51 protein-coding genes and 1 tRNA gene (2 of these 52 only partly in view) are annotated in these 57,671 nt (G+C 49.5%); 28 read left to right on the top strand and 24 right to left on the bottom strand.

Features of this window, described 5'->3' with window-relative positions; genetic code table 11:
• Window positions 1–1,652: the 5' portion of a penicillin-binding protein 1B gene (gene mrcB, locus KEF85_RS11410; protein ID WP_215580665.1), read on the bottom strand. 670 nt of this gene lie to the left of the window's left edge; 1,652 of the gene's 2,322 nt are visible here — the first part of the coding sequence; it begins with the start codon at window positions 1,650–1,652; its stop codon lies off the left edge, out of view.
• Between the two features lie 232 nt (window positions 1,653–1,884).
• Between mrcB and recA the strand changes: the two genes are divergently transcribed.
• The 4 genes from recA to KEF85_RS11390 all read left to right on the top strand — a co-directional run bounded on the left by recA (window position 1,885) and on the right by KEF85_RS11390 (window position 7,531).
• Entirely contained in the window at window positions 1,885–2,934 is a 1,050-nt protein-coding gene (gene recA, locus KEF85_RS11405) for a recombinase RecA (protein ID WP_215580662.1), read from the top strand.
• Window positions 2,909–3,391 carry a regulatory protein RecX gene (locus tag KEF85_RS11400; protein WP_215580660.1) on the top strand — a complete coding sequence of 161 codons (483 nt, stop codon included), beginning with the start codon at window positions 2,909–2,911 and terminating at the stop codon, window positions 3,389–3,391. Before recA ends, KEF85_RS11400 begins: the two co-directional genes overlap by 26 nt.
• Before the next feature lie 83 nt (window positions 3,392–3,474).
• On the top strand, window positions 3,475–6,087 hold the full coding sequence (gene alaS / locus KEF85_RS11395) for an alanine--tRNA ligase (RefSeq protein ID WP_215585150.1): 2,613 nt from the start codon (window positions 3,475–3,477) through the stop codon (window positions 6,085–6,087).
• A 226-nt stretch (window positions 6,088–6,313) separates the two neighbouring features.
• Window positions 6,314–7,531: an aspartate kinase gene (locus KEF85_RS11390; RefSeq protein ID WP_215580658.1), complete on the top strand. Its 1,218-nt coding sequence runs from the start codon at window positions 6,314–6,316 to the stop codon at window positions 7,529–7,531.
• Window positions 7,532–7,633: 102 nt separating this feature from the next.
• Here the strand turns inward: KEF85_RS11390 and KEF85_RS11385 are convergent, their stop codons facing one another.
• On the bottom strand, window positions 7,634–8,212 hold the full coding sequence (locus KEF85_RS11385; RefSeq protein ID WP_215580655.1) for a beta-class carbonic anhydrase: 579 nt from the start codon (window positions 8,210–8,212) through the stop codon (window positions 7,634–7,636).
• A gap of 318 nt (window positions 8,213–8,530) precedes the next feature.
• On the opposite strand from KEF85_RS11385, the gene KEF85_RS11380 reads away from it, so the two are divergent.
• On the top strand, window positions 8,531–9,415 hold the full coding sequence (locus KEF85_RS11380; protein ID WP_215580653.1) for a LysR family transcriptional regulator: 885 nt from the start codon (window positions 8,531–8,533) through the stop codon (window positions 9,413–9,415).
• Window positions 9,416–9,471: 56 nt separating this feature from the next.
• Here the strand turns inward: KEF85_RS11380 and KEF85_RS11375 are convergent, their stop codons facing one another.
• Window positions 9,472–10,056 carry a hypothetical protein gene (locus tag KEF85_RS11375; protein ID WP_215580651.1) on the bottom strand — a complete coding sequence of 195 codons (585 nt, stop codon included), beginning with the start codon at window positions 10,054–10,056 and terminating at the stop codon, window positions 9,472–9,474.
• 42 nt (window positions 10,057–10,098) lie between these two features.
• Window positions 10,099–10,665: a hypothetical protein gene (locus tag KEF85_RS11370; protein WP_215580649.1), complete on the bottom strand. Its 567-nt coding sequence runs from the start codon at window positions 10,663–10,665 to the stop codon at window positions 10,099–10,101.
• Between the two features lie 144 nt (window positions 10,666–10,809).
• On the opposite strand from KEF85_RS11370, the gene prmB reads away from it, so the two are divergent.
• From prmB to KEF85_RS11355, 3 genes are read left to right on the top strand one after another with little or no spacing between them, the layout of a single operon-like run.
• Entirely contained in the window at window positions 10,810–11,757 is a 948-nt protein-coding gene (gene prmB, locus KEF85_RS11365; protein WP_215580647.1) for a 50S ribosomal protein L3 N(5)-glutamine methyltransferase, read from the top strand.
• Window positions 11,739–12,827 (top strand): chorismate synthase, encoded by a 1,089-nt coding sequence (aroC, locus tag KEF85_RS11360; protein WP_215580644.1) that lies wholly within the window; start codon window positions 11,739–11,741, stop codon window positions 12,825–12,827. Before prmB ends, aroC begins: the two co-directional genes overlap by 19 nt.
• On the top strand, window positions 12,828–13,967 hold the full coding sequence (locus KEF85_RS11355; RefSeq protein WP_215580642.1) for an MFS transporter: 1,140 nt from the start codon (window positions 12,828–12,830) through the stop codon (window positions 13,965–13,967). It abuts the gene before it with no gap.
• Window positions 13,968–13,996: 29 nt separating this feature from the next.
• On the opposite strand, the gene KEF85_RS11350 is transcribed toward KEF85_RS11355, so the two are convergent.
• The 8 genes from KEF85_RS11350 to dksA all read right to left on the bottom strand — a co-directional run bounded on the left by KEF85_RS11350 (window position 13,997) and on the right by dksA (window position 25,091).
• A complete protein-coding gene (locus tag KEF85_RS11350) occupies window positions 13,997–15,199 on the bottom strand; it encodes an HlyD/EmrA/EmrK family protein (protein WP_215580640.1) in 1,203 nt (400 codons plus the stop codon).
• Window positions 15,192–16,655 (bottom strand): efflux transporter outer membrane subunit, encoded by a 1,464-nt coding sequence (locus KEF85_RS11345; protein WP_215580638.1) that lies wholly within the window; start codon window positions 16,653–16,655, stop codon window positions 15,192–15,194. The genes KEF85_RS11350 and KEF85_RS11345 overlap by 8 nt, the downstream gene beginning before the upstream one ends.
• A gap of 2 nt (window positions 16,656–16,657) precedes the next feature.
• Complete coding sequence (locus tag KEF85_RS11340; protein WP_246534894.1) at window positions 16,658–18,307, bottom strand: DHA2 family efflux MFS transporter permease subunit; 1,650 nt, start codon at window positions 18,305–18,307, stop codon at window positions 16,658–16,660.
• 272 nt (window positions 18,308–18,579) lie between these two features.
• Window positions 18,580–20,382: a sigma 54-interacting transcriptional regulator gene (locus KEF85_RS11335; RefSeq protein WP_215580633.1), complete on the bottom strand. Its 1,803-nt coding sequence runs from the start codon at window positions 20,380–20,382 to the stop codon at window positions 18,580–18,582.
• Window positions 20,383–20,626: 244 nt separating this feature from the next.
• Window positions 20,627–21,520, bottom strand: coding sequence for a DMT family transporter (locus tag KEF85_RS11330; protein ID WP_215580631.1), 894 nt, complete (start codon window positions 21,518–21,520; stop codon window positions 20,627–20,629).
• Between the two features lie 6 nt (window positions 21,521–21,526).
• On the bottom strand, window positions 21,527–23,464 hold the full coding sequence (acs, locus tag KEF85_RS11325) for an acetate--CoA ligase (RefSeq protein ID WP_215580629.1): 1,938 nt from the start codon (window positions 23,462–23,464) through the stop codon (window positions 21,527–21,529).
• Between the two features lie 133 nt (window positions 23,465–23,597).
• Complete coding sequence (gene gluQRS / locus KEF85_RS11320; RefSeq protein ID WP_215580627.1) at window positions 23,598–24,500, bottom strand: tRNA glutamyl-Q(34) synthetase GluQRS; 903 nt, start codon at window positions 24,498–24,500, stop codon at window positions 23,598–23,600.
• A 168-nt stretch (window positions 24,501–24,668) separates the two neighbouring features.
• A complete protein-coding gene (gene dksA, locus KEF85_RS11315) occupies window positions 24,669–25,091 on the bottom strand; it encodes an RNA polymerase-binding protein DksA (RefSeq protein WP_215580621.1) in 423 nt (140 codons plus the stop codon).
• Window positions 25,092–25,192: 101 nt separating this feature from the next.
• Here dksA and KEF85_RS11310 point away from each other — a divergent pair, with 101 nt between their 5' ends.
• Genes KEF85_RS11310 through KEF85_RS11300 form a run of 3 tightly spaced genes read left to right on the top strand, consistent with a single transcriptional unit; the run spans window position 25,193 to window position 27,423 of the window.
• On the top strand, window positions 25,193–26,362 hold the full coding sequence (locus KEF85_RS11310) for an aminotransferase class I/II-fold pyridoxal phosphate-dependent enzyme (RefSeq protein ID WP_343222198.1): 1,170 nt from the start codon (window positions 25,193–25,195) through the stop codon (window positions 26,360–26,362).
• Window positions 26,353–26,676 carry a rhodanese-like domain-containing protein gene (locus KEF85_RS11305; protein ID WP_215580612.1) on the top strand — a complete coding sequence of 108 codons (324 nt, stop codon included), beginning with the start codon at window positions 26,353–26,355 and terminating at the stop codon, window positions 26,674–26,676. Before KEF85_RS11310 ends, KEF85_RS11305 begins: the two co-directional genes overlap by 10 nt.
• A 15-nt stretch (window positions 26,677–26,691) precedes the next feature.
• The gene (locus KEF85_RS11300) at window positions 26,692–27,423 is read left to right on the top strand and encodes a DUF3581 domain-containing protein (protein WP_215580610.1); all 732 of its coding nucleotides are present in this window, start codon (window positions 26,692–26,694) and stop codon (window positions 27,421–27,423) included.
• Here the strand turns inward: KEF85_RS11300 and KEF85_RS11295 are convergent.
• A complete protein-coding gene (locus tag KEF85_RS11295) occupies window positions 27,420–28,082 on the bottom strand; it encodes a class I SAM-dependent methyltransferase (protein WP_215580608.1) in 663 nt (220 codons plus the stop codon). The genes KEF85_RS11300 and KEF85_RS11295 overlap by 4 nt on opposite strands.
• A 139-nt stretch (window positions 28,083–28,221) precedes the next feature.
• On the opposite strand from KEF85_RS11295, the gene KEF85_RS11290 reads away from it, so the two are divergent.
• Window positions 28,222–28,298 (top strand) — tRNA-Asp (locus KEF85_RS11290).
• 45 nt (window positions 28,299–28,343) lie between these two features.
• On the opposite strand, the gene KEF85_RS11285 is transcribed toward KEF85_RS11290, so the two are convergent.
• The 3 genes from KEF85_RS11285 to KEF85_RS11275 all read right to left on the bottom strand — a co-directional run bounded on the left by KEF85_RS11285 (window position 28,344) and on the right by KEF85_RS11275 (window position 30,680).
• Window positions 28,344–29,555: a hypothetical protein gene (locus KEF85_RS11285; RefSeq protein ID WP_215580606.1), complete on the bottom strand. Its 1,212-nt coding sequence runs from the start codon at window positions 29,553–29,555 to the stop codon at window positions 28,344–28,346.
• 230 nt (window positions 29,556–29,785) lie between these two features.
• A complete protein-coding gene (locus KEF85_RS11280) occupies window positions 29,786–30,118 on the bottom strand; it encodes a YnfA family protein (protein WP_215580604.1) in 333 nt (110 codons plus the stop codon).
• A gap of 58 nt (window positions 30,119–30,176) precedes the next feature.
• Window positions 30,177–30,680, bottom strand: coding sequence for an NUDIX hydrolase (locus tag KEF85_RS11275; RefSeq protein WP_215580603.1), 504 nt, complete (start codon window positions 30,678–30,680; stop codon window positions 30,177–30,179).
• Between the two features lie 67 nt (window positions 30,681–30,747).
• Between KEF85_RS11275 and KEF85_RS11270 the strand changes: the two genes are divergently transcribed.
• A complete protein-coding gene (locus tag KEF85_RS11270) occupies window positions 30,748–31,344 on the top strand; it encodes a TetR/AcrR family transcriptional regulator (RefSeq protein WP_215580601.1) in 597 nt (198 codons plus the stop codon).
• Here KEF85_RS11270 and lplT read toward each other — a convergent pair.
• From lplT to KEF85_RS11250, 4 genes are all read right to left on the bottom strand, one after another.
• Window positions 31,322–32,497 carry a lysophospholipid transporter LplT gene (gene lplT, locus KEF85_RS11265; protein ID WP_215580599.1) on the bottom strand — a complete coding sequence of 392 codons (1,176 nt, stop codon included), beginning with the start codon at window positions 32,495–32,497 and terminating at the stop codon, window positions 31,322–31,324. The genes KEF85_RS11270 and lplT overlap by 23 nt on opposite strands.
• 48 nt (window positions 32,498–32,545) lie before the next feature.
• Complete coding sequence (locus KEF85_RS11260) at window positions 32,546–34,702, bottom strand: AMP-binding protein (protein WP_215580598.1); 2,157 nt, start codon at window positions 34,700–34,702, stop codon at window positions 32,546–32,548.
• A gap of 176 nt (window positions 34,703–34,878) precedes the next feature.
• Window positions 34,879–36,051: a phosphoglycerate kinase gene (locus tag KEF85_RS11255; protein WP_215580589.1), complete on the bottom strand. Its 1,173-nt coding sequence runs from the start codon at window positions 36,049–36,051 to the stop codon at window positions 34,879–34,881.
• Window positions 36,052–36,169: 118 nt separating this feature from the next.
• The gene (locus tag KEF85_RS11250; protein ID WP_215580581.1) at window positions 36,170–36,310 is read right to left on the bottom strand and encodes a hypothetical protein; all 141 of its coding nucleotides are present in this window, start codon (window positions 36,308–36,310) and stop codon (window positions 36,170–36,172) included.
• Between the two features lie 162 nt (window positions 36,311–36,472).
• On the opposite strand from KEF85_RS11250, the gene KEF85_RS11245 reads away from it, so the two are divergent.
• Window positions 36,473–38,218, top strand: coding sequence for an NAD-binding protein (locus KEF85_RS11245; RefSeq protein WP_215580579.1), 1,746 nt, complete (start codon window positions 36,473–36,475; stop codon window positions 38,216–38,218).
• Here the strand turns inward: KEF85_RS11245 and metA are convergent.
• The 3 genes from metA to KEF85_RS11230 are packed head-to-tail and all read right to left on the bottom strand — an operon-like array spanning window position 38,213 to window position 40,443.
• Window positions 38,213–39,277: a homoserine O-succinyltransferase MetA gene (gene metA / locus KEF85_RS11240; RefSeq protein WP_215580569.1), complete on the bottom strand. Its 1,065-nt coding sequence runs from the start codon at window positions 39,275–39,277 to the stop codon at window positions 38,213–38,215. The two genes, KEF85_RS11245 and metA, sit on opposite strands and share 6 nt — an antisense overlap.
• Before the next feature lie 4 nt (window positions 39,278–39,281).
• On the bottom strand, window positions 39,282–40,130 hold the full coding sequence (locus tag KEF85_RS11235; protein ID WP_215580568.1) for a P-loop NTPase family protein: 849 nt from the start codon (window positions 40,128–40,130) through the stop codon (window positions 39,282–39,284).
• Window positions 40,131–40,143: 13 nt separating this feature from the next.
• Complete coding sequence (locus KEF85_RS11230; protein WP_215580566.1) at window positions 40,144–40,443, bottom strand: DUF6763 family protein; 300 nt, start codon at window positions 40,441–40,443, stop codon at window positions 40,144–40,146.
• 254 nt (window positions 40,444–40,697) lie between these two features.
• Here KEF85_RS11230 and KEF85_RS11225 point away from each other — a divergent pair, with 254 nt between their 5' ends.
• Entirely contained in the window at window positions 40,698–40,904 is a 207-nt protein-coding gene (locus tag KEF85_RS11225; RefSeq protein WP_215580564.1) for a SlyX family protein, read from the top strand.
• A 66-nt stretch (window positions 40,905–40,970) separates the two neighbouring features.
• Here KEF85_RS11225 and KEF85_RS11220 read toward each other — a convergent pair whose 3' ends face one another.
• Window positions 40,971–42,176, bottom strand: coding sequence for a D-alanyl-D-alanine carboxypeptidase family protein (locus KEF85_RS11220; protein WP_246534892.1), 1,206 nt, complete (start codon window positions 42,174–42,176; stop codon window positions 40,971–40,973).
• 335 nt (window positions 42,177–42,511) lie between these two features.
• Between KEF85_RS11220 and KEF85_RS11215 the strand changes: the two genes are divergently transcribed.
• The 13 genes from KEF85_RS11215 to KEF85_RS11155 form a co-directional block, all read left to right on the top strand.
• Window positions 42,512–45,985: a PPi-type phosphoenolpyruvate carboxykinase family protein gene (locus tag KEF85_RS11215; protein ID WP_215580562.1), complete on the top strand. Its 3,474-nt coding sequence runs from the start codon at window positions 42,512–42,514 to the stop codon at window positions 45,983–45,985.
• A gap of 386 nt (window positions 45,986–46,371) precedes the next feature.
• Window positions 46,372–48,087 carry a type II secretion system ATPase GspE gene (gspE, locus tag KEF85_RS11210; RefSeq protein WP_215580560.1) on the top strand — a complete coding sequence of 572 codons (1,716 nt, stop codon included), beginning with the start codon at window positions 46,372–46,374 and terminating at the stop codon, window positions 48,085–48,087.
• Window positions 48,088–48,116: 29 nt separating this feature from the next.
• On the top strand, window positions 48,117–49,334 hold the full coding sequence (locus KEF85_RS11205) for a type II secretion system F family protein (RefSeq protein WP_215580558.1): 1,218 nt from the start codon (window positions 48,117–48,119) through the stop codon (window positions 49,332–49,334).
• Window positions 49,335–49,355: 21 nt separating this feature from the next.
• Entirely contained in the window at window positions 49,356–49,781 is a 426-nt protein-coding gene (gene gspG, locus KEF85_RS11200; protein WP_215580556.1) for a type II secretion system major pseudopilin GspG, read from the top strand.
• A gap of 6 nt (window positions 49,782–49,787) precedes the next feature.
• A complete protein-coding gene (locus KEF85_RS11195; protein WP_215580550.1) occupies window positions 49,788–50,249 on the top strand; it encodes a GspH/FimT family pseudopilin in 462 nt (153 codons plus the stop codon).
• Window positions 50,233–50,643: a type IV pilus modification PilV family protein gene (locus KEF85_RS11190; protein WP_215580548.1), complete on the top strand. Its 411-nt coding sequence runs from the start codon at window positions 50,233–50,235 to the stop codon at window positions 50,641–50,643. Before KEF85_RS11195 ends, KEF85_RS11190 begins: the two co-directional genes overlap by 17 nt.
• A 16-nt stretch (window positions 50,644–50,659) precedes the next feature.
• Window positions 50,660–51,331 (top strand): prepilin-type N-terminal cleavage/methylation domain-containing protein, encoded by a 672-nt coding sequence (locus KEF85_RS11185; protein ID WP_215580546.1) that lies wholly within the window; start codon window positions 50,660–50,662, stop codon window positions 51,329–51,331.
• A 4-nt stretch (window positions 51,332–51,335) separates the two neighbouring features.
• The gene (locus KEF85_RS11180) at window positions 51,336–52,322 is read left to right on the top strand and encodes a type II secretion system minor pseudopilin (RefSeq protein WP_246534890.1); all 987 of its coding nucleotides are present in this window, start codon (window positions 51,336–51,338) and stop codon (window positions 52,320–52,322) included.
• Window positions 52,300–53,478, top strand: coding sequence for a PilN domain-containing protein (locus KEF85_RS11175; RefSeq protein WP_215580542.1), 1,179 nt, complete (start codon window positions 52,300–52,302; stop codon window positions 53,476–53,478). Before KEF85_RS11180 ends, KEF85_RS11175 begins: the two co-directional genes overlap by 23 nt.
• Complete coding sequence (gene gspM / locus KEF85_RS11170) at window positions 53,471–54,049, top strand: type II secretion system protein GspM (protein WP_215580540.1); 579 nt, start codon at window positions 53,471–53,473, stop codon at window positions 54,047–54,049. Before KEF85_RS11175 ends, gspM begins: the two co-directional genes overlap by 8 nt.
• Complete coding sequence (locus KEF85_RS11165; RefSeq protein ID WP_215580537.1) at window positions 54,046–54,672, top strand: type II secretion system protein N; 627 nt, start codon at window positions 54,046–54,048, stop codon at window positions 54,670–54,672. Before gspM ends, KEF85_RS11165 begins: the two co-directional genes overlap by 4 nt.
• Window positions 54,659–57,037, top strand: coding sequence for a type II secretion system secretin GspD (gspD, locus tag KEF85_RS11160; RefSeq protein WP_215580530.1), 2,379 nt, complete (start codon window positions 54,659–54,661; stop codon window positions 57,035–57,037). Before KEF85_RS11165 ends, gspD begins: the two co-directional genes overlap by 14 nt.
• Window positions 57,038–57,155: 118 nt before the next feature.
• Window positions 57,156–57,671, top strand: the 5' end (the start) of a protein-coding gene (locus KEF85_RS11155) for an L-lactate MFS transporter (protein ID WP_215580522.1). 873 nt of this gene lie beyond the right edge of the window; 516 of the gene's 1,389 nt are visible here — the first part of the coding sequence; the start codon lies at window positions 57,156–57,158; its stop codon lies beyond the right edge, outside the window.

Here is a 57,671-nt window from a genome sequence, read left to right as displayed (position 1 = left end):
AGGGTATTAGCAATCCGGCCCAAACCGATATCCATGCCGATGCGCACGGTGGCCAGATTGTAAGAGTTGGCCAGTGCGGTATGCACAGCCACCACCCCATGCTCATGGTTATCGTAATTTTTAGGCGACCAGAGTTTACCGGGTTCGGCTTCAATCTCCATTTCGCTATCGCTGACCGGAGTGGTGATGGTGTAACGATCCGGATATTCCAATGCGGTCAGATAAACCACCGGTTTGATCAAGGAACCGATCGGCCGCACGGCATCCAGGGCCCGGTTAAAGCCGGTAGAGGCAGCATTCCGGCCACCCGCCAATGCCACAATTTCACCGCTGTCGCGGCGGGTAACAATGGCCGCACTTTCCAGGTCATCGCTTTTCGGGCTTTTTTCCAGTTGCTTCAATTTGGTGGCTATGGCCGCTTCCAGGGTATCCTGAACCCGGGTGTCCAGGGTAGTAACGATGCGCAAGCCTTCGGAAGTCAGGTCTTCTTCCTTGTATTCCTGTTTTAACTGGCGTTTTACCAGATCAATGAAATCCGGATAGCGATTAGCGGAACGATGGGTAACCGCTGCCACATTCAGTGCTTCGTGTTTGGCTTCGGCGGCTTGCTGAACCGTCAGATAACCTTCTTCCTGCATGGAGTCCAGCACCATATTACGCCGCTCCAAGGCCCGTTCCGGGTTTTTGCGCGGATCATAAAACGACGGCCCGCGCACCAGCGCCACCAGTGTTGCGGTTTGCGGTAATGACAGGTTTTTCAGGGATTGGCCAAAATAGAATTCACTGGCCAGCCCAAAGCCGTGCACTGCGCTGGCGCCATCCTGGCCCAGAAAAATTTCGTTTAAATAAGCTTCCAGAATTTCGTCTTTACTGTAGCGATATTCCAGAATGAAGGACATCAGTGCTTCGTTGACTTTGCGAGTCAAGCTGCGTTCTGAAGTCAGGAAAAAATTTTTCACCAATTGCTGGGTGATGGTGCTGCCGCCCTGAACCATGCCGCCGGCTTTGATATTAGCCCAGATGGCGCGAATAATCCCTTTGGGCGATAAGCCAAAATGCTTGTAAAAATCCCGGTCTTCAGTAGAAAACAGGCCTTGCAGCAATTGCTGCGGCGTCTCATCCAGCTTGATCAGAATCCGGTCTTCCTTGCGGGTAGGGTAAAAACTGCCGATCTGGATTGGGTCCATGCGCAAAATGGCCAAATCAGTGCCGTTTTCGGCATTCAACATGCTGGAGATGGCGCCGCCAGAAAAATTGATGCTGACTTTCTGGCTATTCTGCAAGGTGTCGCCAAAATTAAAAGCACGGGTGCGGATGTTAATCTGGCCACCTTTGATATGGTAAGAGCCTTCCCCGTTCAGTTGATCGTCTTGCCGGTAATGCAATTGCAGCAGCAAGTCTTCCAGATTTTTGCTGGTAAACGGATAGCCGGTGTACAACTCGACAGGATTGGCATAAACCCTGGCCGGGATAGACCAGCGCTTACCTTCGAATTGTTCGCGGACGCTGTAATCCAGATAGCCCACGTAAGAAAATAAACCAAAACCGGCCAGTAAAATTGCTGGAAGAATAAGATGCTTTAGCCAGGCAAAATGGGATTGGGTTTTTCGGCGGCGGATTGTCGGAGTCGTTTTTCGGGGTCTTCTAGCCATCAAAAATAGTAGTTAGTCTCTCGTTACCCATAAGCTGGGCAGGCAGGTTCATGCTGGGTAAAAATATTCCATATTATGCATCAAATCCCTCATATTGGTTGTATGTTTGTGTTATCGCTGGCGGTTTAACGGCTTTAAGTCAGGGTAAAACTTCACTATAACGCTGTTTCACAGGCGGCGACTATGTGATAATGGCGGCAATATCACAGCTAATCAACCATAGGCGGATTAAATGGACGAGAACAAGAAAAAGGCGCTGGGCGTCGCCCTGATGCAGATCGAAAAGCAGTTTGGCAAAGGTTCGGTGATGCGTATGGGCGATGCCGGCGCGTCTCGTGACATCGATGTGGTCTCCACCGGCTCTTTATCTTTGGATATCGCCCTGGGTTGCGGCGGTTTACCGCGTGGCCGGGTGGTGGAAATTTTTGGCCCGGAATCTTCAGGCAAAACCACACTGACCTTGCAAACCATCGCGCAAATGCAAAAACTGGGTGGTACGGCAGCGTTTGTCGATGCTGAACACGCTTTGGACCCGGATTACGCGGAAAAAGTGGGTGTTAATATCAGTGAGTTGCTGGTATCCCAGCCTGATACCGGCGAGCAGGCTTTGGAAATCACCGATATGCTGGTGCGTTCCGGCGCAGTGGATATTGTGGTCATCGACTCCGTGGCAGCCTTAACGCCCAAAGCGGAAATCGAGGGCGATATGGGCGATTCGCACATGGGTCTGCAGGCCCGTTTGATGTCGCAAGCCTTGCGTAAACTGACCGCTAACATCAAACGCTCAAATACGCTGGTGATTTTCATCAACCAGTTACGGATGAAGATTGGGGTGATGTTTGGTAACCCGGAAACCACCACCGGTGGTAATGCCCTGAAATTTTATGCCTCAGTCCGGCTGGATATTCGCCGGATTGGTTCCATCAAGAAAGGCGACGAAGTGATCGGTAACGAAACCAGGGTCAAAGTAGTCAAAAACAAGGTAGCGCCGCCATTTAAACAGGCTGATTTTGAGATTCTGTATGGCGAGGGTGTGTCCTTTTTCGGAGAATTAGTGGATCTGGGTGTGTCTTATGGCTTTGTGCAAAAATCCGGCTCCTGGTACAGCTATGGCAGTGAAAAAATTGGCCAGGGTAAAGACAATGCCAAACAGTATCTGAGAGATAATCCAGATAAAGCCAAAGAGCTGGAAACCGCAATCCGGGAAAAAGCCTTTGCGGCCCGGCATAATACCTTGCCTACTTTTGCGGTAGACGATGCCGAGTTCGTCGACGGCGATTGAGCGCAGCCGGCAGATCGAACAAATCTGCCTGCGCCTGTTAGCCAGACGCGAGCATAGCCAGCTAGAGTTGTTGAATAAACTGGCCTTAAGAGGGTACACCCGGCAGGAAGCCCTGCCGGTGATTGCTAAAATCAGTGCCGAGAATTGGCAAAATGACCAGCGTTATGCCGAATGTTATGCCAGACAACGTCTGGAAAAAGGCTATGGTCCCAGCCGGATTCGCTTTGAATTGCAGCAACGCGGCATTGCAGCGCAGGATCTGGATGAACTGGTTGCCGAACAATACGGCGACTGGCAAAATCTGTTACTGGCGGTTTATCGCAGTAAATACGATGACAACACTGCGTTAACTCACAACGAGTGGTTTAAACGCTGCCGTTTCCTGCAGCAGCGCGGTTTTAGTGCGGAGCTGATTAAGGGCTTGCAACTGGAATTGCAAATTAAATTGGGTAGATAAGTCCGTAAGGACATGGCCGGCGCACTATCTAGGGTAGCAAAGGTTAAACATTTGTAACAAACAAGGATAATCAACGTAGCATGATGAAAAAAATGACCAGCGCCGAATTACGGGCCGCCTTCCTGGCGTTCTTTCGCCAACGCGGCCATAGTGTGCAACCGTCCAGTTCACTGATACCGGGTAATGATCCTACCCTGTTATTTACCAATGCGGGCATGGTGCAGTTCAAGGACGTATTTCTGGGCCGGGAAAAGCTGGGCTTTACCCGCGCCGCCACCAGCCAGCGTTGTGTCAGAGCCGGCGGCAAGCACAACGATCTGGAAAACGTGGGCTATACCGCACGTCATCATACTTTTTTTGAAATGCTGGGCAATTTCAGTTTCGGCGATTACTTTAAACGCGATGCCATTCATTACGCCTGGGATTTTTTAACCGGCGAACTGGGCATACCCGCCGAAAAACTTTGGGTCACCGTATTTGATGAAGATGCCGAAGCGGAAGCTATCTGGCTGGAAGATGTCAAAATCAATCCGCTGCGTTTTTCCCGAATAGGCGCCAAAGATAATTTCTGGTCTATGGGTGATGTCGGCCCCTGCGGTCCCTGCACCGAGATTTTTTACGACCACGGTGCCGATGTGGCAGGTGGCCCGCCCGGCAGTGCGGACGAAGACGGCGACCGTTATATCGAAGTCTGGAATCTGGTATTCATGCAATACGACCGCGACAAAGACGGCACTCTCACGCCCTTGCCTGCGCCATCCGTCGATACCGGCATGGGTCTGGAGCGGATTGCGGCTGTGTTGCAGGGCGTACACAATAATTACGAAATTGATTTATTCCAAAATATTCTCGGTGTGGCCGCACAACTGGCCAATACCCAGGATTTAAGCAATAGCTCGCTACGAGTAATCGCCGATCATATTCGGTCCTGCGCGTTTCTGGTGGCCGATGGTGTATTGCCATCCAATGAAGGCCGCGGTTATGTGTTGCGCCGTATTATTCGTCGCGCCATTCGTCATGGTTATCGCCTGGGTATCCACGATACTTTCTTCTACAAACTGGTCGCCCCCTTGGTGGCGGAAATGGGTGCAGCCTATCCGGAACTGGCCAAAGCTCAGGAACAGGTAGAGCGGGTACTGAAAAAAGAAGAAGAGCGTTTTGCCGAAACTTTGGAACAGGGTATGAAAATCCTGGAAAGCTGCGCAGCAAAACTGGATGGCGATCTGATTCCCGGCGATGTGGTGTTTCAGCTTTACGATACCTATGGTTTCCCGGTGGATTTAACCGCCGATTTTGCCCGCGAAAATCAATTGCGGGTCGATCATGCCGGTTTTGAAGCTGCCATGAACGCCCAGCGCGAACGTGCCAGAGCCGGTGGCAGTTTTGCCGCCGCTTACGATCAGGATATCAAGCACGACAGCCATACCCAGTTTATCGGCTATACCGAGCTGGCAGGTGCCGTGAATATCATCGGTCTGTTCCGCCAAGGTCAGCCGGTAACAGAACTGGAGGCCGGCGATGAAGGTGTGATCATTCTCGATCAAACCCCGTTCTACGCTGAATCCGGCGGTCAGGCCGGCGATACCGGTATCATTAAGGCCGGCGATGCCGTGTTTGAAGTGTATGACACCCAAAAACAGGGTGGACAATTGTTTTTGCACAAAGGCAAAGTGCTCCAGGGCAGTTTCAGCACCGGCCAGCTTGGTCAAGTCAGCGTCAATGCCGAACAACGTCAGGCCACTGAACGTAACCATTCGGCCACCCATTTATTACATGCCGCCTTACGCCGGATTCTTGGTGAGCATGTTGCCCAAAAAGGTTCGCAGGTCACAGCCGAACGGCTGCGTTTCGACTTTTCCCATTTCGAACCGCTGACCGCTGAACAAATCAGTCAGGTGGAACAACTGGTCAACGCCCAGATTCGCGCTAATAGCCCGGTTGCCGCCAGGGTTATGGCCAAGGACGCTGCGGTAAAAGCCGGGGCCATGGCCTTGTTTGGCGAAAAATACGGTGATGAAGTCCGGGTGCTGACCATAGGCGATTTTTCTACCGAATTATGCGGAGGAACTCATGTAGAACGCGCTGGTGATATCGGTTTGTTCAAAATAGTGGCTGAAACCGGTGTGGCCGCAGGGGTGAGACGCATAGAGGCTGTCAGTGGCGAACCGGCTTTTGCCTGGATAGCTGAACGCGAACAAACGTTGCTGGCCATCGCCGGGCTGCTGAAAAGCGCCCCCGACAAAGCGGCCGACAAGGTACAGCAACTGCTGGAAAAAACCCGGCAGTTGGAAAAAGAGCTGGATAAACTTAAATCCAAACTCGCCAGTTCCTCAGGTGACGAATTAACCGCCCAGGCCCTCGACATCAATGGCGTCAAAGTGCTGGCTGTCGAATTGGACGGTATCGATCCCAAAGCCTTGCGTGAGCTGGCCGATCAGCTGAAAAATAAATTGGGCAGCGCTGCACTGCTGCTGGCAACAGTCAGCGGTGATAAAGTCAGCCTGATTGCCAGCGTTTCCAAAGATGTTATGGATAAGGTCAAAGCCGGCGATCTGGTTAATTTTGTCGCCACTCAAGTAGGCGGCAAAGGCGGTGGCCGGCCAGACATGGCCCAGGCCGGCGGCAGCAATCCAGCCGGTTTGGCCGCTGCTCTGCAGCAAACCCCAGATTGGATAAAACAACGTCTGGACAGTTAATCGTAAGCCAACCCCTGTATTAACGCATAGGACATAAGATGTGCTGAACGCAATGAAGCGCATCAATCGCGCCTAACGTTGCTACAACCATTTAATGCTTCCAGGCAATTCAGGTAAGCACTCGGCCGGATAAAGCCTGGTGCTTACGCTGATATAAATCAGGCTGAACAGTTGTTACGAATTTTGCAATAAATAAAGGTAATAAGACCTAACAGGTTGAAACAAAATGGCATTGTATGTATATAAATTTGGCGGCACATCGGTCGGTACTCCCGAACGTATAAAAGCCGTTGCGGCAAGAATTAAAACCGCTCATGAGGCAGGCGATCAAATCATTGTTGTGGTTTCGGCCATGAGTGGAGAAACCAACCGTCTGGTTGGTCTGGCTAAAGAAATGCAGTTGCAACCTACTGATCGGGAAATGGATGTGTTGTTGTCGACCGGCGAACAAGTCACCATTTCTCTGTTGAGCATGGCGCTGCATAATCTGGGTTGCGATGCCTGTTCTTACACCGGTGCCCAGGTCAAAATCCTCACCGACAGCAGTCATACCAAGGCCCGAATTCGCGAAATCGAAGATGCCCGCATCCGCGCCGATCTGGATGCCGGTAAGGTGGTGGTCGTGGCTGGCTTTCAGGGTGTAGACGAGTTGGGCAATATCACCACCTTGGGGCGTGGCGGTTCCGATACCACGGCAGTGGCGCTGGCAGCCGCGCTGAAGGCCGATGAATGCCTGATTTATACCGATGTCGATGGTGTTTACACCACTGATCCGCGCGTGGTGCCCAAAGCCCGGCGTCTGGATAAAATTACTTTTGAAGAAATGCTGGAAATGGCCAGCCTGGGCTCAAAAGTATTGCAGATTCGTTCGGTGGAATTTGCCGGAAAATATAATGTTGCGTTGCGGGTGCTGTCTTCATTTAGCGAAGGCAACGGCACTCTTATTACCTACGAGGAAACAGAAATGGAAAGAGCTTTAATATCAGGCATAGCCTTTAACCGTGACGAGGCCAAGCTGACCTTGACCGGTGTGCCTGATCTGCCGGGTGTGGCATCAAAAATTCTCGGCCCGATCGCTGCTGAAAATATTGAAGTGGACATGATAGTCCAGAATGTAGGCGAACGCGGCACTACCGATTTTACCTTTACCGTCAACCGTAACGACTTTCTCCGCGCCAAAGCCATACTGGAAGAAGTGTGTGCCAACCTGGGCGGCAAACAAGTCAGCGCCGACAACAGCATAGTCAAAGTTTCTATTGTTGGCGTGGGCATGCGTTCTCATGCCGGCATCGCCAGCACCATGTTCAAAGTTCTGGCCGACGAAGGCATCAATATTCAGATGATCTCTACTTCAGAAATCAAAATATCGGTGGTGATCAACGAAAAATACCTGGAATTGGCGGTACGGGCGCTGCATACAGCGTTTGGACTGGATAAAGATTAGGAACTGCTTGCTGGATCCGCCCCTTGGTCACCAGACGCGGATCCAGGTTTTTACGGGCTTATAAAACCGATGCCCAGCAAAAATATACTCTGTCAGTAAAAATTAACTGGCTGCGCCAACCGCCGTTGCTTCAGGCACTTCAATCAAACGTCCGCTTTTTACGTCATAAATATAACCGTAAACCGGAATATCCGACGGCACCAGTGGGTGCGATTTAATGCGGGTAACATCTTCCAGCACGCTTTGCGCCTGATCTTTAATCGTCAACCAGTCTATATATTTGGCTTCGGCAGAACCGGGGCCTTCGCCGCCATCATGCCAACCGCTAGCGTCTATGCTGGCGGTTTTCAGGCTGCTGGCCAGCAAGTCGCGCATAATTTCGTCGCTAAAGGTTTCCATGCCGCAATCGGTATGGTGAATCACAAACCACTCTTTAGTACCCAGTAATTTGTAGGAGATCACCAGCGAGCGGATCGCATCGTCGCTGGCACGTCCGCCGGCATTGCGGATCACATGGGCATCGCCTTCGGACAGGCCGGCGTATTTGGCGGGATCAAGTCTGGCATCCATACAGGTCAATATGGCAAACTGGCGTGCCGGCGGCATGGCCAGATGACCTTTGTCAAAACTGGCGGCATAACCGCGATTGGCCAGAAGTACTTCGTTGTGAATTTTGCTCATAGGGTAAAGCCGGTTAGGGTTAAAAAAAAGCTATGTTTGCGTTAATAGCTGATCTCACTATTGGTTTAAGAAATGTGCTTAACTTAAGCAAACCAACCAGTTACCCCTTTGAAAAAAAGGGGTAGGGGGCGATGGCCTCTATCGCGTATACCCAAATCAACTATTAACGCAAACATAGCCTAAAAAAACGTCTGGCTTTAAACCGCAAAACCAGACGATAAAACTATCTCCACTTATATTTTACTATGCTTAGCGCTGGATAAAATTGGTTTATTAGTTTATAAAATATAAACCAGTGGTTTATATTAAGGTAATCGAGTGGATAAATTTAATAATATGCAGGTATTCTGCCGAATAGTTGAACTCGGTACTTTTACGGCTGTGGCCAAGGAGCAGCAGTGTTCGGCGATGATGATCAGCAAATACATGGCCCAACTGGAAGCTTCGCTGGGGGTGGTGTTGCTGAATCGGACTACTCGCACTATCAGTTTAACCAGCGCCGGGGAAGCTTACTACCAGCGTAGCCGTCAATTGCTCGACGATCTGGCCAATCTGGAGGCTGCCACTGCGGAAATGGGCGATCAAGTCAAAGGCCTGCTTAAAATAAGCGCCCCCATCGATTTTGGCGGTATGTATATGGTACCGGTCATCGAACAATTTTTACGCAAATACCCGGCGGTAAAAGTGTTGATGACACTGGATAATAAACCGCAAAACTTGCGCGGCGGCAGTTTTGATATATCGCTGCTGGTCACCGATACCCTGGATCAGGGCGTGGTGGCCAGAAAAATTGCCGTTACCGAACTCGGTACATACGCTTCGCCGGCCTATCTTGCCGCCAATGGCTGTCCACAAACGCTAGAAGAATTGAGCGCACACCGCTGCCTACATTATGTGGATACACCGCACGGCGATTATTGGGTATTTAATGCCGGCAGCGAAGTCAAAAAAATTAAAGCCGAATGGTTGCTGTCGTCCAATAATGGCCGGGCTTTATGTCAGGCGGCGGCATTAGGCATGGGTATTGTTCGGGCGCCCAAGCTATCGGTAGCGCCTTATTTGCAAAACGGCGAACTGGTGGAAATATTACGCAATTACCAGCGTCCCGGTCTGGCAGTTTACGCCACCTATCTGCAACGCCGTTATTACCCGGCCAAACTGACCGCTTTTGTGGAGTTTTTATTGCAATATTTTGAGCGTTGATCCGGTTTCGTCAGCTGATGGCGCTTTATTTGATTCAGACCCGTCACACAGCCGGATTATTTAGGGTGCTGTAAGCGCAACAAAAACCCCGCAATATAATTTCCCGGCAACTCCAGACTGATGTCCTGATTATGTTCACTTTTCAATAACACCGTCAAACCTTTGCCGATGGCGGCATCTAAGTCGGCTTGACTCAGTTCCACATAAGCCTGATCCCGGAACAGACAGGCAGAAGTGAGGTCGTCGAATATCCCGCAGCGCACAATTTCATGGCGGTTATGGCTTAGCGGCAAAGCGGTATTGCCATTCTGGATGTGATATTCGCGCATCTGCCGAGCACCATAATTGATATCCAGCAATAAGCGATAACTTGGGCTTTGCTCGGGTGCCGGCGCCTGCAGGGCACTGAGCCGATAATAGACTCTGTCATAACCATAAAACAGGATGCGGTAACTGCTGGCAGACAGCTCTGGCGCGCGCCAGGATAGGCTTAATCCGGCACTCGCCGGTTCGTTGACAGTGGCATCGGCAATTTGTTGCGGGGAGGCTAATTTGGCATCCAGGCTGCAAGCGCTGAGCGTCATCAATAATAAAGTGGTAGTGAGTGGTGTAATCGAGTTAAACCGTTGCAGAATCGGCATATTGGATCCCGTATGGCTTTATGGTTTGGCGCCGCGTTCTGATCAATGTTTATTTACCGCTTGCAGAAAACCGCTAATATAACTGGCCGGCAATTCCATACTTAAATCTTGGGTATCGCTGGCCTGTAATTGCAGATTAAGACCGGTACTGGCGGCGGCCTGTAATTCTGCTGCGGTCAGTTCAATATAACCCCGGTCGCGGTACAGACAGGCGCTGACAAAATTATTATAAACGCCGCAACGCACGGTTTCCTGACGGGTATGGTTAATTGGTGGGGCAGGGCTGACCTGATAATTGCGCGGCTGTTTAGCCCCGTAATTGATATCCAGCAATATACGGTAGGGTTCGGTTTGGCCGGCAGTTTGATTTTGCGCTGCGCTTAAGCGGTAAGCCACACTATCGTATCCGTAAAACAGCGCTCGGTAGCGGCTGGCAACCAATTCCGGCGCCTGCCAGGTCGGGCCGTTGTCTGCAGAAGCCGGTTCAATGCTGGTAGCTGCGGCTATGTCCTGCGCAGAGGCCTGTTTGGGGTCGAAGGAGCTGCATGCATTCAGCGAGAGTAAAAACCAGCAGTATGCAAAAAATTGAATGGATGGCGAGCGTATCATAATCGGCCTGTAGTGCAGAATGGGCTTTAAGTGCAAGGCAGACAATATAACAAGCCCGGCAGAATTTGTCCTGCTAAATATCAGGCGCACCAAGCGGGGCTTTACGGTAAAATGAGCGGTTATTATTCACAGTTTAAAATCACCATGAATTTACAAGCGGCTGATGTCATCGACACGCTGACCAGCATCAAAGACTATATCCGTTGGGCAGCCAGTCGCTTTGCCGAGCATCAGGTATTTTTGGGTCATGGTACCGCCACGCCGCTGGATGAAGCGGCAGCCATCGTGCTGCATACTTTGCATCAACCCTATGATCTGGCCGAAAGCTATTTCGACGCGGTATTGACCGTGCCGGAGCGTCAGGCCGTGATTGATCTGGTTATCCGGCGTATCGTGGAACGTAAGCCTTCTGCTTATCTTACTCACGAAGCCATATTTGCCGGTCTGTCATTCTATGTTGATGAACGGGTGCTGGTGCCGCGTTCCCCTATAGCCGAACTGATTGCCGAACGCTTTCAGCCCTGGGTCGATGAAGAGCAGGTTTATAATATTCTGGATTTATGTACCGGCAGTGCCTGTATTGCCATCGCCTGCGCTTATGCGTTTCCCGATGCTCAAGTTGATGCCGTGGAATTGTCTGCCGATGCGCTGGCCGTTGCAGAGATTAATATCGACAAGCATGAGCTGGCCCCACAAGTCACCTTGTACCAGTCTGACTTGTTTAAGCAACTGCCGGTGACACCATACGATATCATCGTTAGTAACCCCCCTTATGTCAGTATCGCCGAATGGCAAAGCCTGCCTGCCGAATTTCACGCCGAACCGGGCATGGGCTTCACCGGTGGCGAAAATGGCCTGGATCTGGTACTGCGTATCCTGGTTGATGCCAAGGACTATCTGGCCGAAACCGGCATCCTGATTATCGAAGTCGGCAGCAGTGCCGAAACCCTGCAAACATTATTCCCCGATGTACCGTTTTACTGGCTGGATTTTGCCCGAGGTGGTGACGGCGTGTTTTTACTCACCGCCCAGCAGGTTCAAGACTATCATTCCCAATTTGTAAGCGCCCTATCATGTCCGGAAACACACTAGGAAAACTATTTACCGTCACCACCTTTGGGGAAAGCCACGGCCCCGCATTAGGGGCTATTGTAGATGGTTGTCCGCCAGGTCTGGCTCTTACTGAAGCTGATCTGCAATTCGATCTGGACAGACGTAAGCCTGGTACTTCACGGCACACTACCCAGCGCCGTGAACCCGATCAGGTAAAAATCCTTTCCGGTGTATTCGAAGGTAAAACCACAGGTACGCCGATTGGTTTGCTGATCGAAAACACCGATCAGCGCTCCAAAGACTATAGCAAAATTGCAGATGCCTTTCGGCCTGGTCATGCTGATTATACTTATCAGCAAAAATACGGCTTTCGCGATTATCGCGGCGGCGGCCGTTCCTCGGCGCGGGAAACCGCCATGCGGGTAGCCGCCGGTGCCATCGCCAAAAAATACCTGCAGGAACAGCATGGGATCCAGGTGCGCGGCTATTTGTCCCAGTTGGGCCCGATTAAAATCGCACAGTTCGATTGGGATGAAATTCCCAATAACCCGTTTTTTTGCCCGGATGCCGGCAAAGTTGCCGAAATGGAAAGCTATATGGATGCTTTGCGCAAAGAAGGCGAATCGATAGGCGCCAAAATCGAAGTCATTGCCAGTCAGGTGCCGCCCGGCTTGGGCGAGCCTATTTTTGACCGTCTGGATGCTGAATTGGCCTACGCGCTGATGAGCATTAATGCTGTCAAAGGCGTGGAAATTGGCGATGGTTTTGACTGCGTACATACCAAAGGCAGCCAATTTCGCGATGAAATCACCCCGCAAGGGTTTTTAAGCAATCATGCCGGCGGCATCCTTGGTGGTATATCCAGTGGTCAGGATATTGTTGCTCGTATCGCTTTAAAGCCTACCTCCAGCCTGCGTTTACCCGGTTTAAGTATCAACAGTCTGGGTGAAGCGGTGGAAGTGGTTACCGAAGGCCGTCACGATCCTTGCGTTGGGATTCGCGCCACCCCCATCGCCGAAGCCATGGTCGCCCTGGTGTTAATGGATCATTTACTGCGGCATCGCGCCCAGAATCTGCATGTAGATTCCGGTTTGCCTGTCTTGCGCTAAATGGCAGTGCCATACTGGCGCTTATCGGCCTTTTATGCCTGTTATTTTGCGATTTTAGGCTCCATTGTCCCGTTTTGGAGTCTGTATCTCAAACATGTTGGTTTTAATCCCAGCGAAATCGGCCAGTTAACCGCGCTGATAGTCGCCACCAAAATCATCGCGCCCAATCTTTGGGGGTGGCTGGCCGACAAAACCGGCCGGCGGCTGCGGCTGATCCGCATCACTTCGCTATTATCCGCCGCCTTGTTCTGTGGTTTTTTATATCGACAGCAATACTGGTGGTTTGCCGGTGTCACCGTGGCCTTCAGTTTTTTTTGGAATGCTTCCTTGCCGCAGTTTGAAGCGGCCACCCTGTTTCATTTACAGGAGGCCACCCACCGTTATAGCCGGATTCGCCTGTGGGGGTCGCTAGGATTTATTGCTGCCGTATTAGGTATAGGCCAGCTTCTGGACACGGTCAGCATTGCATATTTGCCTTATCTGGTGATAATCCTGCTGCTGCTCAACTGGCTGTTATCCCTCATTACTCCGGAGGCCGGTCACATTAATCCACCGGCCCGGCGCGGCAGTCTGGGTGAAATTCTGCGTCAGCCGGAAGTAATTTGTTTTTTCCTGGTTTACATGCTGTTGCAGGTTGCCCACGGCCCATATTATGTGTTTTTCTCGGTTTATCTGAAACAGCATGGCTACTCCGCCAGCTTCACAGGTCAGCTATGGGCCTTGGGTGTCTGTGCTGAAATTGTCATGTTTCTGTTGGCTGGCCGTTTATTACGTTGGTTCAGTGTGCGTGGTTTATTATTGTCCAGCCTGCTGTTAAGCACGGTGCGCTGGTTGTTGATTGCCTATGCCGTTGACTCATTGGAATGGTTGTTGATCGCCCAACTGCTGCATGCGGCCAGTTTTGGTATCACCCATGTTGTCGCCATGCAGCTATTATTAAAATATTTCGGCGCATCGCATCAGGGCAAAGGCCAGGCGTTTTACAGCAGCTTAAGCTTTGGTTGCGGCGGCATGATCGGCAGCCTATACAGCGGTTACCTCTGGGATAGTCTGGGCGGCAGTGCTGTCTTTGTTATTGCCGCCGGCGCCTCCGCGCTGGCATTTATCCTGGCTGCCGCCAAAGTTGCGCGCATTAAATAGCACGGCTGAGCAAAATTAATCAGTCAACCTCATTTGCCATAACGATTCTCGGCAATAATCTGTTTAACCAGCTCATCCACTCCGGCCAGTTGCCGGCTATAAACATCAGTTTTATAACCGGTTTCCGGAACTGTGGTCAGTGGTTGCAATACCGGATGGCCTGGCCGGCTGGTGTCTATGCTGACCTTAGCCGACAAGCCTGGCCGCAACGGATGCGCCGCTAGTTCTGCTGCAGGTAAACTGATACGCACCGGCACCCGCTCGACTATGTGAATGTAATTCCCGGTGGCGTTATTGGGCGGCAACAGCCCAAACACACTGCCGGTACCGGCAGCCAGACCCTGCACCTCGCCATGATAAACCACAGTGCTGCCGTATAAGTCCACACTCACTGCAACCGGCTGGCCGGGTTGTACCTGATGTAATTCATCCTCCAGAAAATTGGCTTCCACCCATAAATAATCCAAGGGCACAATGCTCAGCAAAGCTGTTTCCGGGCGTACCTGTTCGCCTGCTTGGATGCTGCGCTTGGCTACATATCCGGATACCGGTGCTACTATTTGTTGCCGGTACCAGTCCAGATAGGCCTGTTTAAAGGCTGCCACGGCCTGCAATACTTTGGGGTTGTCTGCCGCATCGGTATGGGCTACCAGGGCCTCAGAGCTGCCTAATTCGGCCTGAATCTGTTTTAGTTCGGCTTCCTGTTCGCGCACCAGAAATTCGCTGTCCTCAATCTGTTGTGCGGAAACCCCACCTTCGGCAACGACTCGCCGATATCGGGCCAAATCCAGTCTGCTGCGTTGTAACAACAGATCTTTGGCCGCCGCTTTCTGGTGCAGCATCTCGGTTTGTTTGAACAGCACTTCAATCTGACGCACGCTATCGGCCAGATTAGCGCTGGCTTGAGCCAATGCTACTTCAGCCTGTAAACCGTCCAGTCGTACCAACACCTGACCTTGTTGCACATATTGAGTATCATCGACACCCACTTCAATCACAGTACCGCCGGTTTGGGCTTTTAACGGAATTAAATTGCCGGAGATATAAGCATCATTAGTCATCACGGTTTGGCCGGCATATTGCATTGTGTAAAACAAATATAGGCTGCCGGCCAGCAATGAAATGCCGGTTAATATCCATAACCGCTGCCGACGCTGCTGACGGCGTTGCTGGAATCCTGAATGCGGATGCGGTTTTTTGGTGCTGGTTTGTGGATGCGCGTGATTATTCATGGTTGTCTGGTTCTGACATAGTGATATTTTCCGCTTGATAACCGCCGCCCAATGCAGCAATCAGGGCAATACTCGCCTGCTGATGCGCACTGAGCAGGGCGCTGGCGGTGAGTTGTTGGCGGAGCAGGGCCGCAGTTGCTTCCAGTTCGGCATCCAGATTGCTTAGGCCGGCCCGGTAACGGCTCGCCGCCAGTCCGGCAGCAGCCTGAGCAGCGGCTACAGCCTGTGTTTGGGCGTTTATATCGGCTGCAGTCTGTCGCCATCCGGCCAGGCTGTCAGCCACTTGTTGCACGGCCTCCAGCAAAGTCTGATTATAGCTTGCCACGGCGGTGCGGTAACCGGCCTGCTGATTGCTTAACTCAGCTTCCAGGCGCCCGCCTTCAAATAAGGGCAAGCTCAGAGTAGGGCCTATGCCGTAGGCCAGACTGGTGCCGTTCGACAAAAACAAATCTTTAAAATTTAAACTGCGCAAACCGGCAAAACCCACCAGATTCACATCAGGATAAAAATTAGTTTCGGCTATTTTGATCATTTGCGCTGCTGCTTTGGCCCGCCACAAACTGGCGGCCACATCCGGCCTATGTGCCAGCAAGCCCAGGCTAAGCGACTGTGGTGGCGGCAAATAAGTCAATATGGTTAATGGCGCAATCTGGATTTGTGCGCCCCAGTCCGGTTGTCGGCCTGCCAGTGCCGCCAGACGGTTGCGCAAAATTTGGCTGTGATGTGCGGCATCGGTTTCACGCTGTTGGGCGGCAGCCAATACTTGTTCACTTGGGTATAAATGTTCACGGCTGCTTAAGCCTTCCTGCCAGCGTAACTGATCAAGTTGCACTTGGCGTGCGGCTGTTTCGCGTAAACTCCGGCTCAACTCCATATCCTCGGTAACTGCGCATAGGCGGATATATTCGCGGGTGATAGCGGTGCTCAGCATCAGTCTGGTCATGGCTAATTCCGCCCCCTGAGCCCGTTCCTTGCCCAGTGCAGCTTCCAGGGCAGCGCGATCTTTGCCCCACAAATCCAGATGATATTTAAATACCGCCGGATCGATATAGGCGCCGTGGAAGGTTTTACCGCCATTGGGGCCGTAGAAATCGGTTCCGGAATAACGCCGGTTATGCAATTCAATATTGGCGCTTAAAGTGGGCAGCAATTCGGCAGCCTGAAAATCCGCCGCTGCCTCCGCTTGGGCAACCCGTGCCGTTGCCGCCTGTAGATTAGGCGAATCGCGCAACCCGGTTTCAATCAAATCCTGCAATTGCGTATTATGTAGCGCTTGCCACCAGTTCGCCTGTGGCCATTTCGTCATAATGGCCGTGCTTGGTGGCGTAGCGTCCAGAGTCTGATCCAAGCCGTTCACACTCTGAAATTCCGGTGGCTTAACCGGTTGCGGTAGTGTCGCGCAAGCGCTTAGTCCCGATATGGCGATGCTGTACAGCAACATTTTCGCTATAGACATGATTATGGCTCCTCCATCAATTCTTCCAACGCTGTTTCTCTAACGGTTTGTCTGGTAGTTTTGTCCAGCTTGGGTTGGTGTGGATGTGCCAGCCACACCAAGGCGGCTAACGCCACAAACAACCAGGCCGTGAGCCGGAAGCAATCATTAAGGGCCAGAATGCCGGCATGTTGGTTGCTGATAGCCGTCAGTTTGGCCTGTGCGGCGGGTGCAGAGAAACCGGCATATTGCAAATGGCTGAGTGTGGTACTGACGATGCCATGCTGATTGCCAAGACTTTCCAGTAAGCGGTGCTGATGAAACGCGGTGCGTCTTTCCCAGAGCAATCCGAATAAAGGCGAGGCCACGCTGCCGCCCAGCACCCGCAACATACCACCCAGTTCTACGGCCTGGATCTGGCGTCTGGGTGTCAATCCCGATAAAAACAGTGTGGTCAACGGCACAAACAACCCGCCCAGACAAAAACCTTCCAGCACCTGTGACCATAAGGGTTGAGTAAACCAGCTCAGTCGGCTGAAAAAATCGAATTGACTGGACCAGGCGCAATACCAGGCAAACAGCAGCAGATTGATACTGGCCAGCAGTCGGGTATCAAAACGTTGCACCAGATGATGCATCACGCTGGCCAGTGGTTTGGCTAAAAACACCAACGGTAATAGTACGCTGCCGGCTAGAAACGAGGTATAACCGGCTACCGACTGCAGGCGCACCAGCAATAAAGCCAGTAAACCGTACATCAACATAAAGCTCAGGCTCAGTCCCAGGCTGCCGATCACAAAATTGCGTCTGGCCAGCAGACGTAAATCTATCAACGGGCGGGTTTCGGCCAGTTCCCAGATTATAAAAGTCACCAGTACCAGCATCCCTAAGCCTGCGGTGGTCATTAGAGCCGGTGAATTGAACCAGTCAGCATCCTGGCCGCTGTTCAGTACAGTTTGTCCGCAAAACAGGCTGAGACCCAGCAGCACCAAGCCTAAAGTATCGAGACGGGTATTAGTACGTGGCGCTGGATGCTTCGGCAATAAGGCCCAGGCCAGGGTTATACTGAGCAGTGCCAGCGGAATATTCAGATAAAACAGCCAGCGCCAGCCCAACTGATCCGCTACCCAGCCCCCTGCTGCCGGCCCCAGGGTAAAAGGGCTTAAAGCCGCAATACTCCACAATGCTACTGCAAAGCCGCGCGATTTTTGTGGATACTCCCGCATCAATAAGGTTTGCGAAAGCGGTATTGTCAGGCCGCCGGAGAAACCTTGCAGGCTGCGGCCGATTAAAAACCCGTTCAAGTCAGTCGTGGCAGCGCAGAGACAGGATGCCAGCAGTAAAACCGACATTGCCAGCAGATATAAACGCAGTTCGCCGACGGCAGCGGCAGCCCAGGTGCTAACCGGTAAAGCCAGCGCCAGGCTGATAAAATAATAAGTCTGCATCCAGGTGGCGTGACTGGGACTGACACCTAACTCACCGCTGGCATGCAGACTTACCGAAGCAAATGCTCCGGTATTGAACAGCACCAGAATATTGCCGCTGAGCAGGCCGATATTGATTAATACAAATTCCAGGCTGCCGAGCCGGTCTGGGTCCAGTTGGGCGGTATCCAGGCTGTCGTGAGTCAGCGAAGCCCAGGCGTTTCTGGGAAATTTGGCAGAACTCATGATCATTAATCTCCACTACAGATAAAATGCTCCGCACATCAATTTGCTCCGGCAATTAATTCAGCAGTGTGTTGAGGTTTAATTGCTGAAATTTTTTGCCGGAAATGTGCTTTTCAGACTAGTCATTGCAAACACCATGCCGAAAATCAGGTTTGATAATAGTCCTTTAATAATAAAGACTTATATTTGGTTTGAGGGGAGGTGGGTCTTAGAGGCGGGTCAAGTGCGTACTAAATATCGTGACATTACGAAATGTCGTGAAAATTATGGCGTTAAGTTTTGCTGATCCCTAATTTGACCATACGCGAACGTAAGGTATTGGGATTCAGGTCCAGAATGGCCGCCGCCCCTTTGGGGCCGGATATCTGCCAGTGTGTGGCCCGCAATGTTCGCAAAATGTGTTCGCGCTCCAGTTCAGCCAGGGTCGGCAATGCTTTGGTTACGGCTGTGGGTTCGGTTACCACGGGATTGAGCAAGGCAATCTCCAGTAACGGCCCCGGTGACAGAATAACGGCGCGTTCAATCACATTTTGCAATTCTCGGACATTACCTGGCCAAGCATAGTTATGCAGATTCTCCAGGCTGGCCGGACTGATATCAGTAAAGCGTTTGGCCAGTTTTTTAGCATATTTATGCAAAAAAAATCGTGCCAATAAGGGAATATCAGCCGAACGTTGCCGCAAGGCCGGAATTTGCAGTGGAAACACATTCAGGCGATAGAACAGATCGGCGCGAAACCGGCCGGCGCTTACTTCGGTAGCCAAATCGCGATTGGTGGCGGCTATCAGTCTGACATTGACGTGCAAAGTTTCACTGCCGCCCAGGCGTTCAAACTCCTGTTCCTGTAACACCCGTAACAGTTTGGCCTGAGCAGAAAGTGATAATTCACCCAGCTCGTCCATAAACAATGTGCCGCCGTCAGCCAGTTCAAAGCGGCCCTTACGCTGCTGAACGGCCCCGGTAAACGCACCTTTTTCGTGACCGAACAACTCACTTTCAATTAAATCAGCCGGTAATGCCGCACAATTAATTTTCACCATAATCGCACTGCTGCGCGGGCTGTATTCATGTATGGCTCGGGCCAGCAGCTCCTTGCCGGTACCGGTTTCTCCCAGTAACAACACCGGAGTATCGGTGCCGGCCACCATGCGTACTTGCGCCATTACCTCGCGCATCAATACGGAAGCGCTGACAAAATCTTGCGGGTTATGTTCATCATTAATGATTTCCTGCAAATAACCTTTTTCCAGTTGCAGCCGGTCCAGTTTCTCGGCGGCAATACGCCGGTCATTCACATCGCGCAAAATAATGGTGTACAACTTTTGTTCATTGACCTCCAGCGGCGAAAAAGTAGCTTCAATCGGAAAGCTCTCGCCATTAGCACGGCGCGCACTTAAACCCTCAGGCACCCAGGTCTGCGCCGAGCTGAGCGGCTGATCAAAATTGATAAAGCGCTGAAACAGGTTCAAACATTGCGGCAGGATAAAGCGCTCAATGGGCTGACCAATGGCAAATTCGCTGATACACTGGAATATGCGGGCAGCCGCGTCATTGAACAAAGTGATATGGTGCTGCTGATCTATGGTAATAATCGCATCCAGTGCCGAAGCCAGGATCGAAGACATGCGTAATTCGCTTTCACCGAGCGCCTGCATCATTAAACGCTGTTCAGTACGATCGCGCTGGGTTTCCACCACCGCCACCACTGCGCCATCGGCATTACAAATCAGCCCGGCATCTATGACCAGATACAAGCGGCGGCCATCCGGCAGCAGACACCAGTTTTCGGTATGGGAAACGGCGCTGGAATGGCTGGCCTGTTCATACAGACTTTCCAAATCGCCCAGACTGCTGTCCAGCAGCAAATCCGCCAGACACGGGCGCCGCTCGGTATAAAACCCACGCCAGTGCTCAGTGCTGCCCAGCATTTGTTCGGCAGTCAGCCCGGTCAGCTCAGCGCAGGCCTGATTCCAGATAACCACCTGATGCCGAGCATCCAATACAAAAGCCGACACCGGCATGTGCTCCAGCAGCAGTTCAGCCGGCAGATTTTCGCTGATGGGGTGTTTCGGCATGAAATGAGGTCAGGTTTAATTTAAGGAATAAAAAATTGCCGGCTATTGATTGTCTAATTATTTCGTTAAAAAACAGGTAGTTGTGGGATGTGCTAAACGCAGTGTAGCGCATCATTCGAAGCTAAGCAGTTGTTAAAAAAAGATCAGCAAAATTTACGCTGAGTAATTACAAAAATAGAACGCAATTATTTTTGCAAATAAATCGGCAAACTGAACGGAGTCCGTTTAACCAGCATAATGTCAGCTATTGTCTATTACCACGCCCAAACTGCCAGCGCCGTCCCGCCAGTTGCTGAATCAGTAGGGCAGATAAAATCAAAGCCGTACCGATGGCTATTTTTACAGTCAGCGGCTCATGATTGACCCCAAAGCCCAGCAGCAAAGACAGAACCGGCGTGACCATATTAATCATCGCCACCTTAGTGGCGGCCAGATGGGTCAACAAAAAATAATACAGGGCAAAACCTAGCGTAGTGGCAATTCCGCCTAGATAAAGTATGGCATACAGGGTTTTATCGGGAATGCTGCTTGGTAATTGGCCCTGATCCAGGATAAACCAAGTCAGATAATACAGTGGCAGCGAAAACAGCAGACCGCCACTGATTTGCTGTATGGCCGGCAAGCCGGCGGCTATGCGTTTTACCCAGACCGCACTGACGGCATGAATAAATGTGGAACCCAGCATGGCAACCATGCCGATCAGGGCCAGACGGTTTAATTCTATGGCCGAGACAAACATCACCGCCAGTCCAGCCACGCCCAACAGATAGGCAAACACCCTGGCCCAGCCCAAACTGCTTTCTTTCAGCAGAGCGGCGGCCAAGAAAGCAGTCATGAACGGACTCAGGCCAAAAATCACCGAAGTCCAGCCGGAAGGAATAAATTGTGCCGCCCAGTAAGTAATCGTCATACTCAGATAAATCTGCACACTGGCGGCAATATAGGTATGGATGGCCGCCTTGTGCATTGCCAGGCGCTGACGACTGAGCAACATAATCAGCAGCAGACACAGCGCACCAACCGACATGCGTGCCGTTACCCCCAGGATGAAACTGATGCCTTCGCTGCTCCACTTGATGCATAAGGGGGTGGTGGTCCAGACCATCACCACACCCAGGTAAGCCAGTTTGACCCGCACCTACTGTTACAAATGCAGGCGATGCGCGATTAAATCCTCCACCACTGCCGGATCGGCCAGGGTGGAGATATCGCCAAGATTGTCAAAGTCGTTGGCGGCAATTTTGCGCAGGATGCGGCGCATGATTTTTCCGGAACGGGTTTTCGGCAAACCGGCTGCCCACTGCATAATATCAGGCAGAGCAATCGCACTGATTTCTTCTTTAACCAGAACCGCCAGTTCCTTTTTCAGCGCATCAGTCCCGGTCACGCCTACATTTAGTGTCACATAAGCATAAATACCCTGACCTTTAATCGGATGTGGGAAACCCACTACTGCGGCTTCGGCTACGTCTTTATGCAGCACCAGCGCACTTTCGATTTCAGCGGTACCCAGTCTGTGCCCGGATACATTCAACACATCGTCAATCCGGCCGGTAATCCAGTAATAGCCGTCCGCATCACGCCGCGCGCCGTCACCGGCCAGATAGTAGCCGGGGTATTTGCCAAAATAAGTATCGACAAAGCGGGCATGATCGCCGTAAATAGTGCGGGCCTGACCGGGCCAGGGATGGCTTAACACCAATATGCCTTCGCCTGGCCCCTCCAGAATCTGGCCGTCATGATCCAGCAAAGCCGGTTGCACGCCAAAAAACGGCAGGGTAGCGGAGCCGGGCTTCAAGTCAGTGGCACCAGGTAAAGGCGTAATCAAAATGCCGCCGGTCTCAGTTTGCCACCAAGTATCCACAATCGGGCAACGGCTGTTGCCTACGACCTGATAATACCATTCCCAGGCTTCCGGATTGATGGGTTCGCCCACACTGCCCAGAATGCGCAGGCTTTGCCGGCTGGTGTGGCCGACATGAGCTTCACCATGTGCCATCAGTGCGCGGATAGCGGTTGGGGCCGTGTAAAAAATGCTTACCTGATGTTTGTCTATAACCTGCCAGAACCGATCCGGACTTGGGTAAGTAGGTACGCCTTCAAACATCAAACTGGTAGCGCCGTTGCACAAAGGCCCGTATAACACATAGGAATGGCCAGTAATCCAGCCTATATCGGCGGTGCACCAATAAATGTCGCCTTCCTGATAATCAAACACATATTTATGAGTCATAGCTGCATACAGCAAATAGCCGCCGGTAGTGTGCAACACGCCTTTGGGTTTGCCGGTAGAGCCGGAGGTATACAGAATAAACAGCGGGTCTTCGGCATCCATGACCTCGGCAGGGCATTCGGCAGCGGCTGCCTGCATAGCCTGCCGATAGGAAATGTCCCGCCCAGCCTGCCAGGGTATCTCATGTCCAGTATGTTCAATCACAATCAGGGTTTGCAGATTAGGACATTGTGCGGCGGCTTTGTCGGCATTGAGTTTAGAGTGAACAATCTTGCCGCCCCGGTAGCTTTCATCAGCGCATATCAGAACCCGGCAGTCGGCATCCAGAATTCTGTCGCGTAAAGCATCGGCAGAAAAACCGCCAAACACAATGGAATGCACCGCGCCAATCCGGGCGCAAGCCAGAATCACCACCGCCGCTTCCGTTATCATCGGCAGATAAATACACACCCGGTCACCTTTTTGCACACCTTGGGCTTTAAGCACATTGGCAAATTTGCATACCTGATGATACAGCTCCCGGTAAGTCAACTGCTGTTGCTGATCAGGATCATCACCTTCCCAGATAATGGCAATCTGGTCACCGCGTAGCGACAAATGCCGGTCCAGACAATTGGCACTAACATTCAGTTGTCCGCCCTTAAACCAGGCAATTTCACCCTTGGGATAGTCGTAACTCAATACTTCCTGCCAGGGGTGTTGCCAATCCAGAAAAGCACCGGCTTGCTCAGCCCAGAAGATTTCCGGTTCATTAATGGATTGTTCATATAATTGCCGATAGCCCTCGGTGTTGAAATGCGCTGATGCGGCAATTTCTGGCTTGACCGGATATATGCGTTCATCTGACATGATTAGTCCCTGTTGTTATGCTATAAACTAATAAAGCAATTATTCACCGCCTGGCTTTCGGGTTGTTGCACGAAGCCAGCTTGAATCGTTGCCAAATAAATATTTAATGGTCGGTAGTGTCTATGCCCGTACCCTAGTTCGGTAATACGCTGCTAATCGTTTTCAGCCGCAACGGCTGCCAATGCGCTACAGCCCAGGCCAGAATCTGATCAACATCCGCTCCCTGCAAGTTTGCTGGCGGAGCCTGATTCAGCAAGCCCAATAATCGCCATAAAACCCGGCCAGGCGATTTATGCTCCACCGGCTGAGCCAGGGTCTGCTTGCTGAGTTTCTGGCCGTGCCGATCCACCAGTACCGGCACATGCCTATATTGCGGCGTAGCATATCCCAATTGATGCTGTAAAAAAATCTGTTTGACGGTGGAATCCAGTAAATCATAGCCGCGCACCACATGCGTCACCTGCTGCAATTCATCATCAATTACCACAGCCAGTTGATAAGCAATAATGCCATCCTTGCGTCTGATAATAAAATCCCCATGATCGCTGTCCAGTTTATCCCGAATTTGTCCTTGCAGATAGTCAACAAAACCCAGCGATTGGGGGCTGCTTTTAATACGCAAAGCATAGTGGGTATTTATAGGCAATTGTTTGGTGCGGCAAAAACCGGGATAAACACCGGGATAGCTCTCCAAGTCCTTACGGCTGCAGGTGCAGGCATAAAGTTTATCCTGATACTGCAAAGAATTTAAGGCCTGTTGATAAGCGGCCAGATGTTGGCTTTGATAAGCAATTTCGCCATCCCACTGCAAACCGAACGCCAACAGACTTTCCATGATTCTGGCGGAGGCACCGGGTTGGTTGCGAGGCGTATCCAGATCATCTATACGCAGCAGCCAGCGGCCATGATGATAACGGGCATCCAGATAACTGGCCAGGGCAGTATATAGCGAACCTAGATGTAAAGGGCCAGTGGGGGACGGAGCAAAACGACCAGTGTAGCCAACTGCTGCCAAGCCGTCATCATAGGCAGGCATGGCAAGGATACGGCTGTGTTGGCGCTAAAACGGCTAAAGCTGGGGGCAACAGCAAGCCGCAGGGAGGGTATAGAACTGCCGGAGGCCCGGCAGTTGGTTTAACTGTGAAAAACATTACCGACTGCAAGCGCCGCTGTTTTATCTCGGCAAACCAGGTCAGCAGAAGGCTTAACCCAATTGCTTTTCCCTGATTTCATCCAAAGTTTTACAGTCTATACACAATGTGGCAGTGGGTCTGGCTTCCAAACGGCGGATACCGATTTCTATGCCGCAGGTTTCACAAAAACCGTAATCACCGGTTTCAATGTCTTTCAGCGATTCTTCAATTTTCTTAATCAGTCGGCGTTCCCGGTCACGGGTACGCAATTCCAGACTAAACTCGGATTCCTGAGTTGCTCTATCATTAGGATCAGGGAAGTTTGCGGCTTCGTCCTGCATATGATGTACAGTACGATCGACTTCCTGCATCAACTCCGATTTCCAATTGTTGAGGATGGCGGCAAAGTGCTCCAATTGGGCTTCGCCCATGTACTCTTCACCATCTTTTTCAACATAAGGCTTGAAGATGAATTCTGACTTGGAACTATTCATCCATTGACTCCTGGTCGATATAAAAAACCGGTGATTTTTAACAGATAGCCGGGCTTCAAGCAAGAAGTTTGTTATTATTTCCGAAATTATTATTCAGTGGAGTGGATTTGAACCTGCATATAGCCCAAAGAATGCACAATATCAAGCCGTTTATTGTCATGGAATTATTGCAACGCGCACAACAGTTGCAAGCTCAGGGTAGGGATGTGATTCACATGGAAATCGGCGAACCGGATTTTGCCACACCACCGCTGGTACAAGCGGCCGCGGCCAAATTTTTGCAACAAGGGGATGCCAAATACACAGCCGCCGCCGGCCTGCCGGAATTGCGCGCAGCCATTGCGGCTTATTATCGGCAGAATTATGGTGTAGCTGTTGATGCCGGACGGATTTTTATTACCCCCGGTGCGTCAGGGGCATTTTTACTGGCTTTTGGCAGCAGCTTAAATCCTGGTCAGGCCGTGATGATGGCCGACCCCTGTTATCCCTGCAATGCCAATTTTGTCCAGTTGTTCAACGCCGAAACCCAGTTAGTTGCGGTGGACCCGGCCACTAATTATCAACTGGATGCCGGTTTGATCGCCCAGAACTGGCGGGCCAATACCAGCGGCGTCCTGATAGCGTCGCCGGCCAATCCCACCGGCAGCCTGCTCAGCAACACCGCTCTGGCGGCCGCCATTGATCAGGTGCAAGCGCTGGGGGGGTGTTTTTATGCCGATGAAATTTATCATGGCCTCGATTATGCTGAGCCACCGGCCACGGCACTGGCCAGTCATGATCAGGTCTTTGTGATTAACAGTTTTTCCAAATTTTTTGGCATGACCGGCTGGCGTATTGGTTGGCTGATTGTCCCGGATAGTCATGTAGCAGTCGTGGAAAGGTTGGCGCAAAACATTTTTATCTCCACCTCTAGCCAAGCCCAATATGCGGCTCTGGCGAGTTTTTCCGCCGAAAATATGACTGAACTGAGGCGGCGCCGCGACGAATTTAAAATCAGGCGCGATTATTTATATGAAAATTTGCTCAGATTAGGCTTTAAAATAACCGCTAAGCCCGAAGGGGCATTTTATATTTATGCCGATTGCAGCACATTTAGTCAAAACAGCTATCAGTTTGCCAAAGACTTATTGGAAGCAGAAGGTGTTGCTGTCACGCCCGGTACCGATTTCGGCTACAATGGTGCGGATAAGCACATCCGTTTTGCCTATACTGCTTCAATCCCCAGAATGGCTGAAGCCTTAACCAGACTAGAACGATTTATATGCCGATAAACCAAATTACTGCCCCACAATTACAACAACGCCTGAAAGCAGAGCCGGCCCCGGTCTTGTTGGACGTGCGCGAAAAACATGAATATGCTTATGCTCATATTCCGGCCAGCCAACTGATACCGCTTGGGCAAATAAGCGAACGTTATGACGAACTGGATAAAAACGCCGAAATCGTGGTGATTTGTCATCATGGTGTCCGTAGCTTGCAGGCTTGTCATTTTTTACAACAATTAGGATTTAGTCAGTTAAGCAATTTACAAGGCGGCATAGATGCCTGGTCAGTGCTGTGCGATTCTTCAGTGCCACGTTACTAATATAATAATAACGATATGTTTTTAAAAGAATATTTTAATTCAGAGCAAGGCTATGTCAAAATTAGCGCCGAGCAGGCCAGCATGTTTGCCAAAGAAGTGGCCCATGACTTCAACCCCTTACATGATGTAGACGCCAAACGCTTTTGTGTGCCCGGTGATTTATTGTTTTCTTTGGTATTGCAAAAATACGGCCTGAGCCAGCACATGCACTTTATCTTTTCCGGTATGGTTGGCGATAGTGTTTTGCTGGACTTTCCGGCTACCGATGCCGAACATATCGATATTACCGATAATCAGGGCAAGACATATTTACAAATCCAGCGTTCCGGGCCGATTATCCATGATCCCGTCACAATTGAACTGTTGATTCGCGATTATGTCGCCTTTTCCGGGCAAAATTTCCCCTATGTTTTGGTGCCGCTACTGGAAAAACAGAATGTTATGCTCAACATCGATCGGCCTCTGGTCATCTACGAAAGCATGACACTGAGGTTTGATCATCTGGATTTTCAAGAGCCGCAGTTAGAAATGCTGGAGCCGCAGGTGGAAATCAACGGTAAACGGGCTACTGCCTACCTGCATTTTCAGATTAAGGACAATAGCACCAACACGGTCGGCACCGGCTTTAAAAAACTTGCTGTGAGCGGTTTACGCGAATACGATCATGGCCCCATGCAGGCTTTTATTGATGAATATCTAGCCCGTAAAAATGAGTATTTGGAAAACATAGCGCTGGCGACTGGTTAAGCCCGGCTATCAGCCGCTTTAAAAATCACCACATCTGCCGCTATAAATTCTAATTGGCATTGATTTTGTTTTGCCAGCCACAGTAATGTGGCTGGCGAAAAGAAACTGATATGGGTTTGGTCATTTTTATAATGCCAGGTTTGGAATGCTTGCGCGTCCTTAACCAGTTTGGTCATTACCCCCAATATTCCACCTGGTTTCAATAAACCGAACAAGCGCTGAAATTCCAGGTCGGGCCGGCGAAAATGTTCAACCACCTCGCTACAGGTAACAAAGTCATAAGTCTGCTCAAGCACAGCACTATCATCAGCATAAAACGGATCATACTCAGCCAAGGTATGTCCCATCTGGCGCAACATTTCCGCCAGTACCGGTCCTGGCCCGCATCCGTAATCCAGGCCCTGCGCCGAAGGCTTTACTCGCGCCGCCACCGGCTCCGCCAGCCGGGCTAAAAATCGCCGATAGCCCGGATCATCACTATGATTCTCATGCAAATCATAAATTGCCCGTTCTGCTGCGGCCTGCAGATGCTGATGCGCCGCCACAAACACCAACCGGCAAACATCGCATTGCCAATAATCCCGGCGTCGATCTGCCCAAAAAAAATCGCTGTGTTCGGCCAGACACAAAGGGCAAGTCGGAGTAGCGGATAACTTCATTACCAAATCCAAAATTAACTGTCGGTAAAGATTCCGCTTAATATGCCTGCCGTAACCCGGAATCCGGGGTAGAGACAAAATTTGCCGTTATACTTGAGTTTTTCCATAAATCAGGTAAAATGCTCGGATTAACCATTGCGGAGCGGTAGTTCAGTTGGTTAGAATACCGGCCTGTCACGTCGGTGGTCGCGGGTTCGAGCCCCGTCCGCTCCGCCAATCCAGTTATATTTCCTGCCAATTTCCCGGCACATATCTTCTTCCTCAAGCCGACAACTGCTGATGCAGTGTACCCGCTATCAAACTGTTAGCCTGTTTAGCCAATAATTCACTGATTTTTACCCTGATTTGGACTTCGTCCAGTCCAGAGTACTGAGCCGCCTTGACCAGTGCCGCATAGGCATCCAGTACATCTGTCGCGCCTATCTCATAACCGTAACCGCGAGCTATCCAGTTCAGCGCACTTAGCCCGACCGCAATGGCAAACTCGGGGCGTTGCTCGGCAAAATCACGGCTGGCTCGAATCAGCGTGCGCGGATCGGTAGGTGATTGCTGCGCCAGTTCAGTAGCCAGATCAAACAGACCGGCGCTTTTGGCAGCAGCAAACCATTTTCCTTCGCTGCCAGGGTGCCGGGCAATCAGATCGCGTAAAATATCAGCCGGCTGCAGTTGCGGATATTTTTTGACGATAGCCCGGAATGTGGCCAGATGCGTGGTGTTTTGATTAGCCGTCAGCGCATAGCGTTGGTAGGCTGCCTCAGCTAATCCTGATGAAAGTAATATCGCTTCGCAGGTTTGGGCAATGGCTACAACTGGAGCATTAAATTCAGTGCCGGCCTCAGCGTAACGGATGGCCTGCGCTTTCCTGCCCAGCGCCAGCAAGGATTTAACGCCCCAGCTGCGATAAGTCCACCATTGAAACGGTGCCGTTTCCAGCAAAGCCAGTAACTCCAGATGTCGCCCCGCCGCATATAATGCCGATAAACAAGCTACTGTCCCGCAAAAATGGGCATGACCTGCAGTTTGCGGTCCCCAGCTGTCTTCCAGCAAAGGCAAAAAATCATCAGCCCATTCTGATGCCGCTTCCGGGGTAACACACAACTCCCCCCAGTAATCCCCCAAAGACTCAATATAAGGCACATGATCAACCTGTATCGCTTCCCATAAACGCTCCAGCCAGCGATTACGCTGAGCAGGTTCCACCTTAGCCTGACAAATAATCGGCACCAGAGTGGCAATTGCCCGCTGCACCGCACTGCCGATAGCGCCAGAAGAGCTATCGACCTGTTCAATTGCCGGTGAAATCTTCTCCAAAAACAGCACAGCTCCAGCTGCAGCCAGTTCAGGCTGTTGCTTGGCGAGTAGCTTGATCTCTGCCAATGCTTCCTTGATACGCAGCAAAGGCTTGTCAGACCTCCAGCCAAAAGCATGATAACGAAAACTGGCAGCAAACTGCCATTTGTGGGCGGTGGTCATGAGCGAGGAATATCCTGTACTAGCGAAATTAGGAAAAACACATTTCAGATGACATGCATCCTAACTTAATTTTAGGTGGAACGGGAGCTTAAAGCGATAGTTATGGCTCAATATCGCGATGGCAAAGCCAGAATATCTTGGATTTGATGGCTATGGAAGCAGCATCATGGCTGACAGATGTTGAGTTGCGTTTACATTCAGTGCTTCACCCGCCTGCAAACCAACTCAAATCAGCCATTCTTGGGTGCAAACATAATAATAGCCATACCAGTTAAGGCTACAGCAGTGCCGAGTAAATCCCAGAGCGTCGGCTTAATGCCGTCCACCAGCCACAGCCAAATAATTGCCACAAAGATGTATACACCGCCGTAAGCCGCATAAACCCGGCCTGCTGCGGTCGGATGTAAGGACAGCAACCAGGCAAACAAGGCCAGACTTAAGGCCGCTGGAATCAGCAAGCCTATACTTTTGTCTTGCTTAAGCCAAAGATAAGGCAGGTAGCAGCCTACTATTTCTGCGATGGCCGTTAGCAGGAATAAAGCGATGGTTTTCAGTTCCAACATAGCATATCCTACATATTGGTCGGCACACAGCCTCTGAGTGAAAAATCCAACAGCAGATTTACATGCTGCCTATCAGCCGAAAATTACGCCAAATAATCTTAAAAGTATCGGTGAACTGTGGATCATTTTTATCGACAATGGTGTTGATATCCTTGAGCGAATACCAAGCTCCCTCATCAATTTCTGCGGGCTCGAGTTTCAGCGGGCCGTTATACATACAGCGATAAACCTGAATAAATTCCATGCCCAGTTCTGGACAGGCATCCAACTTAAACAACTTGTACAGCAAGGCAGTGATACCCAATTCTTCCCATAATTCCCGGTGCGCGCAGGTGTCGTAGCTTTCCGTTCCGTCCACATGCCCCGCGGCAGAAGTATCCCATAAACCTGGATTCAAATCCTTGAACATAGAACGTTTTTGCAGAAATAGCCGTCCTTGTTCATTAAACATAAATATATGCACAGCTCGGTGTCTGAGTTGTAATTGATGAACTTCTTGGCGGCAGCGCAGCTCAATCAGCTCATCTTGTTCGTTAACAACAGGTAGCAGTTCGTTTGGCATGATTTACTAGCATTTTTGATTGATTTTGGTGTATGTTACCCACTTTTTGCGATACATAGAAGGATATATGGCCAGAAGAAGAGAGCATACTCTGGAGCAAATCAGGGAAATGGTATTAAACGCCGCCGAAAACATTATTGTTCAGGAAGGTATTGACGCGCTGACTGTGCGCCGGATTGCCGCAGATATAGGTTATACCGTGGGTAGTATCTATATGGTTTTTGCCAATACCCAAGAGTTATTTTTGCATATCAATGGTCGCACCTTAGATCAACTAACCCAGCAGTTACAAGATATCCCGGCAACCGATAGCCTGGAACTGCGTATTAAAACCCTGACCAGCAATTATCTGGAGTATGCCAGCGCCAATCTCAGCCGCTGGCGATTATTGTTTCAACCCGGTTTGGTGGATCATACCCAGCTACCGGTATGGTATAAGCAAAAAATTCAGTTGATGTTTGACCCAATAGAAGCATTATTCGGGCAATTATCCACTGATATTGAAGATGCTCAAACCCAGTTGGCCGCTAAAACCTTGTGGTGTGGAGTACACGGTATTTGTACCATGACCCTGGGCGGCAATCTCGGTCCGGTTGGCCTGATCAGTACCGAAACCGCTGTGCATTTACTGGTAGATAATTTTATTCAAGGTTGGCGGCGCTAGTTGTGGTCTGTGGCATAGTCAGCATTAACAGTATAGTGGCTGTAATTATCAGTATACCCAGAAATTGCAATGCAGCAATGGGGCTAAGCTGTTGCGCGGCTGCCAAACTGTATATGCCTACAGACAGTAACATGGCGGCGTTTTGAAAGAAATTCTGCATGGCCACTGCGCCGCCGCTGCCTATGCTGAGTTGACCCTGTTCCTGTAACGCGGCATTGATGGGTACGATGAACATACCGCCGGCAGTGCCCATTAACAACAAAACACCTCGTGCAGCCCAAACAGTGTCGGTAAAACTCAGACCGATAATCATGGCTCCCATCAGATAAGCGGGAATCCGGGCCCGGCGCAAATGTTCCAGAGGAATGATTTTTGGTACTAGTGCCGAACCGAGAATAATCCCCAAAGCCAGAAACAGAGTAAGCTCAGCAATATCGGTGGCAGTGCGCGTCAATAATACCAGCGGCGCCCAGGCAATAATGATTACCCGGACACTCGCGGCGCCGGCCCAGAACATGGAGCCGCCCAGTACCGCAAAACGAGTGCGTGGTTGCGCGATAAAATAGCGTATTTCCCGATAAAACAGCCGGATTTTCCAGCCGTCAGGCACCGGTTTGCTGCTGCCCTTAGGCAGCAGCAGGGCAGCGGCGGCAGAAATCAGCAATAACAAAATCGCACTCAGCATGGACCAGTTTACCGAATAGTCAGCCAGTCTGGCTCCGGCCACCATCCCGGTTAAAATTGCCAGAATAGTCGAGCCTTCTATCCAGCTGTTGGCTTTAACCAATTCCTGATGTCCAGCCAGTTCCGGCAAAATACCGTATTTGGCCGGACTGTAAATAGCCGCGCCGATACCTACCACGGCATAAGCTGCTAAGGCATCAATCTGCAATAACACCAGGCCGGCGCCGCAGGCTTTGATTAAATTGGCCAGAATTAACACTCTGGCTTTAGGGTGGCGGTCAGCATAGATTCCCACCCAGGGGGCCAAACCGACAAAAGATATCAGAAACACACTTTGTAAAGCCGGTACATACCAGCCTGGCGTTTGGGGGGAATGCATCACCATGGCGATGACAGTGAACAGAATGGTGTTATCGGCAAATACCGACAGAAATTGAGCCAACAGCAAAATCAGTAGCGCTTTGTTCATTTTTTTATGCCGGTTGCAGGTCAGTAATGTTCAGAATATCCGATATGTTCAAAAATTGGCTTCAACCAGACTGAGCGCCAAAGTCTGTGCCGCGGCATAATCGGTCTTACCGGTTGCCAATGCCGGCAGTTTATCCACTACAAACACCTTTCTAGGCAGGGTAATGGCCGTTACGCCCGGTGAGGCATCAGCCAAGGTTTTGGCGCTGGCCGAGGCTTCAGTGGTCAACAATACCAGTTGTTCACCTTTTTTGGGATCCGGCAGACTTACCACCGCATGCTGGCTATCGGGCCAGGCCAGGATTGCCAATTGCTCAGCAGCAGCCAGCGATACCATTTCACCGCTGATTTTGGCAAAGCGTTTACTGCGGCCTTTAATGAAAATAAAGCCGTCCTCATCAACATGCACGATATCCCCGGTATCGTACCAACCCTCACCATAAGCTGCTGAACAGGGTGGAACCAATACCCCGGGATTATTCGGCAGCAAATAGCCTTTCATGATATTCGGGCCGGCTACATGCAGTTTACCTGCGTTTTCTATACCCGGTACCGGCTCCAGTTGGTGCAACATATCGGGCATAAACCGCCCCACGCTGCCGGCTTTGTAATCCATGGGCGTGTTTACCGAAGTCACCGGTGCCGTTTCAGTGGCGCCATAACCTTCCAAAATTCTGATACCAAATTTGTTCAACCAAGTAGTACGGGTGCTTTCCTGCAGTTTTTCGGCACCCGCCACCACATAACGCATTTTGTAAAAATCATAAGGGTGAGCTTTTTTGGCATAGGCGGCCAGAAAGGTATTAGTGCCAAACATAATGGTCGCACCAATTTCATAGGCTATTTCCGGTATTACCGCATAATGTAAGGGCGAGGGATAAAAGAAACTGGTCATCCCGCTCAGTACCGGCAGCAAAGTACCTACCGTAAAGCCGAATGAATGAAACATCGGTAAATAATTCAGAACCACGTCTTGCGGGGTAAAATCAATCCGAGCTTTAACCTGTTTCAGATTCGCCAGGATATTGGTGTGGGATAACACCACCCCTTTGGGTTCCCCTTCAGAGCCGGAGGTGAACAGTACTACCGCCGCAGCTTCAGCCTGATCGGCTTGCGGGCGGTACCAGTAATGGGCGGTTTTAGCCAGCAACAGGCCAAATAGTTTGTCTGTGCTGCGCAATGGCGCTGCCAAATCTTCCAGATACACCAAGCTGACTTGAGTCGCCAGCGTATCGGCTTCCGCTTGCAGGCCGGCCAGCTCAATGAATTTCCGTGAGCTTAACACGACCCGTACCTGACCGGTACGGCAGGCAGATATCATACCTGCTGCACCAATGGAAAAATTCAGCATGGCCGGGATGCGTTGATACAATTGCAAGCCCAGCACTACATTGAGGGTTTTACAGGTGTTGGGCAGCAGCACCCCCACGTTCTCGTTAACCTGAGTGATGGATTTAATCAGCCTGCCGACAATAATACTGCGGGTAATCAGGGCATCGTAACTCAAAGGCGCCCGTTCCAGATCTTCGGCAATAGTGTGCTTGCCACCGTGAATGGTGCGGGCTTCCAGCACAGCCGAAAATATGGTTTGCCGGTATTGGCTGGTACTGAACATCATTTCGGTCATAATGTTGGTAAGCACCTGACCGCTATGCTGACGACGCACCTTACCTGTGGCGGCATTACTGGTGTGAATTTGCGTGGGCGGTAAGATATGGATACTGATTGCCGGAAACCAGCGTAAGCGCACCTTACCTTGCAGGCGAGAGAAATGACTGTATTCGGCACCGTTAATGCGGATAGGCAAAATCATCGCACCGGTTTTGTCTGCTACCATGCCGGGACCATCATAAACCTTCATCAAGGAGCCGGTATCAGTGATGCGGCCTTCCGGAAAAATGACGGTTTTGGTATCGGTTTGCAAATAATGTATCAGCGCTTTCAGGGAAAGCGGATGAGTGGGATCCATCGGAAACACTTTAGATAGCCGTAAAAACGGCTTTAGCCACCAGCGTTGGGCAATATGGGTATTAATCGCAAAAGTGATGTCGTCCGGCAGAAACACACCCAGCAGCAACGGATCCAGGAAAGAGCTGTGATTAGCCACGATCAAGACCCGTTGACCGGCTAACTGATAGTTCTCCATTCCAGTGACTTTAACCTTAAATATCAAGGTCAGCAGCCGGTGTAGCACGCGCTTTAACATAAAAACTCCTGAAGTGTCGCTCAGCCATTGAGTACACAACAGGCTGATATCAGCCTTGAGCCTTGCTCCGCAACAGCAGGCGCAGCAAGAGTTTCCAGGCTGTTGTTATTATTGTATTGGCCTGTAGGGTGGGCGAACGCCAGTGCAGCGTGTCACTGGCGTAGACCTCAACCCAATTAAGCTCGCGCAGTCAGTATAGCCACTGCCGGCAATTCCTTGCCTTCCAGAAACTCCAGAAACGCCCCGCCACCAGTAGAAGTATAAGACACTTGGTCAGCAATACCGTATTTGTCGATGGCAGCCAGAGTGTCACCACCGCCGGCTATGGAAAACGCCGGGCTTTCGGCAATAGCCAGAGCAACGGCTTTGGTGCCTTCACCAAACTGATCAATTTCAAATACGCCTACCGGACCATTCCAGACGATAGTGCCGGCTTTTTGCAGAATTGCCGCGTATTGTTGGGCGGTTTGCGGTCCTATGTCCAGAATCAGATCATCTTCTGCCACATCGGCGACATTTTTCACCGTTGCAATTGCTGATTCGGAAAATTCCTTGGCGGTAACCACATCCACAGGAATCGGAATATCCGCGCCGCGTTCCTTGGCGGCGGCAATCAAACGTTTGGCTTCGTCAAGCAGGTCGGCTTCATACAAAGATTTGCCCACTGGATAACCTGCAGCAGCAATAAAAGTATTAGCTATCCCGCCGCCGACGATTAACTGGTCAACCTTGCTGGACAAAGATTCCAGAACCGTGAGTTTGGTGGATACTTTGGAGCCGCCCACGATCGCCACCAAAGGGTGATCAGGATGTTCCAGCGCTTTGCCCAGGGCGTCCAGTTCTGCTGCCAGCAAGGGGCCGGCTGCAGCAATCGGCGCATATTGCGCCACGCTATGGGTGGAGGCTTCGGCGCGATGCGCAGTACCAAAGGCATCCATCACAAAAATATCGCACAAAGCCGCCAGTTTTTGGCCCAGTTCCGGACTGTTTTTCTTCTCGCCTTTATTAAACCGCACGTTTTCGCACAACACCACTTCACCAGGCTGGATAGTCACGCCATCCAGCCAATCTTTTTCCAGGCGCACAGTTTGCCCCAGTAACTCGGTATAGCGTTCTGCTACCGGCTTCAGGCTGGATTCTTCATCATAGACACCCTCGGTAGGACGACCCAGATGCGACAACAAAATCACCGCTGCACCGCCGGCCAAAGCCGCTTTAACAGTGGGCACACTGGCCTGGATACGTAAATCACTAGTAACTTTGCCGTCTTTAACCGGTACATTCAAATCCTGGCGGATCAATACCCGCTTACCTGCCAAATCCAGATCGACCATTTTTTTTACAGACATAAATTCTCCTGAGGTTGAAAGAGTGAAACTATTATAAGCTGTTCTTGCTAAAAAGAATCCTGACTATCAGCGATGCGCCTAAGTTAAAGCCTCAGCTTAACTTAAGCGCATTACATTATTAGTTCGGCAGACTGGAAATTTCGCTTTGCAGCTGGCTGATGGGCTCATCACGTAACGGCAAGTCAATGATACGCGCCAGACCATGCTCGTAATCAGCTTCGCCCCACATCAGTAAATGCCCATCATGCGGTGCAGCCAATCGCCCCAGCTTTATTGCCGCTTAATACCAACTATAAGGCCATAAATACCCAATAATGCCAAAAAAATCAAAAGTTTTAGGTATTTTTTAGGTATTATTTAGTCTTGACTCTCATTTTAGGTTTGTTTAAAAACCATGAACCCGTTGTTTTCCCAACGAATCTTGTCAAAAATTACCCATAAACTGGTTAAAAATGAGCAAAACATCGTGGTATTTGCCATTTTTAGCAGTATTTTTCTGTTTGGGCTGGCCGGATTGTCCGACATTTGGGATTTCTTCCATCATCCTCTGGTTGTCACGGGTGACTTAGCAATCTGGTGGACTTGGTTGAATCAGCACTGGCAGGAAAAACTCTACCAGTTTGCCAAATTCTTGCTGTCAACTTCAGCAATATTGGCATTGATATTGGCTTATTTACGCCAAAGCGGAGCCTATTTGGATGAACTGCGGGCCCGGTTGTTCCTGCGTAATCACACCATCATTGCCGGTATGAACCAGCGCAGCATCATTCTGGCCGCCGATCTGGCTCACCAGGGCCAGAGCGTGGTCATTATCACCCTGGACAGCAAGTATGATGAGACTCTGGAAATCAGAAAAACCGGCGTTTGTGTATTACAGGGCGATGCCACCAATCCCGCCGTGTTGCGCAGTGCCGGTTTTCAGCATGCCCGAAATTTTGTCTGCATCACCAATCAGGATGATATCAATATTGCCATGCTGGAAGCGGCCAGAATCTTGCTGGATCAGCATGCTGCCACTCAGAAACCCACCTGTTTTTGCCATATCCAGAGTCCGCTGTTGCGTAATCATCTGGAGCAGTTAACCATCATGGGCGCTCAGGGTGCAGGTCACCGCTTCCGGTTGTTTAGTATTGAAGAAAACACAGCCAGTGAACTGTTGCGCCGTTTTCCGCCGGAGCGGCATTTAGCGCTTGAACAACAGGCAGAAGGTGTTCATGTGGCTTTCTTGGGTCGAACTGAACTGGCTTTTATGCTGGCTCTGCAAATGGCGCAATCCTGCCATTACTGGCGCGCAGATTATCAGGCGCAAACCATGCCCCGAGCGCGCTTGACTATTATCAGTCCCGATGCTGAGAAATTATTAACCAGCATACGCCAACTCTGTCCGGCTATCGATAATGTATTGATTATTGAAGCCGTCACGGAAGCGCCTGATGACTACAGTATCTTATCCGCCTGGATCAATACCCAGGGTAAACAGCTTAGCCAGTTTTATGTGGGTTTGGCTGATGAAATAACCACCTTGGCAAGCGCTGGGCAAGTACTCAAACTATTGAAAAACCAAGGGCTGGATAAGCCCGGCAAAGTCGTTGCCGTTATGCCTTTGCGCCCGCATCCAATCAAACCCCGCTTCTGGGGAGTCGATGCCAATCTGGCAGTGCTGGAAACCCTGAAAAGTTGTCAAAGCGATGTCTTGCTTTCCGGTGTAAACGATACGCTGGCGCAAATTGCCCATCAGGATTATTTGGATCAGGCATTGCGTAACGGAAAACAGCTAGGGGAGCGGCCGGCATTGGCCGCTTGGGATGATTTGAATGAGTTTTTGCGAGCCGGCACCCGTCAGCAAATCGCCCATATCAATATTAAATTGCGAGCCTTGGGCTGGGGACTGGTAAAACAACATGCCGTAGACCGGGATCAGTTTTTAGCGGCAATTTCCGCTGAACAACTGGAACAAATTGCCGAAATGGAACATAGGCGCTGGTGGGCGTTTCATCTGATCCATGGTTGGACATATGCGCCTAAACGCGATGACAGCAATTTGCACCACGACTGTCTGCTTCCATATCAGCAACTTAGCGAGCATGTTAAACAGTATGACCGGTCAACTGTGCAAAACATTCCGGAACTGTGTCGTAAAGCCGGTAATGGGTTACGCAGATTATAGTCCCAGCGGATTATCGGGATTAATACCGTCCATAAACGGAATCTGGCGATCCTCATTGGTCAGCTGATAAACCTTGCCCAACCAATTATTGAATACCGCTTTGGCTGAGTCTCGCCAGGTTATATCCAGTCGGTCTATGATTAAATGTTCAGGCATAGGCAATAGTGGTGTGGCGTTTTTTTTGGCAGCCTGGACATGCTCCCGGTACTGACTGAGGATTTGTTGCACCTCAACATCGAAATAATGTTCGGGGTAGGGCGGGTAATCTTCACATTCGCCCCGATAAAAACGCATCACTTCGCGTTTATATTCTTTCAGTAAACTAATGTCGTCGTATTCAGGATGGCCCTGAAAGAACACAATCCGAAACCCGTCAGCGCTGACCGCCAAATGCACGCCGGCCTCTGCGCTGGCCACCAGCACTTTCAAACCCTGTTTTTCCATATCGCAACGAAAAATTTCGTTATAGCGGGAATGCGGCACATCAAAACGGGTATTGATTTCCGCCATCAGCGGATGTTTTCTATCGACGACTTTATGGCTGAAAACCCCCCAGCATTTACTGGGCAGCCGGGTTCTTTCAATACCGTAACAATACTGGATCAGGGCATGGCTAGCCAGACAGGAACAAAGTATGGATGTCACATTTTCTCTGGCCCAGGCAAAAACTTCAGTTAATGGCTGCCAAAACACCTCCTCCTGCAGGTGTGCCTTGGTAACATTGGCACCACTGATAATCAGGGCATCCAGGCCGTCAGCCTTAATTTGGTCAAAGCTTTCGTAATAACTGTCAATGTGTAACTGTGCTTCCGGGCTTCTGGGTAAGCCTTCTATGGTAAATGGATGAACATGAAACTGGGCAATCTGATTGCAAGCGCCAACCAAACGAAAGAATTGTCTTTCGGTGGCTTGCAGAGCGGCATCAGGCATGATGTTAAGTAAACCAATGTGTAATTCTCGTATGGATTGCTGGTGAGCGCGAACCGGAGTCAGTATCTCCTCACCCTCCTCCAGCAGACGCCGAAACGTCGGCAAGTCGGTATGGGCAACTAAAGGCATTATATTATTCTTGTTGTTGAGCTATGGCGGCAGCGATCAGATTGATGAAATCAGCCTCGGTATTGATTTTAGCCGTGTCTTCAGCACTTACAGTATAACCGTATTGTTTGGCTATCGCCTCGTAACGCGGTAACCGGGAGCGAAACAATTCTGGAAATACCCAACTGACAAAAGCGTCGGGAATAATTTGGTCTGTCGATTGGTAGTCATGCAATTTCATGAATTCAGCCAGTTTTTCATCGACAAAGCCTGGGCGATAATAAAGCGGCTTAGGGTCCAGTTTGGCCCGATTAATAATGATTTGTTCCATAGACTCCGGGATCTTGATATAAATGATCAGCGTATGGGCGGCCAAATTTTCCAGCACTTCCAGACTGTCCAGCTCACAAACGCTGCCTCCGGCATCATTAATAAAATGTTTATAGCCGTAAATGCTTTCCGCTTTGTGGATAAACTCCGGGACATCCAGCATTGCCGCAATTTCGGCCTGATGGTGCAAAGCCTGACGGCGTTTGAACTCAGGCAGTGATAAACCGCCATAGGCCGGGTTGCCGATCTTGCCCAGAAAACTGGACACCGGAGCCAGATTGTCGACCGTGATATTACTGCAAATATAGATAGAGTCCGATTTCAGCAAATCGCGTAAAAACGGTACCCCCATGGCCTGTTGTTTAATATTGTCCAGAATAGGCTCTTCCAGATATTTGGTACCGATCCGGTAGTCACCGGAATAATGAAACCATTTGTGTTTAGGCAATTTATTGGAAAGCGTGGTCTTGCCGGCGCCGGACATGGCCAGCAAAGTAATACTTTTGGATTCCCAGTCCAGGAATTCTTGCGGAGTCATCTTCATAAAGCACTACCCACTACAGCAAATCGCTGATGTCCAGGTCTTCCTGATCCAGGCGCACATGGCGATCCGGATCGGTGTAACCCAGATCGTCTGCTTCAATTTCATCAAACGGGGCACTCCAGTCTTCCGGGTCTTCGATGTAATCAATGGTAGAACCGTACCAGGCTTCATTATCGTATTCACCCAAATCGCCGTTAGCGTATTGCACCTCTATCGATTCGTCGTTTCCCTCAATAGCCACCACCTTGAAGCTAAGGTTGTGCTCTAAGTCTTTATACCAGCGGCCTATAACCGGATCAGTAATAGTAGTCATCGTCTTATCCCTAAAAGTGTGTACATATAAATAATAGCTGAGTTTGAGTCGGTATGGCGAGTAGTTCCTGAATCCAAAGTCATTTTTTATTTGGAAACAGGCTGACCATTAGGCAGGGCTGTAGGCTGGGTAGAGCAGCGCGATAATCAGCAGATACTTTGAAATAACCAGCTTTCTGTCGTTCAGTCTGTTGGTGAATCAACAGTAGAAATTGCTATAATCCGGACTTTAACGTAATTGTACAAGATAGGGCAATGTCCGAAACCAGAATCATTGAAATAGAAATAAAACAGGCTTATCAAGAAGACTTGATCCAGTCTTTAAACACAGTAGTGGCCAGGCAGCAAAATCAGATCAGCAAATTGGAAGAAACCTGCAAACTGCTGCACGACAAAATCAAAAACCTGGCACTGGATGGCAGTCAGTCAGCTGTTGGAGATGAGAGGCCACCGCATTATTGAGAAATATCCAGGGCCATAAGGCCCTAGGCTGGGTTGAGCAACGCGATACCCACCAGAAAACCTTGCTTAGTAATGCCGCTTGGGTGCGCTGTGATGATGAGGTTTAGGGATAAAGTTATGGCTGGCCGCAGCAACAACAATCGGCTGTTTCCGCTCCGAACCAGTAACAGCATCGTTTTTGACTGTATGCAATACCCTGCTGTGCCGGTGATACTCGGCGTGATGATGGGGGGTAATTGCTTTGAATTTGGCTGGATGATGAACCGCAGGCTGAATCAAGGCCTTGCTCGCCGGTGTAACATGTTGGGCTGCATGCCTGACTTGCGGTTTGATCAGGATCGGTTCGTAACGATTGCCTGTGCCGGCATCAGCACCCATTTGCTGGGCACTGCCCGCGCAGCGGTTAGATGACAGCTGGAATGGCGGTGGGGAATACAGATCACTTTTGAGTTGGGAAACATGAATACCCGGCTCCGCACTATTGCTTTTTTCAAAGCCTACATCCAGCAAGTTTTCCATTTGGGCAAAGCGTTCCCCGCTACTGTGGGCACCCAATAACACACCGATTAAACGATGACCGTTACGTTTGGCCGAGGCAATCAAATTATAGCCGGAGCCGCAGGTAAAACCGGTTTTCAGGCCGTCAGCATCAGGGTAACTGCGCAGAATCCGGTTGGTATTCGGCAATAAGCGGCCTTTATAAGCAAATTCAGTGACTGAAAAATAATGATAATAATGCGGAAAATCTCTGATTAATGCCAGAGACAACACGGCTAAATCGCGGGCACTACTAATTTGACCTTCATCGGGTAGGCCGCTGGCATTTTCAAATGAGCTGCTGGACATACCCAATTGCTGAGCCTGATGCGTCATCATATCGGCAAAATGTGCTTCACTGCCGCCGAGCCGTTCAGCCAGCAGTACCGCAGCATCATTAGCTGAACGGGTCGTTACAGCTAAAATGGCGTGTTCCACACTGATATTTTGGCCGGTGCGTAATCCTAATTTAGAACTGGGCTGCATCGCGGCATGTGCGGAGACGGTGAGTTGATCCTGCAAACTCAATTCTCCAGATCTCAGCGCTACAAAAGTCATATACAAAGTCATGACTTTGGTCAGAGATGCCGGATACCAGCGCTGGGCAGCCTCGGTTTCATGAATCACTCGTCCGGTTTCGGCGTCAATAACAATGGCAGCATAGCGGGCGGATGCGCTAACGCTATGTAATATTGAGATAATTAAAAATAGTAGGGCAAGTTTATATTTAGGCACAGAGTGATAGCTGTTAATTTACGGTAGGAAAACAGTCTAAGAGACTGACTGTATTATTTAATCAGAATTATCGATTTCAAAAAAGCCCATTTCGCAGGAAAAATAATTTTATTCACAGATGATTAATCCCAGGCCAGATGCGGCAGCCATGTCAGGCCGTTTTGCCATAAATATGTCTAGTCATCTATGATAGACTAGCCGCGAAACACTTTAGTCACATCATTGGCTTGCTTTGCTGATCGTAAGCGGGTCCTAATGCCTACAGGGATGTAAATACGCTGACTTTTGCAGCTAGTGCAGAGCATCATTAAATTAATCATCATTGTGGGGTAATTATGGATTTTCAAAAGGCGCTGGGTCTTGTGCGAGAGGATGACGACACAAGTATCAGCAAAGAGCAGTTGCATCTTTACATCAATCTAAAGCTGGCTTCTTGCGGTCAGCCTATCTGTATCGACCAAACTTCTGCAGAGTTTATCAATATTGCCCAAGATTTGTTGAACAGTTATCAGGAAAAAAGTCGACGCCTGGGCAGTACCGCGCTGTATCCACCCGATCAGCGGATCCAGAACTTTTTAGACAGCTATTTGATAGACTTGAATTTAGGCAGCATTCCCAGCTTACCCAGTATTACTTTTGAACTAGATCGCCATGGTGTGGCCAGAGAGCTTTCCTTGCCGGTAGGCAAAGACGAGTTTATTTCCGAAATTGTCTCCAGTTATCGCGTCAAACAAGGGGTTTTACATAATCCCGCCAGCGACAGACGTACTACCCAGGGATCATTTCATATTGCCGAAGGTGGATTACCGGTGCCGAGTGACAAGAAACTGGTACCAAAACTGACATTTGCCTTAATGTTGGAACATGCGTTGAATCCACCGCAAAACTTATTGGTATTGCCGTTTACCAGCGAACAGCCGCAACCAGCCCACATGTTTGCCTCCTTGCTGTTACGGCCGATTATTTGTCCGGAAATACCCGGCATCGAAGCTGAAAAATCCATGGAAATCCGTTTTTTTGCGCCCGGCAATCTGGTTAGTAATCTGGATTTTGTGGAAAGTATTTTTGGCAACGGCGGTAATCCCTCCCTGCCGGATGCCGATGCGGCACTGGATCTTGAACACTGGTCCGGTCATACCGGATGTGTGATTCTGGCCCCGCATCTGACCCGCTTAACCAAGCAGGAACTGGGTTTACCGCATTGGGCTGAGGCAACAGAACGCCAGCGCACTGAGGGCATGTGTTGGAAAACTGAGGATGAGCTGTATAACGATGGTCAGGCCTTTAAATTAACAGCCAGAGATCGCAGCGGCGTAATCGTGACACTGCTGGCAGATAATTACTATGGCTATTGCAAAAAAGAAGTAAAAACCCAGATTAGTTTTGCCGCCAACTTATTCGGTATGGCCGAAGAAGAGCATGCCGGCGGGGCATTGGCGTTTCAGCGTTTTAATCACGGCGAGGAGTTTGGCATCGGCAGCTTAACTCGCGAACCAGGTTACGATTTTGATGACATGGTAGCGCGATATGGCGAGATTATGGATATTAAGCCTGAAGGCTATGCACAGGACAAACTTTATCCGCAGATAGTTTATGTGCCGCAAGATCTGCGTATGAATATCACCAACCAAACCATTACCTGGCAGAAAGCTCAGGAAACCCATACCATACGCTTACAACCCGGCAAAGTCTATATCCAGCCGAACGGCTATAAAATAGAAATGTGCAAGCATCCGGGTGCGCCATCCTGGCGTTTGATTGGAACTGCTGCTGAAGGCACTTTTTGCCATAAACCCAGTACCGTATCAGGGGGGGGCAAATCCGAAATTTCCAAATCCATTGAAGACTCGGTGATCTATGCACCCTTGTTTGTCGGCGATTTGCAAAAGGATCTGGATTGGGCGCAGAGCATTTTTGACTACGACTTTAGCAACCGGTTTTTGACCGGGCATGAAAATGAAGATCGGCAACCTTCTCGCAGCTCACTAAGCCCAAATCGCAGCCTGGGCTCCCTGATTAAATTATTGACGCCCTCACCGCTGCATACCGAAGCCTATAACAACTGGCTGAAGTCCATACCGCCGCGAGTTCTGGCTCTGGTATTTGTGATCAAACGTTTTTATCGTCCCGAATGGGGTGAAAATTGGCGCGAACATCTGTCTGTGGATGTGGTGGATGGTGCACCGGGCCATGCCCTGAAACTGGATCAACGCAAAATTGTCGCCACCTATTTCCGGATTGGCTTTGATTTACAAGGTGCCTGGCGGACATTCAAAGTTCGCCAGGATTATATCGCCTCCGAGAAAATTCAGATGGAGGACGATATTAGCGCTTCAGCAGTTATTAACACCGATTTATTACGGCCCTGCTTATCCCCAGATCATCGTCAGCCTAGCGTCAAATTGGTCAGCAATTGTGAATACCGATTATTTCAGCGTCCGGATGATGCGATCACCCCTGGCTACGACAAGCAGACCGAGGCCAATTTGGCGGAATCCGGAAACTTCATATCAAATTTTGAACCTTTGGCCGGCGAAAAATTGGCAGCCGTGGTGGAAGATGTTTTAACTTTTTCAAATTTTACTGCACCGATGCAAAATCTGTTAACAGCCGCCTATCGCCAAGGCAGCGGTTATGTGGTTTCCTCTGGACATCCGCGCCTGATTAACGGCAAACCTTCAAAAAATCCGCGTTATCTGGAAACCAGAGCCGATCTGGTAAATCCACTGCGGAAATATGTCGCCGAAATAGGCGTGCGGCTGCATCGCAAGCTGGCGCTGAATCAGCCGGTGCTGCATCCGGTCGATGCGGTGCTGATGGGGCGGCGCAACAATCCGCCAGACGAAGGTATTCGTTCTCTGGCTGTCTATAATCCTATTCATTATCAGGAATTGCCGGAACTATTCATGGATTTTATCAGTTCACTGACCGGTAAATCCCCGTCAACCACAGGAGCAGGTAGCGAAGGCGCTCTGACTAAAGGCCCGTTTAACGCATTACGCGCCACTAGTGATCTCAATAACGCCCTGGTATCGTTCATTCTCACCGGTTATGCCGGATTCTCCAGTTCGGCCGGCTTTATTGGACCCAACTATCAAGTTGATCACGATATTAGCCTGCTGATACCGGAAATCTGGGTACGCCTGACTTATGAAGAACGGCAACCGGAATATTTAATCCAGCGGGGTTATCTGGAGCGTTTGACGGATTTTGAGCATAACGGAGAGCAGGTATTGGCCAGTCGGCTGGGCTATCGGATTACCACTAATTTTGTGCGTGGCCTGATGGGAAAGATTTTTGATAATCCCCATTCGGTGTTTACTGACGAAATTCTCCAACCGGAACGCCAGGATCTGGATGTGTTTGTTGATGGCATTAATCATATTGTCGAAACCCAGCAACGGGTTGCCAAGCAATATTTTGCCGATGGCAGTATAGAAGATGCCTGCCCACCTTTGGCGGCCTTATTGCATATCATGGCTTACGGACATTATCAGGGCAAAGATGCCCATGATCCTGAAATTCGCGCCATGTTTACCCGGGATAATTTGCTTGCTACCACTTGGTATCAGCAACGCTTGCAAACCAAGCAGCAACGCGATATTGCGCTTTGGCAAGGCCATATTGATTATTTAGCGAAAATATCATTGGATAATGTTAATGCCATGTCGCTGAATCATTTGCAATTGGGCGAACGTTGTCAGCGTGCTCAGCGCAAATTACAGGCCCTGAAAAGTCCCGAATACTTAACATTGTTGCAAGGTAGTATTGGTGCTGATCCACTAGAGGGGTATCGCTATAACAAATGAGGCGGGGACAGCTTTGCTAACGACTTATTTAGCAGACAAAAGTAGTCTCTGCCCGTCTATCGGGCCTGACTGACTGAACAAGTTATCTATCCGTTTGACTGGTTGGATGACAAGTTTAGAGGATTAGTTTATATTGCCGAAACTCAGCGCAGATTTCGGTAAGCTAATAGCTCATCAATCCGATAGCTTGATTGGGTGTCAGGGTGTCTTGGCAGAGGTTTCAACAGTGGGGATGCTGTAGCAAGCCTATAAGGATGTATTCACGGCGTCCTCTGCCAGGACATCCTAAAGTTCATCTTTGCGTTGATCAGTGGTATTCAGGCCCGGACAGATTCCGGGCATTGATGACTATACTTTAGGATGTTGGTTTTGATTGCGATAAAAAAATGGATATTAATTTTGCAGAATCAGGAAGCGAGCGGTATCAGGCGTTTTTGCACGCCTTGAAAATTGCCGGAAAATTATCCGATATCGATTTGACCAAAACCAGACGCATGCAAAAATCGGCTCAGGATGATAGCCTGCCTGAGTTGTTGATTAAATTGGGTTTGTGTTCAGATAGCGATATAGCCAATACCTTCGTCGAATTGACCGGGCTGCAGCGTGCAGTGGCGGCCCAATACCCATCAGAGTCTCCACTCGGAGATGATATCCCATTACGCTTTCTCAAAAACTATCATTTGGTGGCGCTGGACAGCGATGAGCGCTTGGTAAAACTGGCTGTCATGGATCCAGCAGACACCTATCCTATCCAAGCTTTACAGCTAGCAACCGGTAAAAGTCTGGAAATCTTTATCGGACAATTATCAGAGATTGAAGCCGCATTGGAAATCCAATATGGTGAAGGCAAATCACAAATGGATAAACTGGTTGACAATCTCACTGTAGAAGAAGCCGGTAATGAAGATCTTGAGCATCTGAAGGACTTGGCCAGTGAAGCACCTATCATCAAAATGGTTAATTTCATTTTGCAAAAAGCCGTGGAAAACCGCGCTTCCGACGTCCACATCGAGCCATTTGAGCAAAGTCTGAAAGTTCGCTTGCGTATAGATGGGGTGTTACAGGACATTGATTCCCCCCCGGTTGCGTCAACTGCGGCAGTGTTATCGCGGATAAAGATCATGGCCAAGCTCAATATTGCTGAGCGGCGGTTACCCCAGGATGGCCGGATAAAATTACAAATGATAGGCAAGGAGCTGGATTTAAGGGTGTCGACTATTCCCACACTATACGGGGAAAGCGTGGTCATCCGCTTACTGGATAAAGAAAATGCGGTACTGGATTTTGCCGCCCTGGGTTTTGTCGGAAAACAGGCCGAGCAATTCAAAGAAGTTCTGGCACAACCGCACGGTATTATTCTGATCACCGGTCCAACCGGCAGTGGTAAGTCAACCAGTCTCTATGCGGCTCTAAAACAATTAAATACCTCAGAGCGCAAAATTATTACCGTGGAAGATCCGGTGGAATACCAGATGGAGGGGATTAACCAGATTCAGGCCAAGCCGCAGATAGGCTTGACTTTTGCAATGGCCTTGCGCTCAATAGTACGTCAAGATCCTGATGTAATCATGATAGGCGAGATGCGTGATCTGGAAACCGCACGAATTGCCGTGCAATCAGCACTGACCGGTCACTTGGTGTTATCGACTCTGCATACCAATGATGCCGCCTCCGGGATTACCCGCTTACAGGATATGGGCTTGGAAGAATATTTGCTGAGTTCGACCATCAACGGCATTTTGGCCCAGCGCTTGGTCAGAAAACTCTGCCCAGTCTGCAAACAGGCATATCCCGCTGCTGATGCGGTGATCGAAGAAATGCACCTCAGACGCTGGCAACCCAGCGATGTCATTATGCTCAGTAAACCAGTGGGCTGTAGCGCCTGTAACGGAATTGGATATAAAGGCCGGATAGCCATCATAGAGTTTTTACATATGAGCGATGCCATACGCAAACAAATCATGAAACATGAAGAAGCTTTCGTTATCCAACAGCAAGCGGTTCAGGAAGGCATGCATACCATGTATGACGATGGCATAGTCAAGGCTTTGCAGGGGGTAACAACTCTGGAAGAAGTATTGCGGGTCACCACCGATGTCTAAGGCTAACAGCTGGGAATCATAGCGTAGTCATGGCACTGTTCGCTTATAAGGTTGTCAATAATCAGGGTATTGCTGAAGAAGGTGTGCGAGAGGCACTGGATCAGCAGACTTTGGTTCGAGAGTTGCAGCAACAGGGTTTAATACCCATACGTGTGGTTCCGGCCCAAGACAAAAGCTTTTTGGGCTTTAAGTTCAAATCGGCGCTGGTGCGACTTAACCAAAAAGAGATCGGCATGTTTACCAGTGAATTGGCTACCCTGCTGGAATCGGGCTTGCCGCTGGATCGTTCCTTGACGATTTTAATGCAATTGACAGAAGAAAACCCCAAGCTTAATAAACTCTGCGCGGATGTTCTGGAAAAAGTAAAAGCGGGTAAAGCCTTGGCAGATGCTTTGGAATCCAGACAAGGGGTATTTTCCAAATTTTATTTGAATATGGTGCGAGCCGGCGAACTGGGCGGTAATCTGGGTGGGGTTTTACAGCGATTGGGGGAGCATTTGGAGCGCTCCAGGGAATTACAGGAAACCGTCAGTACTGCCCTGATTTATCCGGCTATTTTGTTGGTAATGTCCTTGGCGTCCTTGTTTGTGATGCTGACATTTGTCGTGCCGCAATTCAAGGAAATGTTTGATAGCGCCGGTAAGGCCCTACCGGTGCCTACCCAAATTGTAGTGGGTCTGGCCGAGTTTTTACAAAGTTACTGGTGGGCCTTGTTACTGTTTGTGCTGGTGGCCAGTCATGTGTTCAAATCGCAAATGGCTGACCCGGTCGGGCGTAAAGTCTGGCACAGCCGGTTTTTGCATCTACCCCTGTTTGGCGAAATTATTCTAAATAAAGAAATTGCCAACTTCAGTCGTACCTTTGGCACTTTATTGGGTAATGGTGTTTCCATTTTAAATTCACTGGCCATTGTCAGAGAAACAGTTTCCAATATGATATTAGCCGATATTTTGGAATATGCAGAAATGCAATTGAAAGAAGGTAAAACCATATCCGATGCCTTGGCTCAACAAAATCTGTTTCCGAAACTGGCGGTACAGATGATTAAAATGGGTGAAGAAACCGGACGATTGGAAGAAATGCTGATCCGGGTGGCAACGATATATGATAAACAATTAAGAACCACCATTCAGCGTATGCTGGCAGTCTTGGAGCCGGCATTAATCATTTCTCTGGGTTTAATGATAGGCGGTATTATTGTTTCAATTTTATTGGCTATTTTAAGTGTTAATGATCTTGCTTTTTAATTATAGATAGAAGGACTTCTCATGAATCATACTAATCGCCGTGCTAAAGGTTTTACTTTACTGGAGCTTTTGGTGGTGTTGGCCATCATTGCTTTGCTGGCCGGTATTGTCGGCCCACAAGTCATGAAGCATCTGGGTGCATCAAAAACCAAGGCTGCCAAAGTCCAAATTGAAGATTTGGCTGCGTCTTTGGATATGTATAAGCTGGATGAAGGGCGTTACCCCACCCAGCAGCAGGGACTTAACGCCCTGATTGAAAAGCCCAGTGACGCCAAACGCTGGAATGGTCCTTATTTACGTAAGGATAAAGTACCGTTGGACCCCTGGTTGCAGGAATACCACTATGTCTATCCGGGGCAGCACGGAAAATTTGATCTGTTCAGCTATGGTGCCGATGAAAAAGAAGGTGGCGAAGGCGAAGATCAGGATGTAAATAGCTGGGACTAGATTTTTGTGAATCCGACCGCTAAGTCTGCCCAGGGTTTTACCTTGGTAGAACTGATTATTGTGCTATTAATTAGTGTATTGGCTTTTGCTGCGGTGAGCGGCAATATTTTCTCCGGCAATGTCAGCACTAAAGTGCAGGCGGCAGCCAGAGATGTTGCCTCGGCATTGCGCTATGCCCACGGTGCCGCCCTGATCAGTCATGAGCCTATCGCTGTCATCATCAATCTGGATAATAATAGTTACCGCATCAGTAATCAGTCCAAGATTTACCAGTTGCCCAGCGAAATAGATATCTCGGTGGTGATAGCTGAAGAAGAGTTTAATCAGGGTGGTGATGCCGGTATCCGGTTTTTCAGCGATGGTTCATCAACCGGCGGACGCATTACGCTGGAGTGGGGCCAGCAATTACGCCGTATTGACGTAAACTGGATTACCGGCGAGGTAAGTATTAGTGATACAGCCGCCTAAAGGCTTTTCCTTATTGGAAATTCTGGTGGCTTTTGCCATTATGGCGGTGGCCTTAACCATCGTTTTGCGAATTTTCGGTACCGGGGTTAACAACGCCATACTTTCTGAGGAATACACCTTGGCGGTACAAATCGCTGAGTCCTTGCAGGCCCGTACCGGAATTGAAATACCATTGGAGGTTGGTGAATCCAGCGGCGATGAGGGCGGGAAATATCATTGGTTACTAAAGATTATCGATGTGACACCAGCGCCGCCACCGGCGAGTACGCCAGCCAATCCCAACCTGCCTGTTGCGCAGCCGGTACCATTGTATGCTGTGCAGGTGCAGGTATTTTGGCAGGACGATGGCCGTGAAATGCGTAGTGTTGATATACGCAGCTTAAAAATGCAGTAGCTTTAAGCTTACCACTATGAATAGGTTTAAAAACGGATTTACCTTAATTGAAATGCTGATTGCCATGACTTTATTGAGTGTTATGGTAGTGCTGCTGTTTGGTAGTTTAAGAATTGCCGCCGAAAGTTGGAATGTCGGCGAAGCCAAAACCGTGGCTGTCAATAAAAAATCGGTGGTATATCAATTTTTCAAGCAGCGCTTAAGCACCATAAAACCTTTGTTGCTGCAAACAGACGCTTCACAGGATAACGGCGATCAGGCCCAGCAGCCGGTGTTTATCGGCATGATTAACCGCTTGCGTTTTGTCGCTGCCTTACCCGCCAGCTCAGCCCGTAAAGGCTTGCAGATTTTTGATATAACTGCTTATGGTGGCGATAATATTGAGTCGGAAGCTCGTGGCCTTAGTTTACAGGTAGCCTTGACACCTTATATGGCTAGTGAAGTAATCAAGACCGAGAAGGTTGAGTTATTGAATCATATTTCCAGGCTGAGTTTTGCATATTACGGCAATGGTGATCCGACAAATGCTGGCGATTGGCAAGATGAGTGGCTTAGTACTGATCATTTGCCGGAATTGATAAAAATCCATATTCAACTGGATGATGACAGTTTTTGGCCGGATATGGTTTTTCCGGTGCGAATAAATGCCCAGCAGCAGATTAGCGAACCCTCAAACGGGGCCAATTAACACTATGCCAAAACAACAGCGCGGCATGGCTTTGGTGATTGCCATTTGGGTTTTAAGTTTATTAAGTTTAATGGCCGGCAGTTTTGCCTTGAGCATGAGAAGAGAAAGCAGCGTGGCCAGTGCGCTAAAAAATAATGCCCAGGCTAGAGCGCTGACTGAAACCGGTCTGACCTTGGCCAATTACCGCCTGAATCAGAGCGATCCGACTTTGCGCTGGTTGGCTGATGGCACCCCTTACCAGATTGTAAAGTCCGATGGCAGCATCATCAGAATGCGTATCACTTCGGAAGCCGGAAAAATTGATATTAATACCGCCAAAGAGTCTTATTTATCGGCGGTGCTGAAAACGGTAAGCAATGATTCCTGGGAACAGCAGCATTTGCTGAACTGTATTCTGGATTGGCGCGATGAAGATAATGAGCATAGGCCTCATGGTGCCGAAAAGAAACAGTATCAGGAGGCAGGTTTGGCTTATGGTCCGGCTAACCGGGCTTTTCAGAATCTGGAGGAATTGCAGCTGGTTTTAGGCATAGAGCCGGAGATTTATCAGCAAATGCAGACCTGGCTGACGGTTTATTCGGGTCAGGCGGATGTTAAGCTGGAGGAAGCAACTCCTGAAGTTTTACAAATTATTAGTAACGAATTAGGCGATAATAATATCCAGAATCAGGCGCTGCAGCGATTACAGGGAAACAAGTCAGAAACCCCGACGCAAAGCAGCCCGGCTGATCAGAATGGTCAGCTTAATGCCGATGATGGGCAAAACGGACAGAATGGCAATCAAATTTATACAATAGAAGTGGAAGCGATAATGGAAAGCGGTGCGACAGCTTCGCTGGCAGCCGTGGTGAAACTGAGCGCGCCGGAACAAAGCTCGGGCGTTCGCCAAGTGCTGGATTGGAAACAGGATCAACTCCAAGTCTCATTATTTGCCGATACCATGGAATCCCGGTTAATTACTATTCAAGATGAATTTACAATCGACAATTGATATCGACTTCAAGCGCTTTTTTCAGTGGTGGGGTAGAGAACTCGCATTTCTGATACCTGTCGGCATCAGACGCTTTTTAAGCGATAAACCTGCGCGCATTATTTTAACGGCTAATAATCTGGGTTTTAATGTTAGCAGTTATCTTGATGAAGATCAGGTTGAGCCGGTATTTAGCCGGTTTTTTGAATTTTCAGAGCGTGAGGTATTTGAAACGCTAATACAGCAATTTCCGGGCTTGGAAAAGGCGGAATATATTTTAGCTTTAAATGCTGAGCAGGCTATCGCTAAAATAGTCTACCTGCCTGAGGCGGCACTGGAAAACCTGCAACAAGTGGTTGGTTTCGAACTGGATCGCTATACGCCTTTTACTGCTGAGCAAGTCTATTACTCAGTAGCCCCGCTGGCTAAAACCGGATATGGCCAGATTCAAGTATTATTGGTATTAAGCCCGCAAGCTATTATTGATGAGCTTTATGGCCAAATCAGTCTATGGAATTTGCAACTCAGCCGTATTGAGTATGCCGATCTGCACGCCGAGTTTCCCCAATTGCGTGGTCAATACAATTTATTGCCCGACCGCTATCGTACCGGTACCGATAAACTGGCGGAATCTGTACATTGGCTGTTAAATTTCCTCATCTTCGTATTAATGCTGGCCGTACTGGTTTATCCGGTCTGGCAGGATAAACAGGCGGTTGATCAGTTAAAAAATCAGATCAAAACCCTGGAAAAAGAAACCCGGGTTGTTGATGCTCAGCAAATGGAAATTGATGCTCTACGCGACCAAACTCAATGGCTGATTAATAATAAAGTTCATACACCTGAGATTATCAAGGTGTTAACCGAATTAACCCATTTATTTAAGGACGACAGCTGGTTAACTAATCTGCAATATTCTGAAATGCATGCCCAAATTCAAGGCCAGTCGCCGATGGCATCGGCATTGATAGGCGTTTTGGAGGCATCTCCCTATTTCAGTAACGTTAGTTTTGTATCGCCGCTGACTCAGGACAAAACCACGGGTTTGGAGCGTTTTCAAATTAGTATGGATGTCATCGCCAATCCGCCTTTACCTGATGCGGCAGTTGCTAACCCCGATAATGCCACGTCTGCCGAACCACAGCCGGAATCTGATTCAGGAAAGCCTCATGAATAATGAGCATAAACAACGCTGGCTAGCCCTGGGCTTGCTGGTAGTGGTGATCGGTCTGTTTGTAGCGGTGGTGCTGGTGCCGCTGATCACTACCGGATGGGCTTATCATGACGAGAAAAATGATTTACTGTTCCGCTTACAGCGTCAGCAGAAAATAGCGGCGCGTAGGGATGTCGTGTCTCAAGCCTTGGATGCGGCAAAACAGCAATTCCAGGATCAGGCTTATTTTAGTAACCGCGATACCGAGGCTTTGGCTTCAGCGGATTTACAAAATATTGTCAAGACCGCGGTTACCGATGCCGGGGGCCAATTAACCAGTACCCAGGGCTTGCCGGGAAAAACCGATAATAATTTTACCAGGGTAGCGGTGCGGGTGCGTTTGACCGCCAATATCGAAACCTTACGCACCATTTTGCTGACTATTTCTAATTCGGTTCCGGTGTTGATTATTGATCAAATCGATATTACCCCATTACGCGGCACCCGAAATCGGCCCAATAATAAAGTGGAACCCAGTGCTCAATTGAATGTGAGTTTTCAGGTAGTCAGTTTTATGCGTGGTGTAAAATCATGAATCTCAAGCTAGTCAAGCTGCAATGCTTGATCTGTGGTGTGTTGACTGCTCTGTTGGTTGGTGAATGGGCAAACGGCGTGTTTAATGAGCGCAATTTGCAACAAAGTCTGCACTACGCAAAAGATGAGCAAGCCCTGGTCGTGGAATTGCCCAATATTAATAGCGACACTGAAAATGCCGGCAATTATGCCGAAATGGTCGAACGTCCTTTGTTTATTGAAGGCCGTAAACCGATAGCTGAAGCCCCGGTCGAGAACACTCAGACTCTGGAACTAGGTCAAATCGACGATTGGGAATTGGTGGGCATTTATGCCAAGGATAACCGGCCTCCTACTGCACTATTTGCCAAAAAGAATGAAAGCAAAAAACATTTAAAAACCAGCAACGAGCAAATGGTGTCCGGTTGGACGCTTAAAGAAATTCACCCAGACCGAGTGATCTTACAGCAGGCTGGTCAACAAAAAACTCTGTTACTCAGAAAGCCCAGAATGGATGCCCCTCCTGTGTCTACTCCGCCGCCACAGCCTGCGCCCATACCCAACTTAAGGCAGCCGCGCAGACCGCCGCCAACTGAGCAACCGACTAATCCTAATCCTGAGAATCCAAACGATGAAAGTCCATAGAATTAAAAATCCCTATGTGTTGGCAGTGATCCTGTCAATGGCGGGGTGTGAATTTATTGGCCCACAGATACATACCAAATTGCCGTTGCCGGAAATAAAACCAGCATTGCAGGAAGGTACCATCACAGTGGAGCCTTTGAAAAATGACGATGCCGGTAAAACCACAAAAGTCGAAGTTTTTAGTAACGAAGACGCCGTAATTTCCACCCAATCGGGAATTTCAAAACCGGAAGTGGTGGGAGGAAAAGGGGAATACAGTTTAAATTTTGACGACGCTGATCTGGGGGAAGTTGCCAAAGTCGTATTGAGTGATATTTTGGGCAAAAACTACACTATCAGCCCACAAGTGACCGGTAAAGTAACGCTGCAAACCACCAGGCCATTGTCCAAGGAAGAGTTGTTACCAACGCTGGATATGCTGTTAAGCATCAATAACGCGGCGCTGGTCAGTCAAAACGGTATGTATTTGATCAAGCCGTCGGCAGAGGCCTTGTACAGTACTTCCGGCAAATCGCTGGGCGGTATTTCCAGTATGCCTAGCGGCTATCAGGTCAGAGTGGTACCGGTCAAAAATGTCGCCGCTGCCGAAATAGCCGAGATATTGAAACCGCTGTTGCCGGAAAAAGCCTTGTTACATGTTGATCCCAAGCGCAATATTTTGCTGTTGGCCGGTTCCGGCAGCGAGTTAAGCCGGGCTATTGATCTGGTTAATACTTTTGATATCGATTTACTCAAGGGCAAGTCTTTTGCATTGTTTACCCCGGCACATGTTGATGCCTCAGTGATTATTGAGGAATTGGAGCAGATTTTTAATAATGCCCCTGGCGGTAAAAGCGGCGCGGCAGGTGGGGGTGCAAAAAAGGATCCTGATGCCGGAGCCGGGGCGGGTAACGAAAGCGCTTTTTACAGATTTATCGAAATTGATAGATTGAATGCTATTTTGGCTATCACTCAGCGCTCATATTTGTTGAAAGATGTAGAAACCTGGGTATTGCGCCTGGATAAAACCAATACCGATGGTAAGGGTGGGGTTAATGTGTATAAGGCCCAACATCATAGTGCGGCAGATTTGGCTAATACCTTAAGTACCATTTTCGGTAATGGCTCGCAGAAATCAAGTTCAGCATCGATAGCTTCGGGCCATAAATCCTTGTCTGCCAGTAATAAATCCGGTAGTGGTTCTACTATGGGTAGTAGTGGTGGTTTTGGCAGCACCAATTCGAATAGCAGTACTGGCAGCAGCAGCGGTGGTTTTGGCTCAAGTTCATCCGGTAGTACCATGGGCGGCACCGGCGGCACCAGTGCATTTGGTAACAGTAATAGCAGTTCGACTCAAAACAGTTCGGGCGGTGGCGGCAATGGCCAAAGCCTGATGCCGAATGTAAAAATTATTGCCGATGAAAGCAATAATGCCTTAATCATTGTGGCCAATACCCAGGAATACGCCATTATCCAGCGGGTACTCAAACAGTTGGATGTCTTGCCTTTACAAGTAATGATAGATGCCACTATTGTCGAAGTGACCCTGAATAACGATCTTAAATATGGTCTGGAATGGTATATCACGCACAATAACGGCGGCAAGAACGCGATTTTTGGTGGTTCCGGGGGGACAAGCGATACCGTGGCGTCATCTAGTAGTAGCACAAGCGGTTCGGGATTCACGAGTCTGGGTAATATGGCTACCGGCATCGGTACCGGCGGTTTTAACTATCTGTTTACCAATCATTCCAAGGATATCGGTGCCTTGCTGGAGGCGGCAGCCAGCAATAATAATATCAATGTCATCTCCTCTCCATCCCTGATGGTATTGAATAATCAGGAGGCTTCGATTCTGGTGGGTGATTCTGTGCCTATTCTAACCGGCACATCCACCAGTCTGGTTTCTACTGGTGTGACCAGTAACTCCGTACAAATGGTGGATACCGGGGTAAGTCTGGCGATCAGACCACGGGTCAATGCCAATGGCTTGGTGTTGATGGATTTACTGCAAAGTGTTAATGCGGCCTCCAGTACCACTACTTCATCCATATCATCACCCACAATCTCCAAACGCCAGATCGAAACCAGCGTGGCGGTGCAAAGTGGTGAAACCATCGTTTTGGGTGGCTTAATCAAGGAAGAGGATACTTTTAATACCAATGGCGTGCCTTTATTGCATGAAATTCCCTATATCGGTCCTTTGTTTGGCGGTACCGTCCGCAACAAGGATAAAACCGAATTGGTGATTCTGCTCACGCCGCGAGTGATGAGAAGTCGTCAGGATGCCCAGGATGTTACCGAAGAATTCAAACGCAAGTTGACTGGTATTTACGATGAGCGGCTTAAAGTCGATGTGGAGAGATTGCCGGTTCAAGATCCTTAAGTCGGTTTTGGCTAACACCAACAATATATTTATGCACGATAATTTAAGTCTGGGCATTTACAGGCACTAGGGGAAGTTTGGATAATAGACGCTGGATTTTCTACGCGGGAATTTATACATGTCTAGTCTGTTTTCGAAACAAGCCATTATTGCCGGCCCAGGCTTTAACCGGTGGCTGGTGCCGCCGGCTGCGCTATCGGTACATTTATGCATAGGTCAGGCCTATGCCTTTAGTGTGTTCAATGAGCCGCTGAGTCGGGTTATCGGTATCAGCAGTCCGGCTGCGGATGATTGGAAATTGACAACATTGGGCTGGATATTTAGTCTGGCCATTGTATTTCTGGGCTTGTCGGCGGCTTTTGGCGGTAAATGGCTGGAAAAAGTCGGGCCACGCTTGACCATGTTTGTGGCGGCCTGCTGTTTTGGCGGCGGATTCTGGGTCGCTGCCCTGGGGGTACATTTACATGAAATTTGGCTGATCTATCTGGGTTATGGCGTCATTGGCGGTATCGGCTTAGGTTTAGGTTATGTGTCGCCGGTGTCTACCCTGATAAAATGGTTCCCGGATCGGCGCGGCATGGCTACCGGTATGGCCATTATGGGCTTTGGCGGCGGCGCCATGATAGGTGCTCCG

The sequence above is a fragment of the Methylomonas paludis genome (assembly GCF_018734325.1).
In the GTDB taxonomy this organism is placed as follows: domain Bacteria; phylum Pseudomonadota; class Gammaproteobacteria; order Methylococcales; family Methylomonadaceae; genus Methylomonas; species Methylomonas paludis.
The sequence above is the reverse complement of the archived record's forward strand: the minus strand, read 5'-3'. Positions and strand labels throughout refer to the sequence as shown.

What these genes read in the sequence shown, in the direction of transcription:
- KEF85_RS11255 (WP_215580589.1), bottom strand. Translation starts at nt 36,051, where the DNA reads ATGTCTGTAAAAAAAATGGTCGATCTGGATTTGGCAGGTAAGCGGGTA.
- KEF85_RS11165 (WP_215580537.1), top strand. Translation starts at nt 54,046, where the DNA reads ATGAATCTCAAGCTAGTCAAGCTGCAATGCTTGATCTGTGGTGTGTTG.
- KEF85_RS11335 (WP_215580633.1), bottom strand. Translation starts at nt 20,382, where the DNA reads ATGCCGAAACACCCCATCAGCGAAAATCTGCCGGCTGAACTGCTGCTG.
- KEF85_RS11385 (WP_215580655.1), bottom strand. Translation starts at nt 8,212, where the DNA reads ATGAGCAAAATTCACAACGAAGTACTTCTGGCCAATCGCGGTTATGCC.
- KEF85_RS11285 (WP_215580606.1), bottom strand. Translation starts at nt 29,555, where the DNA reads ATGACCACCGCCCACAAATGGCAGTTTGCTGCCAGTTTTCGTTATCAT.
- KEF85_RS11295 (WP_215580608.1), bottom strand. Translation starts at nt 28,082, where the DNA reads ATGAAGTTATCCGCTACTCCGACTTGCCCTTTGTGTCTGGCCGAACAC.
- gspD (WP_215580530.1), top strand. Translation starts at nt 54,659, where the DNA reads ATGAAAGTCCATAGAATTAAAAATCCCTATGTGTTGGCAGTGATCCTG.
- KEF85_RS11230 (WP_215580566.1), bottom strand. Translation starts at nt 40,443, where the DNA reads ATGACTACTATTACTGATCCGGTTATAGGCCGCTGGTATAAAGACTTA.
- KEF85_RS11305 (WP_215580612.1), top strand. Translation starts at nt 26,353, where the DNA reads ATGCCGATAAACCAAATTACTGCCCCACAATTACAACAACGCCTGAAA.
- KEF85_RS11370 (WP_215580649.1), bottom strand. Translation starts at nt 10,665, where the DNA reads ATGATACGCTCGCCATCCATTCAATTTTTTGCATACTGCTGGTTTTTA.
- KEF85_RS11400 (WP_215580660.1), top strand. Translation starts at nt 2,909, where the DNA reads ATGCCGAGTTCGTCGACGGCGATTGAGCGCAGCCGGCAGATCGAACAA.
- recA (WP_215580662.1), top strand. Translation starts at nt 1,885, where the DNA reads ATGGACGAGAACAAGAAAAAGGCGCTGGGCGTCGCCCTGATGCAGATC.
- gspG (WP_215580556.1), top strand. Translation starts at nt 49,356, where the DNA reads ATGAATCATACTAATCGCCGTGCTAAAGGTTTTACTTTACTGGAGCTT.
- gspM (WP_215580540.1), top strand. Translation starts at nt 53,471, where the DNA reads ATGAATAATGAGCATAAACAACGCTGGCTAGCCCTGGGCTTGCTGGTA.
- alaS (WP_215585150.1), top strand. Translation starts at nt 3,475, where the DNA reads ATGAAAAAAATGACCAGCGCCGAATTACGGGCCGCCTTCCTGGCGTTC.
- KEF85_RS11275 (WP_215580603.1), bottom strand. Translation starts at nt 30,680, where the DNA reads ATGCCAAACGAACTGCTACCTGTTGTTAACGAACAAGATGAGCTGATT.
- KEF85_RS11345 (WP_215580638.1), bottom strand. Translation starts at nt 16,655, where the DNA reads ATGTCTATAGCGAAAATGTTGCTGTACAGCATCGCCATATCGGGACTA.
- KEF85_RS11300 (WP_215580610.1), top strand. Translation starts at nt 26,692, where the DNA reads ATGTTTTTAAAAGAATATTTTAATTCAGAGCAAGGCTATGTCAAAATT.
- acs (WP_215580629.1), bottom strand. Translation starts at nt 23,464, where the DNA reads ATGTCAGATGAACGCATATATCCGGTCAAGCCAGAAATTGCCGCATCA.
- KEF85_RS11180 (WP_246534890.1), top strand. Translation starts at nt 51,336, where the DNA reads ATGCCAAAACAACAGCGCGGCATGGCTTTGGTGATTGCCATTTGGGTT.
- KEF85_RS11375 (WP_215580651.1), bottom strand. Translation starts at nt 10,056, where the DNA reads ATGCCGATTCTGCAACGGTTTAACTCGATTACACCACTCACTACCACT.
- KEF85_RS11225 (WP_215580564.1), top strand. Translation starts at nt 40,698, where the DNA reads ATGTCCGAAACCAGAATCATTGAAATAGAAATAAAACAGGCTTATCAA.
- metA (WP_215580569.1), bottom strand. Translation starts at nt 39,277, where the DNA reads ATGCCTTTAGTTGCCCATACCGACTTGCCGACGTTTCGGCGTCTGCTG.
- KEF85_RS11235 (WP_215580568.1), bottom strand. Translation starts at nt 40,130, where the DNA reads ATGAAGATGACTCCGCAAGAATTCCTGGACTGGGAATCCAAAAGTATT.
- lplT (WP_215580599.1), bottom strand. Translation starts at nt 32,497, where the DNA reads ATGAACAAAGCGCTACTGATTTTGCTGTTGGCTCAATTTCTGTCGGTA.
- KEF85_RS11260 (WP_215580598.1), bottom strand. Translation starts at nt 34,702, where the DNA reads ATGTTAAAGCGCGTGCTACACCGGCTGCTGACCTTGATATTTAAGGTT.
- KEF85_RS11270 (WP_215580601.1), top strand. Translation starts at nt 30,748, where the DNA reads ATGGCCAGAAGAAGAGAGCATACTCTGGAGCAAATCAGGGAAATGGTA.
- aroC (WP_215580644.1), top strand. Translation starts at nt 11,739, where the DNA reads ATGTCCGGAAACACACTAGGAAAACTATTTACCGTCACCACCTTTGGG.
- KEF85_RS11340 (WP_246534894.1), bottom strand. Translation starts at nt 18,307, where the DNA reads ATGAGTTCTGCCAAATTTCCCAGAAACGCCTGGGCTTCGCTGACTCAC.
- KEF85_RS11355 (WP_215580642.1), top strand. Translation starts at nt 12,828, where the DNA reads ATGGCAGTGCCATACTGGCGCTTATCGGCCTTTTATGCCTGTTATTTT.
- prmB (WP_215580647.1), top strand. Translation starts at nt 10,810, where the DNA reads ATGAATTTACAAGCGGCTGATGTCATCGACACGCTGACCAGCATCAAA.
- KEF85_RS11205 (WP_215580558.1), top strand. Translation starts at nt 48,117, where the DNA reads ATGGCACTGTTCGCTTATAAGGTTGTCAATAATCAGGGTATTGCTGAA.
- gluQRS (WP_215580627.1), bottom strand. Translation starts at nt 24,500, where the DNA reads ATGCCTGCCTATGATGACGGCTTGGCAGCAGTTGGCTACACTGGTCGT.
- KEF85_RS11175 (WP_215580542.1), top strand. Translation starts at nt 52,300, where the DNA reads ATGAATTTACAATCGACAATTGATATCGACTTCAAGCGCTTTTTTCAG.
- KEF85_RS11280 (WP_215580604.1), bottom strand. Translation starts at nt 30,118, where the DNA reads ATGTTGGAACTGAAAACCATCGCTTTATTCCTGCTAACGGCCATCGCA.
- KEF85_RS11185 (WP_215580546.1), top strand. Translation starts at nt 50,660, where the DNA reads ATGAATAGGTTTAAAAACGGATTTACCTTAATTGAAATGCTGATTGCC.
- KEF85_RS11390 (WP_215580658.1), top strand. Translation starts at nt 6,314, where the DNA reads ATGGCATTGTATGTATATAAATTTGGCGGCACATCGGTCGGTACTCCC.
- dksA (WP_215580621.1), bottom strand. Translation starts at nt 25,091, where the DNA reads ATGAATAGTTCCAAGTCAGAATTCATCTTCAAGCCTTATGTTGAAAAA.
- KEF85_RS11215 (WP_215580562.1), top strand. Translation starts at nt 42,512, where the DNA reads ATGGATTTTCAAAAGGCGCTGGGTCTTGTGCGAGAGGATGACGACACA.
- KEF85_RS11350 (WP_215580640.1), bottom strand. Translation starts at nt 15,199, where the DNA reads ATGAATAATCACGCGCATCCACAAACCAGCACCAAAAAACCGCATCCG.
- gspE (WP_215580560.1), top strand. Translation starts at nt 46,372, where the DNA reads ATGGATATTAATTTTGCAGAATCAGGAAGCGAGCGGTATCAGGCGTTT.